We start from the raw sequence: 55,286 nt of genomic DNA, 5'->3' as shown, positions 1-55,286 counted from the left end.
CGCCATGTAGCGCCCCGGCGGCGCTCCCAGCACCTTGCGGAACATCGTCACGAAGCTGCCTGCGCTTTCGTAACCGAGGCCGTCGGCGACCTTCTGAATCGACAAGCCCTTGGCGAGCCACTGCAACGCGAGCATGACGCGCAATTGCTGTCGCCACCGGCCGAAGCTCATACCCGTCTGAGCCGCGATCAGGCGGGCCAGCGTGCGTTCGCTCATCCCGCTGCGCGCGGCCCAGGTTTGCATGGTGCCGCGATCGGCAGGATTCGCCATCAGGCCGGCGACGAGCGCGCGCAGTCTGGCGTCGGCAGGCATGGGCAAATGCAGCGTGCCGAGCGGCGCGAGTCGCATCTCGTCGAGCAGCAGCGTGACGAGGTTCGATTCCATGCCCCCCTCGGTGTACAGCATGGGCAGATGCGCGGCGCGGATCATCAGTTCGCGCAACAAAGGCGTCGCCGTCAAACTGCAACATTGGCCGGGCAGCCCAGTGGCGACGGCCGGGTCGATGAACGCGTTGTATCCCTCCAGCGTGCCGGCCGCGGTGACGCTGTGCATGGTGCCACCCGGAATCCAGATCGCACTTTGCGGCGGTACCAACCAGAGTCCGCCCTCGATTTCGCAGCTGAGCACGCCGCGCAGCGTCAACAGCAATTGGCTCTTGGCGTGTCGATGGAAGTCGAGCTCGAACGAATCGAGTCGTTCCAGCGCCATGCCAAAGGTGACCACCGGCCGCGGCACCGCATCCGGGTCGATCCATTGTTCGGGAGGGAACAGCTTGTTGATGATGGGCATCGGGACGACCGGCGCGGCTTTGGCTTGGCTGAATCTCAAAACATATTGTCAGCCTTTCCCAATGCAGCCAAGTCATTGCCCTCCTACCATCCTGGTATTCCCGGGTGCGCACGCGCCACGCCGAGCTTTCCTTGGCAAAGCCGGAACGGCGCGCGACGCGGCAGGCGTGCCAGCCCGACGCCCCGTTCGACAGGATGATCCGACGATGACGAGAACGAATGTTGCCGAGCGCGCGAGCGGCCGGCCGGGCTGGTTCAGCCAGACCCTGATCCAGTTGTTCATGAAACGCGCAACCGTGGTCGCCTGCCAGACGGTGGGCGACGGCTTCCGTCTCATTACGCTGGAGAGCCCGCAGTTTCGCGATGTCGAATGGGTTGCGGGACAGAAGATCCAGATCGCAATGAACTCGGCCTTCGTTGCACGCACCTTCACGCCGCTCGATTGGGATGCCGAGGCCGGCCGGGCACGCATCCTCGTCTACGTGCACGGAGCGGGACCGGGCGCCGCCTGGGCGGAAGGTTTCCTGCTTGGAAGTCAATGCGACGTGTTCGGTCCTCGTGCCTCGCTTGACGTGAGGGGTGTTGCGGGTCCTCTGGTGGTGTTCGGCGACGAGACGTCGATCGGGATCGCGCACGCGATCACGCGTCAGGCGCCGACCCGGAACGTGCGGCGCTTGCTCGAAGTGAACAGTCTGGGCGACGCGGAGGCAGCGTTGGCGTCGGTCGATCTGCATGCGAACGAGTTGTTCGCGCGCCGCTCGTCGGACGCGCATCTGGCCGACGTGGAGGGCCTGCTGCCGATCCTGGCGACAGCCGGCGCCACCTTCGTGTTGACCGGCAAGGCGACGTCGATCCAGCACTTGCGCCGCGCGCTGAAGCGGCTCGAGGTGCCGCCTGGGCGGCTCGTCGCGAAAGCCTACTGGGCGCCGGGCAAGCGCGGCCTCGACTGAGTGCCGGCCAGCATCGCGTGGCCGCAACTGCGCTGCACGACGTGCGCGGCTACCGCTGGCGCGGTGACTTGCCCGGCGCGGTGGCAGCCCTAGCCGAGTGGATCGCGTGCTGCTCGAGTCGACACCGCGAGCGTGCGCAACCTGTACGCAGTCGCCGCGCGGCGGCGGCCGTCGCGCCTAGGCCAGCGTTTCGTCCGCGCCGATCACGCCCGCGGCACGCAGTGCGTCGTCCAGCCAGGGCGAGACCAGCAAGCCCTCGCGAATCTCGGCAAGGCGTTGCGCTTCGGCTTCCAGCTTCTGTTCCGCCGCCTTCAGCACCTTGTCGACGTCCGCGCGCGGAATCACGACGACGCCGTCGCAGTCACCGATGACAAGATCGCCGGGCTCGACGGACACGCCACCGATCGACACCGGCACGCCAAGGCGGCCGTCCAGCCCCTTGGTGGGGCCGGCCGGGTTGCGGCCATTCGCGAAGATCGGCAATGCGCTGTCTCGCAGCGTGGCAACATCGCGGGCCGCGCCGTCCACCACGAAGCCACCGAGCTTGGCGGCAACGGCCTGCGTGACCATCAACTCGCCGAACAGCGCGCCGGACTGGTAGCCTTTGCCATCCACGACGATGACGTCGCCGGGCTTCGCCACGGCGAGGGCCACGTGGAACATCAGATTGTCGCCCGGACGCACCTCCACCGGGAATGCGGGTCCCGCGACGACCATGCTCTGCGTGAGGGGCTGGATGTCGCCGTGCAGCGCGCCCCGGCGGCCGGCAACATCGCAGAGTACCGCGGCTTGAAATTCGCGCGCGCGCTCGATCTGTTCCGGTGTGACGCGCTCGAAAGACGCGACGTCGTTGAAGCGATTGGTTTTCATTCGGGAGGCTCTAGATGGAGGGGTGGGCAAGCGTTGCCTGGGGAAGCACACGGTGCGACGGCGCCCGGCCCGCGAGCGCGTCGAGGACGGCCTGCGCGGCAGCGGCGCCCATGCGCACCAACGACTCCTTGCTGCTCGCGGCGATGTGAGGGGAGGCGATGAAGTTGTCGAGCGCGAGCAGCGGATGGGAAGCGGCAACGGGCTCCGTTTCGAAAACGTCGCTGGCCGCGCCGGCGATCTCGCCAGCGACCAGCGCGCGATACAGTGCTGCCTCGTCGACGATGCCGCCGCGTGCGACGTTGATCAGGAACGCAGAGTCGCGCATCGCGGCGAACTCCGCCGCGCCGAACAGATTGCGGGTTTCGGGCAGCAATGGCAGGTGCAGGGTCACGACATCGCAAGCGGGCAGCAACGCCTCGATGCTGTCGATGCGCGACGCGCCCAATTCGGCAAAGGCAACGTCCGGCGCGAACGGGTCGTAGACAAGCAGCGTTGTGTCGAAGGCGGCCTTGAAGAGACGCGCGGTACGTCGGCCGATGTCGCCGAAGCCCAGCACGCCCACGGTCTTGCCGCCCAGTTCCGTGCCGGCCGCGATGCGGCCGGACCTGTCGGCACGTAGGGAGCGGTCGGCGAGATTCACCTGCCGCGCCAGTGCCAGCGTGATCGCCAATGCATATTCCGCCACCGCCGCGGCATTGGCGCCAGGCGTGTTGGTCACCACGACGCCCGCGTCCCTTGCGGCGTTCAGATCGATGTTATCGACGCCGGTGCCGTGCTTGGCGACGATGCGAAGCTTTTGCGCGCGTCGGAAGTCAGGCTCGCGGACTTCGAACGTCCTGACGATCATTGCATCCGCTTCCGCGTGCCAATCCCGCTGTCGCGAACCCGGAAAGTCGACGACTGTGTGCGTCTGCGCGAGCAGTGCGACGGCACTCGCATCGATCGGGTCCATGATGAAAACCTTCATGTCGAAATCCGCTATTGCTGAAGTACCGGGCAAGCATAAGAGCACAGCCGATCCGGCCACTAGCGACATTTTTCGACTGCGGTCCATTCCACTTCCGACTGTCCGTGATTACCCGCATGCTCCGCTTGCGGCGATGCAACGGTGCGGCCGACGCCGCGTGACCTCGGCAAGCGCTTCCCGGTACCGCGCGCCGGTACGTGACGCCGACGCCATGGAACCGCAATCAGCGTTTCTACCCAAGTCGAAATCTTCATGTCGGATCATCGACAAATATCGCTACATGCGCGCTTTCGAGACGCCGTAGCATGGCCCGCAATCGACAAGATCCAGAATGGCTGGCCTGCGGGCAAAGCCGCAGAGGAGACGTGCATGGAAGCAAGCAAGACAAGGCGAACCGGCTATCGCTGGGTGGTGCTGGCGATGATTTTCGTCACCTATACGATCGCCGGCGCCGACCGGGCCAATCTCGGCGTGGTGATTCCGACGATCCGCAGCGAGTACCACTTGTCGAACACCGACGTTGGTGCGATGGCGTTCCTGTTCTACATCGGCTATGCGATCGTCCAGATCCCGTCGGGCTATCTGTTCGGCAAGCTCGGCGTCAAAGGGCTGATGGTCGGGTCGATGGTGTTGACCTCGCTTTCGACGATGTTCATGGGACTGGCTGGCAACGTTTTCCAGCTCAAGGCTGCTCGCGCCGTGCTGGGCATTGCCGAGGGACCGATCAACATCGGCATCGTGTCGACCATCAACCGCTGGTTTCCGCCGCAGGAACGCGGTCTGGCAGCCGGGGTGTTCATGGCGTCGATCAAGTTCTCGCCCGCATTCGTGCCGCCGCTTTGCGCATTGATTCTGCTGCGCTTCGGCTGGCGGGACGTATTCTATTTTTTCGCGATCCCGGGCTTGATTTCCGCTGCGCTGTGGTTCTGGCTGGTGCGTGACGAGCCGCGGCAGTCGCGCGCAGTGTCACAAAGCGAAGTCGACTACATCCAATCCGTTCCGGCCGCCAGTGAATCGCAGCGGACCGTGGCGGTGGCGGACAAGCCGATGTGGATCGACGGCATCATCCGCACCCGACGGGTGTCGTTGCTTGCCACCGACCGTTCCGTCTGGAAGTCCTGGAACGTCTGGGGTTGCGCGTTCGGTTATTTCTTCCTGGTGGGCATCACCTACGCGATCATGACGTGGGTCCCGACCTATCTCGTCAGCGTCAAGCACTTCTCGGTGATGAAGATGGGGGCGGTGGCATCGGCACCTTGGGTCGGGGCGATCGTCGGCAACGTGCTCGGCGGCATCCTGTCCGACCGGGTGTTCGCGCGCCGCCGCAAGCCGGTGATGATGATCACCTCTCTCGCGACCGTGGGGATGATGTACGCGCTCCTGTTCGCGCCGAACGATCCCTATCTGCTGGCGGCACTGTTCTTCGCTGCCGGCGTCTTGCTGAACCTGGGTTATTCGACGTTCCTGGTCTATCCGATGGGAATCGCGACGCGCGAGAAGGTACCGCTCGCGGCCTCGATCGTCAACACGATGGGCTCGCTCGGCGGCGCGTTGGCCCCGTTGATGGTCGGCATGATTCTCGACACGTCCGGTTGGCAGACCGTGTTCGCCTTCCTTGCAGCATGTTCCGCGGCAACGTTCTTGATCCTGCTCAGCATCATCGAGCCGCGCAGTCCCGCGACCGTGAGCAACGCGGCACCCGCTACCGCTGGTGGTGAAACGCTGGCGCAAAAGCGCGCTTGACCGTCGTTCATGACGCTCGGCACGCTTCGCCGCGCACGGGAGGGACTGGAGGGACAGGAGCAACAGGAGGGACAGGAAGGATATCGCACGGTGACGGTCTGGGCAGTGGCGATGGTCGGGCCGGACTTGGCAGCGCGCGGTGGGGCGCCGCGCGGGCTGCGCGCGGTTGCGCCGCCGTTCGTTTTGCGCCAGGGCATCTACGGATGGGGCCGCCCGGCCTCCTGCGCCCGATGTTGCGCGATCACGCTCGGACCTGCCTTCCTGTGGCCTGACAAATGATGCCGCATGCTTTGAGACCTCGCCAAACCGCCAGACAGCGACGGGGTCAGGCGCTCGCTTCTATAATGGCCGGTCGCCGGCCAGCCGGTCGGCGCCGCACCGATCACCATGACGCTCAAGCAACTCGAGGCATTCTACTGGGCTGCGAGCCTCGGCAGTTTCTCCGTTGCCGCGACTCGCCTGAATATCACGCAGTCGACGCTGTCCAAGCGCATCGCCGAGCTGGAGGCGTCCGTCGGCGTGCCATTGTTCGACCGCTCCGCGCAGCGCTCGGTACTCACCGAGCATGGCACGCGCATCCTCGGTCACGCTCATAAAATTCTGCAGTTCGAAGGCGAGATTCACCAATTGCTGGGCACGCCGCCGCGCCTGGCCGGGCTGTGCCGCTTCGGCGTCAGCGAATTGACCGCACTCACGTGGTTCCCAAGCTTCGTGGCGCGCGTCACCACGGAGCATCCCGATCTCGCGCTCGAACCGTATGTCGATCTGGCGGCGGGACTCGAACGCCGGCTGGTGCGGGGCGAGATCGACTTCGCGATCCTGCCGCAGAGCAGCGAAGACAACCCGATGTTGAGTTCCGTGCCGCTCGCGACACTGGAGTTTGCGTGGATGTCGTCGCCCAGACGCATTCCGGCGCGCGCCGTGCTGAGGTCGCGGGACATCATGCAGCATCCGATCCTGACGATGACCGCAGAGTCTCGCTTGACCGCCGCCTACGAGTCCTGGGCGGCCAGCAACGGCGTGCAAGGCCGCCGGGTGCTGGCGTGCAACAGTCTGAGCGCGATCGTCGGTCTGACCCTGGCCGACGTCGGCATCAGTTTTTTGCCGCGCTTGTTCATGCGCAAGCTGGTGGACAGCGGACAACTGCATGCGTTCAAGGTCGTGCCGGAGCTGCCCAGCATCGAATACTGCTTCAAATGGCGTACCGACGACACGCGCGCGTTCATCTCCGCGTTGGGACAGTTCGCGAAGGAAGAGGCCGACTACACGCTGTCGCTGGGTTTCGCGGCGTGATGTGGCGTCCTATGGCGTGCTATGGCGTGCTGCGGCGCCGTCGCTCCGCGTACTGATGGTGCCAGGGCGGCGGCCACGACGCCGGGCCCCGGCCGCTTGCCGGTAGTGATGTCAGATGCCCTGGCCGCCCGAGATTTCGATTCGTTGGGCGTTGACCCAACGATTGTCGGCCGACAGCAAGCTGGCGATCGCCGGACCGATGTCATCGGCCACGCCAACCCGTCCGAGAGCGGTCATGCCGGCGAAGAAACGGTTGAATTCAGGGGTGTCGCGCACCGCGCCGCCGAAGAAATCCGTTTCGATCGCACCTGGCGCGACTGTATTGACCGCGATGCCACGGCTGCCCAACTCCTTCGCGAGATAGACGGTGAGAACTTCCACCGCACCCTTCACCGCTGCGTAGACCGAACAGCCGGCGGCGGACACACGCGTCAGACCCGACGACAGGTTGACGATCCGGCCGCCGTCCGCGAGCAGCGGCAGCAATGCCTGGGTGAGAAAGAACACACCCTTGAAATGCACGTTCACGAGGCGGTCGAACTGCGCCTCGGTCGTGTCGGCAATTGGCGCAACGTCGCCATGGCCCGCGTTGTTCACCAAATGGTCGAACCGGCTGCGCTGCCAATGGTCGCGCAGTGCGGCCGCCACGCGCTCCACGAAGGCGGGGAACGTGGATACGTCGCCGGCGTCGAGTTGCAGCGCGACCGCCCTGCGGCCCAATGCTTCGATTTCCGAGACGACAGCCTGCGCGTCGGACGCGCGGCTCTGGTACGTCACGATCACGTCGCCGCCCCGGCGAGCGATGCTCAGCGCCGTATTGCGGCCAAGTCCGCGGCTTGCGCCGGTTACCAACGTTATTTCGCTCATGTTCAAGGCTCCTGTGCGGTGAAACGACATGGCCGCATTGTGTGCCGCGCACGCGCCTCGGCCTTTGCACAGAGCTACCTGCTGTTGGCCTATTCCTGCCAAACGGCGTCCGCTGTCCGCGACAAGGAAAGTTGCTAGGATGGGTATGATGCAACCGACGATCGACGCGTACATGAATGCCAGCCTGACCGATGCGGTGCGCCGTTATGCCGACGCGCACGCGGATGGCGCGGGCATCGCGCGCACGGCGATCCCCGGCCTGACGATGATCCGTGCCACCGCGCCCAGCGGACTCGATTACGCGATTTGCCGGCCACTCGTCTGTCTCGTGGTGCAGGGAAACAAGCAGGTGATGACCGGGACGCAGACGCTGCCGTTCGGCGCCGGCGACTCGCTGCTGATCGCATCCGATCTACCGACGGTCAGCCAGATCACCCATGCGAGTGGCGCCGAGCCTTACTACTCGCTCGTGCTCGATCTGTCATTCGAAACCATCGCCGAGCTGATGTACGAGCCGGCGCCTGTATCGGCAGCCGGTGGCGAGCTGGTCGGCGTCCAGCCGACCGATGCGGAAGTCGCCGATGCCGCGTTACGCCTGGTCCGCTTGCTCGCGCGGCCGGCCGCGGTCCCGGTGTTGAGCAGATCGCTTGTACGCGAAATGCACTATTGGTTGCTCTGTGGCCGACACGGTGCCGCCATGCGCAGGCTCGGACTCGCCGACAGCCATGCGCCGCGCCTCGCCCGCGCCGTCAACGTGCTGCGTACCGAGTTCGCGCAGCCGCTGCCGATCTCGCGACTGGCCGATGCGGCGGGTATGAGCGTCTCGTCCTTCCATCGGCATTTCCGGGCAGCGACATCGCTGTCGCCGCTGCAGTTCCAAAAACATCTGCGGCTGATCGAAGCGCGCCGCCTGATGATGGCCGAGGGCGTTTCCGCGAGCAGCGCGGCGTTTGCCGTCGGTTACGAGAGCGTGCAGCAATTCACCCGGGAATACCGCCGCATGTTCGGCCTGCCGCCAGGCAGGGATTCCGTTCACGTACGCGGCCCGGCACGTTTGGCCGTCTGAGCGCGCGGGCAGGGCGTTCGTGCGTTTGTCGTGTCTCGTCCGTGTCTCGTCCGTGTCTCGTCCTCACCGGCCCGCGGCGTGTTCGCCTTGCAGGGTCATCACTGCGCTGGCGACAGTGGCAACGATCTTGCCGTCATCGCGCTCGATTTCGCATCGGTAGTGGCTGATGGTACGGCCGCGGTGTGTGGCCCACGCGCGGGCCAGCAGGCGTGCACGCCATACCGGCCGCAGGAAAGTTGCCTGCAGATCGATACTCGTGAAAGTCTGGTCGGCCAGCATCAACGTCGAATGGGCGGTGCCGATCGCGGCATCGGCCAATTCGCAGAGCAATCCGCCGTGCACGGTGCCCTGCTGGTTGCCGTGCCGCATCGCGTCCGCCTGCACCGCTATCGTCGCGCTGGCCTGGCCGACGGCGACGATCTCGAATGCCAGCAGACGGGAGATGGCCGTCGGATAGCGCATGTGAGTCGTCTCGCCGGGCGCCAGCGTGCCGGCGAGCTGGCGTTGCAGGAAATCCAGTACGGGTAGCGTTTCGGGATGGTTCATCTCGGCTCCAGGTAGCGGCGGGCAGCGAGTGCCAGGGCGCTTGCGCGTCGGCACGGGGTTTCCGATCGCCAGCCTATTCGACTAGAGTGGCGCAATCAAAGAATTGTCCTAGGTACGCGCAATGCCGTCTTCGTCTGTGGTCCGCCTGGTCGAGCACTACGTTTCGGCAATCGAGCAAGGCGACTTGTCGCCGGGGGCACTCCTGCCCACGCACCGTGCGCTCGCCGCGCGCCACCGCGTGGCGGTGGCGACGGCGAGCAAGGTGTATGCGCGACTCAAGTCGCTGGGGTTCGTCATCGGCGAAACCGGCCGCGGAACTTTCGTCCGCGATCGGCCGCGGCTGGGCGAGTGGGACCGGCACGACGAAGCGCGGGCGAGTCATCACAGCATCGACTTGTCGTTTACCCATCCCCCGGTGCCCCAGCAGGCAGCGCTGCTGCGCAAGATGCTTTGCGAGCTTGCCTCGTCAGGCGACCTCGCCGCGCTGATGCATCAGCAGCCCACCGGCGGACGCACGCACGAACGTCAAATTGTCGCCGACTTCCTCGCCAGGGCGCGTCGCATCCAAACGGACGCCGAGCACATTCTGCTGACCAGCGGGACGCAAGCCGGTCTTGACGCGGTCGCGCGCGCGCTGCGGGACTCGCGTCGGGCGGTGGCCGTGGACGCCCTGACCTATCCGGGCTTCAAAATGGTCGCCGAGTCATACGGCCTGGCGCTCAGCCCCGTGCCGGTTCGCCAAGGCGGCACGGATCTGGCGGCGCTCGACGCCATCTGTCGCCGCAATCGGATTGCCGCGATCTATACCATGCCGACGGTGCACAATCCTTTGGGCTGGGTACTGGACACCGCGCACCGAGAAGGCCTGGTCTCGATTGCGCGTCGGTACGATTGCCTGCTGATCGAGGACGCCGCGCATGCCTATCTTGCCGGCGTCGGCAAGCGCGTGCCCCCGCCCCTCGTGGCGCTTGCGCCAGAGCGTACCGTTTACCTGTCGAGCTTGTCGAAGAGCCTCGCGAGCGGCCTGCGCTTCGGTTACCTGATCGCGCCGAGCGCATGGCGGCGAGCGCTGAAGTCGGCGCTCCGGGCCAGTCACTGGAGCTTGTCCAGCGTGGTCAGCGCGATGGCAACGCGGTGGCTCGACCACGGCACCGTCGAACGGATCGAGGCGAGCATTCGACGCGATGCCGCGCGACGCCAGTCCCTGGCACGCGAGATCCTGGCCGGCATGGACGTCGTCGCACATCGCAATTCGCTGTTCTTGTGGCTCGCGCTGCCCGAAGGGGTGCGTATGGACCGTGCCGCGGCCGCCCTCGGCGAACGCGGCATCGCGGTGTCCAAGGGGGAAGCCTATGCGACGACGCGTCATGCACCCCATGCACTGCGCCTGAGTATCGGCTCGCCGACCCTTGCTCAGTTGGACACGGCCCTCCGTCGGGTCCGCGACACGATCGAGGGGCTGCCGATCTAGTCCGCCCCGGCGCGATCCGCCTTGCAGCGCGCAGCGTGGTTATTGGCGACGCCGACGGACGGGCGCCGACGGATGGGCGCCGACGGACGGGCGCCGACCGGGCCGCCGGTCCGACGCACTGCGATGCCGCCGTCGGCACGGGCGCGAAGCGAGGCGGCCAACCCGCGAAGCGGGCGACCCAACACGCGGGACGGCGTCTCAAGTGGTGCGGTGATAGGGCAACCGCTTCGAGTACTCCCACGAAGGCGGCGAGTGCCCGCCGATGGCGTCGAAGGTGCGTGTAGCTCGTTATACTCGACGGTCACCGGCACTGCCACCCGCGCACAAGACGCCATGCGGTCCAGCCATTCCGATCTTCTGGAGCACCTGCTGCGGCAGATCCCGCGTCGCTACCGGGTGCCGGCCATTCCGGTCGCTGACAGCGTCCCAGGCGACCGGAAGGGCGTGGCCAGCGTGCTTGCAACGGCCATCGAAGCGGCGCGGATTGTCGGGACGGCGGCGCCAACCGGTCAGCAGACGTACGATCGGACGCTGGCGCGCGCGTTCACCCATGCGTTGGCAAGCCTGATCGGCGACGCAATGCGCGAGGACACGGGCGATCCTGCCTACCAGGCGCTGGTGTTGCGTCATCGATTGCCGACGGTGAACGAATTCGCTGCCCTGGCGACGAGCGCCGAAAGCGACCGGCGTACGGTGCATGCCATTGTCGACGCATTCGCACATCCTGCCCGCCGCGTGCGACTCGAGTCGCCGGTACAGCGCGATGCGCTGGCGGCTATCCATGCGCTTGCTGCGACGGCGGCGTGGCGCGCGCTCGCCGACAGGGCGCGTGCGGCGTTGCAAGACGGCGCGCTCGCGGGCGACGCGCGCACCGTTCGTGGCCTTGACCGCCTTGGTGGCGAGCCCGCGCTAACCCGCCTGCGGCGCTTGGCAATACTGGCGGACGATCCCGCCGTACGCCAGTACCTAGCGTTGCGAGATCGCTCCGGCCCGCGCGCCGGGAGTGCTGACGCACTTGCTGCGGGCAGTGCGGCTCAGCATCGCGGTGCGGCCGTCGAGGCCGCCGTGGCCGCGGCGCTGGTTTGTCTCGCCGGGCAACTCAATGCCCGCGAGCCGCAGTGGTCCTATCGCATCGTCACGTCCCTGCGCGTTCCGTCGTCGGTACCCGGCAACGCGCAGCGCGCGAAGAGCGAGTGGGACGCGGTGCTGCTTCGTCGCGCGTCAGCGGCTCCGACCGACGCGGCCTGGACCCTCTGCCTGCTCGCCGAGGCGAAGACATCGCTGGACGCCGCGACGACCGACCTTCCGAAGCTGTTGCGGGGTCTCGAACGACTTGCGCGAGCCGATCCGGCCGCCGTGTACACGTTCGCCACGCAACAGGGGGCGGTTCGTCTGTGCGGCGCATCACTGCAGGCGCTGCCCATAGCGGCTGACCATCTCGATAACCATGTCCTGTATTGCTGCGAGGCGGCCAGCGAATCGACACCGCGTGTCCTCAGCGCGGCGAGTCGCATGCAACTGCTGTGTGCGCCAGCCAGTCTTGCCTACGCCAGTCGTCTGTCCAACGGCGGCCCGGGGGCGCCCGACATGTTGGCGCCTGTCTGGGCCGACGTCGTCCGGTCGGATCGCTGGGACGCCGTGCGTCGCCAGTATGCAACCTTGCATCGCGTGCGCGAACTGATGGTGCACGTGGCCGACTTGCGCGCGACCGTCGAACGGCTGGCTTCCAAGCGGTAGCACGGTTCTGACCTGCGGCGCATTGGCGGAATGCATTTTGCTGCCGACAGGCTTGCTACAGAATCGCACCGTACCGTATCGGACCGGATGCCTCCGCATCGCATCGGAGCGTATGGTGGAGGTATGGCACCGTTCCGCCGGCGCGCCGCGGACGGCATACCCGGAGGAGGACGCGCATGAATGCCCAGTTCCTCGAACGCGCCACCGTCGTGGCCGCATACAGCGGCGGCCGGAAGGCTGCCAGCGGCGAGCACGAGCGCGAGACGCAGTACGTCCTGACCGCACACGTCGCAGCGTTGCTGGGTGCTCGGCTGGGGGCGCCCTTCGACGCTCTGGACGACGCGGGCGACGCCGGAGAAGCGGCAGCGTCGATCGGCGATCGATACCTGGTACCGGACGACACGTTGACGCTGGCCGACGCAACACGCTTGCGCATACGCGATGAAGACGACTTTTTCGGTGGCGTGGTTCCCTATCCATTCGTCGCGACCAAGGTAGTCGTGCACGGTCTGGTGCCGGGCGCTCGGCACAAGCCGACCGGCTGGGCCGACCATTTCGCCGACGCGGTGCGTGGCCTGGTCCTCCCTGGTTTCAGTGCATTTTGCAGCGACGACGCGCGCACCGCGACGGCTTTGCTGCAGCGCGGCGGGGAAGTGCGGCTGAAGCGTCCGTCGGGTATCGGCGGGGTTGGCCAGGCCGTGCTCGAAGGCCGCGACGACCTGGAAGCCCACCTTGAAGCGATCGGCGAGGGCGCGCTGCGAGAGGAGGGTGTGGTCCTCGAACGGAACCTGCGCAATATCGCAACATTCAGCGTCGGGCGCACGCACATCCGAGGGTTCGAGGCGTGCTATTACGGCGTGCAGCGGCTGACACGCAACAATCACGGGCTGCTGGTGTACGGCGGATCGGATCTGGTCGTGGCGCGGGGTGGTTTCGAGGCGCTCGAGCGCACGCGCATGACGCATGCAGCGCGGGCGGCCGTCAAACGGGCACGTCAGTTCGACGCGGCGATCGGTAGCGCGTATCCGTCGTTCTTTGCCTCGCGGCGCAACTACGACGTGGCAAGCGGCGCCGATGCCAATGGCCGTCGGCATCGCGGCGTGCTCGAGCAATCCTGGCGACTTGGCGGCGCGAGCGGGGCCGAAATCGGCGCGCTGCGGGCGTTCGCGGACGACCCCGCACTCGACGTGGTTCGCGCATCCACGGTGGAACGATACGGCGCGCCGTCCGGCGTGCCCGACGCGGCCAGCGTGCTTTATCGCGACGTCGACCCGCGGGTGGGCGTGCTAACCAAATACGCGACAGTGGGGACCGGTCCCGACGCGGGTCGAGGCCGCTCCACGAGCAGGGGAACGAACAAATGACGGTGGACCGACAGCAGATTCACATTCCCGTCGACCGGGGTTATCTGGACGGCACGGTCGTGACGCCGCACACCACGATTCCAGGCGTGCTGTTCGTCCACGGCTGGGGCGGTGATCAAAAGCAGTACATGGAACGCGCGCGGCAGGCCGCCGCGCTCGGTTGCATCTGTCTGACGTTCGACCTGACCGGTCACGCGCGCACCAAGGAGGAGCAGGACACGGTCACGCGCGAGACCAACCTGCGCGACGTGCTGGCCGCCTACGACGCGCTTTCCGGGCACCCGCTCGTCGACCCTCGTTCGATGGCGGTGGTCGGCAGCAGCTATGGCGGCTATCTCGCCGCCATCCTCACGTCGTTGCGGCCCGTTCGCTGGCTGGGGCTGCGGGTGCCCGCCCTGTATCTCGACGAGGGCTGGAACATCCCGAAACGAACGTTGCACCGAAAGCACGACCTCGCCGCGTATCGCCGGCGGATCGTCGCCGTGGGGGAAAACCGCGCGCTGCGGGCGGCGGCGGATTTTCGCGGCGACGTGCTGCTGGTGGAATCGGAGCACGATGCGACCGTGCCGCACGCGGTGCTGGCGAGTTACCTGCGGGCGTTCCTCGACGCGCACTCGTTGACGTATCGGGTGATCGACGGCGCGGACCATGGCCTGTCCGACGATGGCAGTCAACGGGCCTACGCCTCGTTGCTCGCCAACTGGCTTGCCGAGATGATCGGCGGGCGGCGCGCCGGCAGCCGTGGCGAGGCGCTTGGAAGGGCGATGCGTTGATGCCGCACGGCAACCAGCCGGTCGCGCCTGGCCGAGCCGGCCGGCACGCTTGCGTACGCGACGCTTGCGGCGGCTTCGCGAGCGGGGGCGTGCGCGAGGCACACGCATCCGACGCGGCGACGAGCGATGCGGTCTTGCTGGCTGCCGATGGGTCCGATCAACCGATGCGTTCGATCACGCGCCGAGGCGAGCTTGCAGATAGGCGGTCAAGGCGGTGACTACCTCGGTGCGCAGGCGTGGGCGTTCGGCCGCCGACGCGCTCGCGTAGAGCGAAACCAATCCCTTCACGATCATCAGCGCCACTTCGGCGATCGCCAGTGCTTTGCGTGCGTCGAGCGCCGGCGAGCGCAGGACGAGCAGATCGGCAAACCGCTTCCTCAACTCGAGACGGTCTTTCGGTGTGCGCGCGGACTTAACCGACGCCTGCACCAGTTGGAGATAGGCGGGATGATCATCGACAAATGCCACGACCAGGTCGACCAGACCGCGCACGAGCTCTGCCAGCGGCGCCACCCGCGCCTCATCGATCCAATCCGACCAGCGTCGATCCATTTGCGCCCCATAGGCAGTTCGCAAGGCCGTCGCGATCGCGGCGCGATTTGGAAAGTATTGGTACAACGAGCCGATCGACACCGCGGCCTTGTCGGCGATCTCCGTCATGGTCGCGACATCGAAGCCGCGCTCGCTGAAAACGCTTTCGGCCGCGGCCAACAATGAAGCGACACGCTTTTCCGAGCGCGCCTGCTGAGGCGTGCGGCGCATCGACGAGGTTTTTTGTGAGGGCATCGTCACATTGTACAATGCCGGTAAATGAGTCGTCCCTCACATTCAAGGAATGCCCGATGCTGTCAGATCTCACCCTCGATGCACGCGTCACGGCGTTGCTGGCCATCGACCTGCAACACAGCAACGTCACGCGCCAGCTTGCCCCGTACGCGGCCGACGACGTGGTCGCTCGAACGGTGGCGTTGGCCGATACCCTGCGCGACAAGGGCGGCCTGATCGTGTGGGTCCGCATCGACGTCAACCAGCTTCTCTCCCTGCCCGCCGACAGGCCGCTCACGCGCGCGCCTGGCGCGCCTGCGATGCCACCCGAGGCCAGCGAGCTGGTCCCCGCGCTCGGACTACAGCGCGACGACATCGTGATCGTGAAGCGGAGCTGGGGCGCCTTCCACGGCACGGACCTGGACCTGCATCTGCGGCGACATCGCATCCAAAACGTGGTGATGAGTGGCATCGCGACGAACTTCGGGGTGGAATCGACCGCACGCGCTGCGTTCGATCGGGGTTATCGCGTGCTGTTCGCGGAGGACGCAATGAGCACCATCGATGCGCAAATGCACAGCTTCGCGCTGACGTCGGTATTCCCACACATCGGACGGGTGCGCAGCGTCGCCGGGCTTTGCGAAAGCATGAAGTAAGGTCGGCAAACCATCGAAGTTACCGGTCCAAGTCCATCGAAAATTCCAGCTTGTTTCGTTCGTCTGGCATTTCCTACACTGCAGCCTGCTGTCGTGCGCAGCAAGCGCACCGTGACGAAATGCGATTCGAAGAGGAGACAACGCATGTTGATCGAAGCCATCGGCGGTCCCGCGCGGCGGTTTGGCGCCGTCGTGACCGGCCTGGACCCCGCGTCGCTGCTGAGCGACGAAACTTCCGACCTGCTCGCGCAGACGCTCGCCGACTATGCGGTCGTCGCGATCCGCGACCAGGCGCTGTCCGATGACCAGCAACTCGTGTTGGCGCATCGCTTCGGGCCCATCCACGAGTCGATCCTCGACGCATCGCGTCGGCGGCTGGCGGACCGACGTTTCAACGACGTTGGCAATGTCGACGTCAGCGGTGGCTTGAAGCGGGCTTCCGATCCCGGTTATGGCGACGCCAATCTCCTGTGGCATGCGGACCTGTCCTTCCTGGCGCGGCCGGCCCGCGTAACGCTGCTGTCGGCGCGTGCATTGCCTCCCGAGCCGCCGCCAACCGAATACGCGGACATGCGCGCGGCCTGGGACGCCTTGCCGCCCGGCAGGCAAGCGGCGCTCGAAGGCCTGGAAGTCGAGCACAGCGTTTTCGTGCAGCGCGCGAAATGCGGCTTCGCGGATTTCACCGAGGCGGAGCGCAGCAAGGCGCCACCCGTCAGGCATCCGCTGGTACGTCGCCATCCGGCGAGCGGGCGCCGCGCACTGTATCTGTCGTCGAGCGCTTCGCACGTCGTCGGATGGCCGGAAGACGAGGGCAGGGCGCTGTTGGAGGAACTCGTTGCGCACGCCACGCAGCCCGCGTTCGTACTGAGTTATGCATGGCGGCCGCGCGATCTGCTCATCTGGGACAACAGCGTGACCATGCATCGCGCCACGCCGTTCGAGTCGGCCACGCACCGGCGCGAGCTGCGCTGGACGGCTGTGGTGGAGGCCGCTTAACGGGCATTCCCGTTTGCATTCTTTGCGAAACCGGCTCGGCGCAGACCGAGCAAGCGGAACAGAATGCGCTGCAGCGCATCGTCAGGAGACGACATCATGAGTACGGTTCCATCGCTCGCTTGCGCAGACCGGGCAGGCATCGAGCGCAGCGCCTATCGAAAGATCGATCTTCGGATCGCCGCGGTGCTGTTCGGATGTTTTGTGCTTTCTTTCATCGATCGCGTCAATGTCAGCTATGCGCATCTCCAGATGCGCCAGGACATCGGTCTGAGCGACGAGCAGTATGGCTTCGCGGTCGGCCTGCTGTTCTTCAGCTATGTACTGTTCGAAGTGCCAAGCAACCTTGCAATGGCGAGGATCGGTGCGCGCAAGACGCTGTCCCGAATCATGATTCTGTGGGGGATCGTTTCCACCTTGACCATGGCGGTGCAGACACCCACGCACCTGTATATCGCGCGGCTTGCGCTCGGTGCCGCCGAGGCCGGCTTCTTCCCGGGCGCGCTGCTTTTCTTCACTTATTGGTACCCGGCGAAACGGCGCGCTCGCGTGATCGGTTTCTTTGCGCTGGCGGTGCCGGTGTCCGGTTTCATCGGCGGGCCGATCTCCGGCTGGATCCTGCATGCGATGAACGATGTCGGCGGCATGCATGCGTGGCGCTGGCTGTTCCTGATCGAAGGCCTGCCCTCCATTGTCGTCGGGGTGCTGCTCTATTGCTTCCTTACCGAGCGGCCTGCCGATGCGCGTTGGCTCAATGCCACGGAGCGCGCGCTGGTGGTCGAGGCGCTGGCAGCGGAGCAGCGTGGCAAAGGCAACGATGCGGCGTCGCATCGTTTCGGTGCCGCGTTGCGGACGCCGCGGCTCTATGTCGCCGCGTTGGCGTACACCGCGGTGCCATGGGTTGCCAACGTCATCACTTATTGGAGTCCATCGATTCTCAAGCAGGCCGGCGCGGGAAATGCGCTTGACGTGGGGCTGCTCCTGACCATTCCGTACACGATCGGCGCGATCGGCATGTTGCTGATCTGCCGCAGCTCGGACCTTCGACTGGAACGGCGCTGGCATTGGGCGGCGAGTGGCACGCTTGCCGCGCTGTCGCTGCTCGCGCTGCCGCTCGCGATGCACGACCTGATGCTCACGGTCGTCGTCTTCGCCTTCATGACCATCGGGTTCCTGGGCATCGCGGCGCTTTTCTTCACGATTCCGCTGGCTTATCTGTCGGGGACCGCGGCGGCGGGCGGTCTTGCGCTGATCAGCGCGCTGGGCCAACTGATGGGTTCGTTCGCCCCGATGACCATCGGCCACATCAAGCAGAGTACCGGCAGCGTGACGGGAGGACTGTACGTCGTGGCCGGCGTCGTGCTGATCGCGGTGCTGGTCGTGTTGTTCCTGATACCCGCCCGCGTGCTGCACGAGCGGCGCTGAAGCAGTACCACGCCCAGGCGCACCGGCTTGGATAAAACAAGAAAGGAGACGAAATGACCAAGAGGCAGCGCCTTTGCGCGCTGGTACTCGGGGCGAGCATCGCTCAGCTCTCGCATGCCGAAGGGAACATGACGCTGTACGGTCTGATCGACACGGGCGTGACCTGGTCGAATCACCAGAAGGGTGGCGATACGGTCGAGATGACTTCGGGCAAGCTGTCAGGTGCGCGTTGGGGCATTCGTGGCAGCGAAGTGCTCGGCAATGGCTGGCGCGCCGAGGCGGTACTCGAAAACGGCTACAACTCGGCCAGCGGCGCGACGCTCCAGAGCGGCCGGATGTTTGGGCGGCAGAGTACGGTTGGCTTGTCGAACGTCCGCTACGGCACGCTGCGGCTCGGTCGCCAATACACGCCGCTCGCGCTCTACGGCGGGCCGTTGACGGCTGCACTGCGCTGGGGCACTTCGCTGATGGTTCATCCATTGGATCTCGATCTGTTGGGCGGCACGACGCGCTTCAACAACGCGATCGATTACGAAAGCCCCGATTTCGGCGGCTGGCGCTATCGCGTCCAGTACGCACTGAGCAATCAGGCAGGCGCCGGGTTCGCCAACAACCGCGAGTGGGGCGGCGCGATCCGCTATCGCAGCGAGCACACGACGTTCGTGGCGGGCTATGCGCAACTCGCGCGGCCGGACAGCGCGACCAACGCAAACGGCGCCACGACGGGCGACTATCAGTCGGCGTTGCCGCTCTGGATCAGACAAGTCGACGCGACACTGGCCGGCACGCCGGCGTCGTCCGCGATGCTGGCAGTCGGAACCCAGCGGACCGGCATGGCGGCCATCGTTCAGACCATCGAACGCTGGAGCGTGGGAACCACCTTGTCGCGCACCCTGCTCAGCCAAAATGTCGTGACCGGGGCGCATACGTCGGGCCTGAATGGCACAGGCAGCCTGTCGCTGGACGTCGCCGAGGCCAATCTCACCTTTCGCGCAACGCCGCTGAATCATACCGGCGTGATGGTGACCTATTCGTCGGGCCGGTTACAAAGCGGTGGGCAGCGCGCCTCGCCACACTGGTGGCAGTTCGGTATCGGCAACGATTACTTCCTGTCGAAGCGAACCGACGTCTATGTCGCGGCCGCCTACATTATGGGCTCGGCGCGCGATGCGATCGCGCAGATCACGCTTGGCTCGCCGGCCTCGGGCCGGACCGAAGCTGGGGTGAGCATCGGTATGCGGCATCGATTCTAGGAAGAACGACATGAAGCTGCTTTCCTTCGATCTCGATGGCCGTCGCGCGTGGGGCGTCCTGGCCGACGAACGGCACGATCGATTCGACCTGGTCGACGGCAGGGGCCTGAGCATGGGCCGATTCCCAACCGTCGAAGCGGTGCTGCAGGCCGGCGCGCTCGACGAGATGGCGAAACTTGCCGCACGCGCGCGGCCGTCACTCGACTCGCGGCAGATCGCGCTGGCCTTGCCGGTGCTGCCTGGCAAACTGCTTGCCGTCGGCGGGAATTTCCATGCGCACGCGCGCGAGATCGGCCTGAGCGAGCCGGACGGGCCGACAGCGCCGATTTTCTTCAGCCGCTTCGTCGATTCGCTCGCGCTACCGGGTGCGCCGTTGATCCGCCCGCGTGTGTCGACGCAGCTGGATTTCGAAGGCGAACTCGCGGTGATCATTGGCAAGCCAGCGCATTGCATCGACGCAGCCGACGCACCGGCCTGCGTTGCGGCTTATACGTGTTTCAACGACGGCAGCGTGCGTGACTATCAAAAAGCGTCGATCACCGCAGGCAAGAACTTTTGGCGCAGTGGCTCGTTGGGTCCGTGGCTGGTGACGCCCGATGCGCTGCCGGATCCATCACGATGCATGCTGGAGACCCGCTTGAATGGCGAGATCATGCAGACCGCGCCGCTTAGCGACCTGATTTACTCGGTGGCCGAACTCGTTGCGTACGCGTCGACGTTTACGCCGTTGGCGTGTGGCGATGTGATTGCCACCGGCACGCCGGCTGGTATCGGCGCACGGCGGGTGCCGCCACGTTGGCTCAGCCCTGGAGATGTGGTCGAAGTCGAGATCAGCGGAATCGGCGTGCTGCGCAATGGCATCGCCGACGCCTGAGCGCGATGTCGCGGGCGCGAGGCCTGAGCCGAGGCGGCGGTCGCTCAGGATTGGCGCGCATGACGATCGTACTCGGCGATCCGGTCGACGACTCGGCGCAGCATCGACTGGCGCTCATCGGTGCGATAGACGAGGGTCAGGTCGTATTGCTCCGCGGGCATCGCGGCGGACAGGTCGACAACGCGCCCCGCATCGAGCAATGGCCGGGCGAGCGCGGTGGCGACCAGGCCGACGCCGCCCGTGGCTTCGATCATCTGCAGCATGCCCGCCATATTGCTGCAGGTGTTGACGTCGCGCAGCGTCGTGCCGTGGCGTTTGAGCGTTTCCATCGCCCGCGGGAAGAATTCGGAGGGACGGGAGACGAACCAGAGCGGGGCTTGCTGCACGAGACTAGCGGGATCGGGCGCTACGTCGTGCGCCGCACCCGCCGCGCGCGCACCGATAATCCAGCGCAGTTCCTCGGGTGCCAAGGTTACCGTGGCGAGCATCGGGTGCGAGACCTGCCCCGCCACGATGGCCAGGTCGAGTTTGCCGCTCTCGAGCTTGTGCAGCATGTTCATGCTCAGATCGTTGTCGATCTCGTATTGCACGAGCGGCATGTCGCGGCGCAACTGCACCAGCACATCGGCGAACCAGGTCATCGTGGTGACGCCGATGCCGAGTCGCAATGTGCCCCGTGCGCAGGTGCTGTCGGCGTGCGTCGCCACGGCGTCGTCCAGCTGGACGAGCAGCGGCTCGACGCGTTCGATGAACTGGCGGCCCTGGTCGGTCAGCTCCATGTTGCGACCGCGGCGGCGGAACAGCTGCATGCCAAGCGACTGTTCCAGTTCCCGTACCCGCGAGGTGACCGTGGACTGCGAGGCGTTGAGGCGTTCGGCCGCGGCGGAGAAGGTGCCCACGCGCGCGATGCAGCACACCGTTTCGAGATTGGTCAGGTTCAGACGGCTCATGGTTTCGTTGCATCGTCGATTGGTTCGGCCGAACAGTATTGAAGAAACCGTTTTTCCTGAATAGGCGCAACTACGTATGTCAGGTGCCTGGAGAATGTCGATGAGTGAATCCTATGTGCAGCGCCTCGGGCTCTTCGTGGCCAGCCGCGAGCGGCACCTGCTGCCTGCAAGCGTGCTGGACCGTTTGCAGGCGTGCCTTCTCTTCAATCTGAGCGTCGCGCTCGCGGCGCCCGCGCCCGACTCGAGCCGGCATGCGATCGAGGCCTCGCACGCCGCGCCCGGCGCGGCGACCTGCTGGCGTACGGGCGCCACGCTGACGCCGGGCGACGCCGCATGCCGCAACGCGGCGCTGATCACCGCACGCGGTCAAAACGACACGCACGCAGCGATGAATGGACATATCGGCTGCGTCGCGATTCCCGCGGTGCTGTCGTTGGCCGAGGCAGTCGGCGCGAGTAGCAGCGACGTGTGCGCGGCACTGGTCAGCGCGTACGAGGTCGCGCCGTGGGTGGCGCGCGGCGCGGCCGCTGACAGCGGCGCGCGGGGCCTGCGCGGCACCTCGCTGTACGGTGTGTTCGCGGCGGCGGCTGGGGCCGCGCGCGTCTTGCGGCTCGGCCCGCACGCCACCGCGGCGGCCTTGTCCATCGCCACCCAGTTCAGCGGCGGCACCATGCAGTGCTGGGCCGAGGGCACGCCCGAGTGGTTGCTGCAGGTCGGCATGACCAGCCGTGCGGGTGTCATCGCCGCGCAGCTCGCGGCCCACGGCATGGCGGGCGCCGCACGCGCGCTCGAAGGAGAGAACGGTTTCTATCGCGCATTTGCCGGACAAGTGCCGGTGTGGGACCGGCAAGACGCTGCGCCACACGAGATCCTGGATGTGACGTTCAAGCCATTTCCCGGTTGCACGATCAATCAGCTGCCGGTCAAGACCTTGCTCGACTGCAAGCGCGCCGAGGCTTTCTCGGCGGAGAGCGTCGCGCGTATCAAGGTGACCCTGCACCCGGCGTACGCGGCGTATCCCGGCGTCGCACGTCATGGTCCTTTCGACACCGTCGGCAGCGCGATCATGAGCGCGCCTTTCATGCTACAGACTGTGCTGGAGAATGACACGATCGCGCTCACGGATTTCGCACCGGGCAGCGTTCCGAGCCATGTGCACGAACGCAGCCGCCAGATCACCATCGACGCTGACTCGCAGCTCGAGCCCTTCCACTGTCGTCTGGAAATAGCGCTCAAGGATGGCCGCACATTGCTGGCGACTTCGGGATCGCCGGCGCAACTGGCCTATGGACTGGACGAGACGGTTCGCTTGACGCGTGAACTGGCGCACGAGTGGGCAGTGATCGACAGCAGCGCCGCTCACGCGCTGCTGGCACGGCAGATCGCCGCAGTGTGCCAGGCGGACGGAGACGAGGGATCCTATACCGCCTTGCTCGACACCATGCGCGGCTTGGCGGCCACTTCTCGATTCTCTTTCGATCGTTCACGGGCGGTTACCAACGACGCGATGCGTTGATCGATTTCGTCGTTCGCTGGAGTGTAGACCATCATGCTCAGGTCGGGGCGTCCATCGACGGAAAAGGTCGAATAGCCGAGTTCGATCAGTCCGAGTTCCGGATGCCTGAGCCGTTTCAGCCCTTCATGGTGACTGGCAATGTCGTTGCTGCGCCAGAGTTCGGCGAACTCCGCGCTCGCAAGCGAGAGCTGTTCGACTAGCCGAGCGGTTTCGGCGGAAGCGCCGACGCGCGCCACGTCCGCGCGAAATGCTGCAACGACGAATCGCGCGACGCTTTGCCAATCGTCCTGCACGGCTCGCACGCGCGCGTCGCAAAACATGATGCGAAGGATGTTGCGCTGCTGGCGCGGCAGCGTGCCGTAATCGGTCATGACGGTGGCGGCCGCCTTGTTCCAGGCCACCACGTCCCACGTGGCGGTTCGGACGATTGCCGGGTGCGTCGGCATGCCATCGAGTACGCGTTGCAGGCGCGGCGTGATTTCGTCCGAACCCTTGTAGCGGGGCTCGGGCGGATGCCCGAAGGCCAGCAGGAACAGGTGCTCGCGTTCCGGCTCGGTCAGCATCAGTCCGGCGGCGATGCGGTCAAGCACGGTCTTCGACGGTGCGCCGCCCCGACCCTGTTCGAGCCAGGTGTACCACGTAGGGCTGATGTTGGCACGCTGCGCAACTTCCTCGCGGCGCAAACCGGGCGTGCGCCGCCGGCCGACGTCAAAGCCGAGCGCCGCGGCATCGAGGCGACCGCGACGGTCGCGCAGGAAGCTGCCGAGGGCCTTTTCGGAGTCGTTGGGCATGGTGATCCTGGTAGTTTCTATACCGGCATAACATCACATATTTTATAGGATAGAGGATCGCGCAACACTTGCGTTCCTGACCATCCGGGAGGCATCTGATGCGTATATTTTTGACGGGAGCGACGGGCTTCATTGGCTCGCGCGTGCTGGCCGAACTATTGGGCGCAGGCCACGAGGTGCTCGGGCTGACCAGGTCGGATGCGGGCGCGCGCAAGCTCGAGGCCGCCGGCGCGGCTGTGCATCGAGGCACGTTGGAAGCGCCGACGAGCCTGCAGGCAGGCGCCGAACAGGCGGACGCGGTGATTCACACGGCCTTCGATCACGACTTCTCGAATTTCGTTGCCAATTGCGAGAAGGACCGGCGCGTGATCGCGGCGTTGGGCGAGGTCCTGCGCGGTTCGGATCGACCGTTGCTGATCACGTCGGGAACGGGCATGGGTACGCCTCACCCGGGCGCCGTGGCGACAGAGGACGTGTGCAACTTCGCCCACCCGAATCCGCGCGTGGCATCGGAACAGGCGGGCGTCGCGCTGCTCGACGCAGGGGTCAACGTCTCGGTGATGCGCCTGGCGCAGATTCACGACACGACCCGCCAGGGCCTGGTCACGCCCTATATTGCCTCTGCGCGAGAGAAGGGCAAGGTTGGCTATATCGGCAGCGGGACGAATCGATGGCCGGCCGCCCATGTGCTCGACGCCGCACGACTGTACAGGTTGGCGATCGAGCGGGCGGAGCGCGGCGCGCGCTATCACGCCGCCGCCGAAACGGGCATACCGTCGCGCGAGATCGCTGAAACGATCGGCCGCAGGCTTGGCTTGCCGGTCGCGTCGCTGACGCTGGAAGCGGCACAGGCCGAGTTCGGCTGGCTCGCGCCGTTTCTTGCGCTCGATATGCCGGCATCGAGCGCACTGACGCGCGAGCGGCTCGGTTGGACGCCGGTGCATCGCGGCTTGATCGCGGACCTGCAGGAGCTCGACCTCTCCGACAGCGAGTGAGCCGCCGCTGCCGCGCGAGGCCACTACTAGCGCGCCACGGCGCGGGGGGCATGCGGTTGCTTAGGGCGGCTTGGCGTGGAGTGGTGCGCGGGACCCGCCTCGGCGCGTCGGCGATAGCTGGCGAGCAGCCGGGACCAGCCCGCACCATGGCATGCCGCCGCAGTCGGTGCATGCGTCCCGTGCGATCAAGCCGGCGGCACGTCGGGCAACGCAGAGAAATAACGGGAAAGCGCTGCAAGCGCGACACGGACCTTGGCAGGGAGTCCGTCGCGATCCGCAGTCAGCATGCTCAGCGCTTCGGGCTGCAGTTTGATCTGCGGCAAGATCCGCACCAGCGCACCGCGTTCCAGCGCGGGACGCGCGTCGGAGTAGAACAGGATGGCGATTCCCATACCCTGTTCGCACATCTGCTGCAATGCGATCTGGTTTGTCGTCGCGGTGCGCACCGGTATTCTCGCGGCTTGCCCAGCCGCAGGTTTGCCGCTGGCGCCGACCAGATGCAATGCGAGCGTCGCGTCTGGCTCGGCGTCGGCTCGCCGGGCGGCGAGCCAGTGATGACGATACAGATCGGCGTATGTCTCGGGCGTGCCGTGTTTCCCAAGATAGGCCGGGGATGCACAGAGCACGGGTTCGAGTTCGCACAGCGGGCGCGCGACCCAGCTGGAGTCGGCAAGTGAACCGACCCGCAGCGCAATATCGATACGCGCATCGATGAGGTCGATGAGTGCATCGTCGACGATCAATGACAGCCGTAGTTGCGCCCACTCCTCCAGCACCGGCGCCAGCGCGGGCGCCACGTGGGCCCCGAAGCCGAGCGGCGCCGAGATGCGCAGCTCGCCCTCCGGCGCGTCGCGCGACTGCGCCAGCGATGCCGCCGCCGCTTCGCCCGCCGAGCACAGGCGCAGGCAATGCGGATAGCAGCGTTCACCCGCCTCGGTCAATGACAGCTTCCGCGTCGAGCGGCGCAGGAGACTGACGCCGGCTTGGCGTTCCATTGCGCCAATGATCTGGCTGACGGCGGAGGGTGTCATGCCAAGGCGTCGCGCAGCGGCGCTCATCGAGCCGACTTGCACGACTTCGGCAAAGACTGCGTAAGGCTTCAGATCGCGCATTCTTTACCCTGTCTTAAAAGTCCATGAAGAAACCGGCTGCTAATCGTCCGAAGCGTAAGCGACGATAATACAACTTCCAGTCGCGTCCCCAGCCCCGATGCAAACGATGTCCTTTGCGCAACCGACCATGACGACCACCGTATTGCATTACGTCCACGATCCGCTCTGCGGCTGGTGCTACGCGGCCGCGCCGTTGGTCGAGGCGGCGCGCGACCGAAACATCGCGGTCACGCTTCATGGGGGCGGTTTGTGGGAATTCGAGACCCGCTTCACGCCGCAACAGCGCAACGTTATCCGCCGCAGCGACGAGCGCATTGCGGCAATCGCTGGCGTGCCGTTCGGTGCCGCCTATCTCAATGGCCTGCTGGACGACCCGACCACCGTCGTCTGGTCGCCACCGCCGTTGGCTGCGGTGCTTGCCGCCGGCATCGTGAAAAGCGGTGCCGAACAAGCGATGTTGCGCGCGGTTCAGGCCGCACATTACGTCGACGGCCGTCGGGTTGTAGAGACGACGGTATTGCTCGACCTCGCGGAGCAGCTCGGCCTGGCGCCGGCAGCGTTCCTGCACGCCTTCGGCAGCGCTCCGGTCGCCGCACATATCGCGGCAACGCGTGAGTGGATGCAAGCGTTCGGCTTGCGCGGGTTTCCGGGTTTCGTGGTGGAACGGGCCGGTCGCTTCGCGCGACTCGCGCACGAACCTTTCTACGGCGCCTGCGACGCCTTTCTCGACGCGATCGATGAGATCGAGGCCGAGGGGGCGCGTCTCGACGCGGCAGGCACGCCGCAGACGTATTGATAGCAGGATGAACCAGAGGACACAGATGAAGATCGTACTGATCGGCGCGAGCGGCTATGTCGGATCTGCCGTGCTTTCGGAGGCGCTGGACCGCGGCCACGACGTTACCGCCATCGCGCGACGACCACCGGAGGCGCGCGCCGACGCGCGGCTCATGCACCTTGCGATGGACATCGTTGATACTGCCGCATTATCGGCAGCCATGGCGGGCCACCAGGTGGCGATAAGCGCCTTCAATCCGGCGCAGGACGAAGATGGCGCGCGAACCCGGTCGATCATTGACGCGGCGAAGCGCGCCAAGGTGTCACGCCTGCTGGTCGTCGGCGGCGCCGGCAGTCTGTACACGGCCTCGGGAGCGCTGGTCATCGACGCGCCGGACTTCCCGAGCGAATGGCGCGCCAGCGCGCATCGGACCGCGGCCTTCCTCGACCGCCTGCGCGGCGAGACGGCGCTCGACTGGGCGTTCCTGAGCCCCGCTGCACTGCTCGTGCCGGGCGAGCGCTCGGGACGGTATCGGATTGGCAAGGACACGCTCCTTACCGATGTCAACGGCGAGAGCCGCATCTCGGTGCAGGACTATGCGGTTGCGATGCTGGACGAGGTCGAGCGTCCTAGCCACCATCGGGAACGGTTCACTGTCGCATATTGAGCGCAAGGCGTCGCACAGCGCCGCGGCGCGCACCACCGCGTTCTTCGTCACGCGCGGCATGTCGATCCGATCCACGGGTGGCAATGCGGCGCTGCGGCTTCAGCCAAACAGTCTTCGCAGCAGGACCGGGCACGGGGCGATCTCGAATCCCATTCTGTCGGCAGCGTCCGGGCGATAGGCGGCGGCGTTGATACGCACCGCCTCTTCGATGAGTTCGCTCTGCGCGCCGCGCCAACCCATCATGACGGGTTCGAGCCGTTCGGTGCCGTCGGCGTCGCCCATGAAGTAGCCCATGTCCCAGCTTCCGAAGCGTCGTCCGGCGAGTTCCGCGTACGCAATGAGCGTCAGGTCGGTGTGGCGCCTGTCGGTTTCGATACGCCGGTAGCAGGCGGCCACTTTCGTGCGGCTACCCTCGATGTATTGGAGGAAGTTATCTCCGGCCTGGACGAGAAAGCCGGTCAGCGCATCGGCATGGTTGCGCCGTGTCATCGTCGCCATCAGCGTCTCGATGTCGCGACGGCGGAAAGGCTTGCAAGCACGACTGATATGAAGGATCGCGACGAGCGGCGCCTCTGTCGGTTCCTGAGAGTCTGGCACGACCTGCATCCTCATGGTTTGGGGAACTAGCCAAAGCATAATCCATGCATCGTCGTCGAGCCCACTCCGATACCGTTGCGGCATCGTTTGAAACATACGATTGATGCGGAAACCGTATCGGCGGTCCGTCCTGGTGAGCCTTGTGGCTCTAGCTGGCGCCGTCTGCCCGACGGCGATAGTGCAGACCGACAGCGCTCAAACCCCGGCATCGAGTGCAGCAGCCGCACCCGCGCGCGACGCCCGTGGGCCTCGGGCGGGCTCGCCAGCGCGTTACCGCGCCGGCGCTGGCAGACTCTCAACATGGTTTGGCGAATCCGCCCAATGTGGCCAGGCGCGCTCCCGCCTACCATGCTCCTATCGCGGTCCACAGACGGAACCGTGGCCGCTCTTCTGGAGAATGAGAGACATGGATTCGTTGAGCACAGGCCGAGTTGCGCAGACCTTGCAGCGCCTCTTTGCGCAAGCCGCGCAGGCGGACCACGCGCTGATGGCGGAGTTCAGGGACATCGACCTTTCGGACGCGCAGCAGGCCGAGGCCGTCGCGCACCACTTTGCCGAGGAGCGCCGCGATGTGCGCGGGTTTTACCACGGCTACGTGGACAACTACCTGAACGTGACGGCGGCCTACGGGCGCTTTCTCTACCAGTGCGCGCGTAGCCGAAATGCGAAATGCATCGTCGAATTCGGCACGTCGATGGGCATCTCGACGATCCATCTGGCGGCTGCGCTGCGTGACATGGGAGGCGGCCGACTGATCGGCACCGAATTGGAACCGAGCAAGGCGGCGCGCGCGCAAGCCAATCTGGAAGCGGCCGGGCTGGCCGAGCTGGTCGAGATTCGGGTAGGCGACGCGCGCGAGACGCTGACTGATGTCGGTGAAGTCGACATGGTTCTGCTCGACGGCGCATTCAGCCTCTATTTGCCGGTTCTCAAGCTGTTGGAACCCGGTCTGAAGGTTGGCACGCCCATTCTTGCGGAAAACGCGATTGATCAGGAAAACGAGTTTCTCGATTACGTTCGCAACCCGCAGAACGGTTATGTTTCGCAACCTATCCCGATAAGTGACGGTCGCGGCAACGAGTTCGTGGTTCGCACCCGTTGAGGCGGTCAGCGCGTCAGCCGAGTACGTGGCGCGCTTCGCTGCAACTGCTTGGCTGGTCCGAGCGGTCGAAACGAAGGAACGGTGCGCGCCGTGACGGCGGCCTTCCGCGCCTCAGCGTGGCGAGCGCGCTGTCGCGCGACCATCCGTCGCTGATCCGGAGAAACCGCGCCTGGCTGGCACGCGTCCCGCACGAGGCGGCCACGGTCAGTCGAGCGGCAAGAACGCCGCCCGCTGCATCGTCTCAAGGCGCGGCCGAGTAAGGATGCGCCGCGATTCGCATGGGCGGTTCTGCCAGGAGTTCGAGGATCTCGTCGCGCAGCAGATCGGCGAGCGGGCTCGCCTCGTAACGCTTCTTCTCTGCATCGGACGAAAACACCTCCACGTTCCAAAGCACATCGCGGTCGTCGTCCTCACGCAAGATGATGAAGCGGCTCGACGCGCCGGACTTCTCCATGCCGGCGGTGGCAAGCGCAAACAGCTTGTCGCCGCTGCCTGGCTTGGCGCGCATTCTGATGATGTACGCCGGCTGGTTTTTCAGACCCATGGGATATCCGGTTCCTTGGCGCGAGCCTGCAAACGGGCGTGTGGACAGGCGTGTCAGGTAGTTTAATCGACCTGCCTGACGCGCGATGGGCGAGGGCACGCGGAACTCGCTTTCCTATGCGTCGCGCAGCGGAATGTAGATGTCCGTTTGCCACGCCGCCTGCGGCGTCGCCGGAAAGACGCTCAGGTAATGGAAGAAAAGCGGATGATCGCGCAGCTCTTCGCCACTTCCCGGCAGCCAGTCACGATAGATCGGATAAATCGTCTCACCGATGTAGTCGGGCGACCCTTGATGGCGAAGCACCGCGCACCGTCCCGCTGGAATCACGAGTTCGCGAACACCGTAGCCATTCGGCGCAAGCGCCTCCCGGAGCTCACCGCAGATGTCGAAGCGAAAGGCGGCTTCCGGTGTGGTATCCGGATTCGTCCGCGGAATACCGAAGGAGCGGCTGGTCGCCACGGGGGATTGTCCGCTGTGCTTGCGCCACGCGACGAACTTCTCGATGCTTTCGTTGACACGACCGGGTGCGCCGCAGTGTTCGAGTGCAGCAACGCGCGTTTCGGGGAAGTCGACGATTTGTACATTCATGGTTAGCTTCCTGGCAAGGTAAGGGACGACGAACGTCGCGCTCCAGATCTGCCAGCTCGGCCGATGTCGGAACGAACTGGGCGTCGTTCCGAATGCGCGCTTGAACGCCCGACTGAAGGACTCCGGACTGTCGAAGCGCGCCTCGAAGGCAGCATCGAGCACGGTGCACGACGCATTCGAGGCGAGGCGGTGAGCGGCGTGTCGCAAACGAAGCAATTGCACATAGCGTGCGACCGGCATGCCCACATGCGCGACGAACTGTCGATGGAAATGGAACTTCGAGAAGTTCGCGACGCGGCTCAACGTTTCCAGCGAAAGGTCGCCGTCAAGGTTTGCCTCGATGAACGACAGTACCGCCTCGAAGCGTTTGATGTAGGCCTGCGCAGCGTCGGCATGAACGGGCATGTTGCGGGATCTGGAGTATGCGACTGACGTGATGGTCGCCTATCAAGGTCGCGGCGCGCCTAGCCGCCCTTGCTCGATTGCGAGAGGCGCGTCCAGGCCGCGCTGCTTCGCTGTCGGAGTGCGCTGGCGAGCGCGCCGGGCGTCGCGGACTGCCCGGCCCGACGGTAATGCCGACATGCCGACATACCGCCATTCCGGCACCGCACGAAGCCGCCGGGGCATGGCCCGATGGACCGTGCTGCTGCGACCATCGGCACCCGCTCAGAGATATTCGAGATTGCCGTCGACGCTGATCGCTTGCCCGGTAAGGTTGACTGCAGCCGGCGACGCGAGGAAGAGCGCCATGGCAGCGATGTCGGTCACCGTCACCATACGGCGCAAGGAGATCTTGTTCAGATAGTCGTTGCGCATGGTGTCGAACGGCACGCCGAGGCTGTCGGCCCGCGCTGCAATCACGCGGTCCATGCGTTCGCCTTCGACAACGCCGGGCAGGATGGCGTTGACACGCACGTTGCTCGGTCCCAGTTCGATGGCAAGCGAGCGCATCAACCCGACAAGCGCCCACTTCGTGGCCGCGTACGGCGTGCGATACGGGTACCCCAGCCGGCCGGCCACCGACGACATCGTGATGATGCTGCCGCGCGTCGAAGTGGCCTTGATCAGCGGCACGGCTCGCCGCAGGAAGTAGAACTGGCTGTTCAGGTTGGTGGCCACGGTACGGTCCCACGCCGCCGGGTCCAGCGCTTCGACGGGGCCGGTCGGCCCGGCAATGCCGGCGTTGTTGACGAGCAGATCCAGTCCGCCGAGCGCCTGCCGCGCGTGATCGATGACGGCGTCCACCTGCTCGACATCGCTGACATCGCCGACCGCGCCATGCAGCGCCGGATGGGTGTCGACGAAGCGCGCGACGGCCGCCGGGTCCACGTCGCAGATGCAGACGTCGGCCTGGGTCTGCAGGAATGCCTGCGCCAACGCGGCACCGATGCCGGACGCGGCGCCGGTGATCAGCACCCGCAGGCCGGGTTCAGGTTTGAGCAGTTCGTAGGTGTTCATGGGATTCAATGTCCGGCAGGGCGTCAGAGCGTCATGCCGCCCGAAACCTCGATCACGGCGCCGTTGATGTAGCTGGCTTCGTCGCTGGCCAGAAAGGCGTAGACGCTGGCGATTTCCTCGGCCTTGCCCAGGCGCCCCAGCGGCACCTGCCGACGCAGTCCGTCAAGCACGTCGGCCGGTACGGTGGCGAGAATCGGCGTTTCGACGAAACCCGGTGCGACGGCATTCACGCGGATTCCCTTTGGCCCGAGTTCGCGGCTCCATGTCTTGGTGAAGCCGATCACGCCGAATTTCGACGCAGCGTAGTTGGTTTGACCGTAATTGCCATAGATGCCAACCACCGAACTGGCATTGAGGATCACACCCGCGCCCTGTGCGATCATGCCGTCGACCACCGCCTGCGTCGCATGGAACACGGCGCGCAGATTCACGTCGATCACGGCATCGAACTGTTCGAGCGTCATGCGCTGCAGGCGCGCGTCGCGCGTGATGCCGGCGTTGTTCACCAGTACGTCGATCCGGCCGTGGCGCTCGCGGACCATGGCCGCCATCTCGTCGACGCGGTCACGGTCGGTCATGTCCAGGCGGACGGCGGTCGCCGGTCTGCCGGCTTCGCGGCATTGGGCGACGACCACTTCCAACGCCGCTTGATTGGTGTCGCAAGCGACGACGGTCGCGCCCTCGCGGGCGAACTTCAGCGCGGTTGCCGCCCCGATGCCTTGCCCGGCGCCGGTAACGATTGCAACTTTCCGGTCGAGTCTCATATATCTCCCTGTGACGCCTATCGAGAGTGGATGCCGGCCGCCGCGTCCCGCGCGACGGGCTCGGGCAACGCGGCTTCGCGGCGGATCGCGCGCGCGAACACCGGCACCAGCGCCAGTCCCAACAAGGACGCGGCGAGGATCACGAAGAAGCCCGAGTCGCTGCGGCCCGTGACGGTCTCCGTGATGCCGAACAGGTAGGGACCGACGAAGCCGCCAATCAGCCCCAGCGTGTTGATGAAGGCCAGTCCTGCCGCTGCCTGGATGCCCTGCAGCCGCTTCATGGCGATCGCCCAGTACGAAGGCAGCACGCCGCCGGCGAAGAATGCGGTCACCGCGAGCAAGGCCATGCGGGCCGCGGGGCTCGCGGCGGCGATGAAGGCCGCCGCGCCCGCGACCAGTCCGATCGTCAGCACGCCCAGGTAGACGCAATCGTTGTCATAGCGCCGATGAATCCTCGGCAAAATCAGCACGCCCGCCAGGAAGCCGAAGCCCACGCTGGCCGACAACACGCCAACCAGGAAAGGTTGCTCGATGCGCATCTGGTGAATCATCGCCGGCGTGAAGAAATATAGCCCAACGAACGCGACCTGGTTCAAAAAATAGATCAGTCCGATGAGCGTGGTCGTAGGGCGCTTCAGCGCCGCCAACCAGTCGGCCGAACTCAGTTCCGGGTGTCCCCGGGCGTCGCTCACGGCGCGCGTTTCGAGCGCCTGCGCCTCGTCGCGCGACAGCCAGCCGGCGTCCCGCGGGCGTTCGGGCAGCGTGAAATAAAGGACGATGCCGGCCAGAACGCTGGGCACGCCTTCGAGCATGAACATCCACTGCCAGCCGTGCAGACCGCCGATACCGCCCAGTTGCATGAGCGCGCCGCCGATCGGATTGCCGAGCATCAATGCGAGCGCGGGCGCCGTGTAGATCCAGCCGACCGCCACCGGGCGGTCCTGCGGCGCAAACCACAGCGTGACCATATACATCAGCGCCGGGAACAGCCCGGCCTCCGCGATACTGAGCAGCACCCGCAACGCATAGAACGACCATTCACCCTGAACGAACATCATCGCGGTGGACAGCAGCCCCCAACTGACGGCAATGCGCGCAATCCACCGCCGCATGCCGACGCGGTAGGCGACCAGATTGCTTGGCACTTCGAGGAGCGCGTAGCCGATGAAGAAGATCCCCGAGCCCAGCCCGTAGGCGGCGGCGCTGATGCCGACGTCGGCGGCGAGTTGCACCTTGGCCAGGGCCACATTGGTGCGATCCAGAAAGGACATGAAGTAGATCGCGCACAGGAGCGGGATCAGCCGGTGCATTGCCTTGCGCGTGGCCGCGCGATGCAATGCGTCTGGGGTGGACGCAGTGGTGCTCATGATGTCTCCGTTGGGTCTTCGTTCTTTTGATCTGGACTGGCCGCACGCTCAGAGCGTGACGCTGTCTCTGCCCTTCAACGCCAACATGGCGCGCGCCTCGGCGGGCGTCGCGATCTCGAAGGACAGGTCTGCCAGGATGCGGCGAACCTTTGCGACCTGTTGCGCATTGGACTCGGCCTTGACTCCCTTGGCGATGTAGACGCTGTCCTCCAGACCGACGCGCACGTTGCCACCGAGGATGGCGCTCATCGTGACCAGCCGCATCTGATGCCGACCCGCGCCAAGCACGGAGAACTGGTAATTGTCGCGCCCGAACAGGCGGTCGGCCGTGGTGCGCATCGTGATCATGTTCTCCGGATCCGCGCCCATGCCGCCGAGAATGCCGAATACCGACTGGATGAAAAAGGGCGGCTTGATCAGCCCCTGGTCGACAAAGTGGGCGAGGTTGTACAGATGGCCCAGGTCGTAACACTCGAATTCGAAGCGGGTACCCTTGCCACCCAGGTCCTGCAGGATGCGCTTGATGTCCTTGAAGGTGTTGCGGAAGATCATGTCTTCCATGCCCTCGACATAGTCTTTCTCCCATGGATAGCGCCACGACGAGATGCGCGACGCGACCGGATGAATCGAGAAATTCATCGAGCCCATGTTGAGCGAACAGAGTTCCGGGGCGGCCTGCAGTGGATAGGCAAGGCGGTCTTCGAGCGTCATGCGTGTGCTGCCTCCCGTCGTGATGTTGATCACGGCGTCGGTCGCCTCCGCGATCGCGGGCACGAATTGAGCGAACACCTCGGGAGACGGCGTGGGCCGTCCGTCCGCTGGCTCGCGCGCGTGGAGATGGATGATCGCGGCACCGGCGTGCGCCGCGTCGATCGCCTGGTCGCGAATCTGCGCGGGTGTGAGCGGCAGGTGTTCCGACATGGTCGGCACGTGCGTCGCGCCGGTGATCGCGCACGAAATGATGACCTTGTGGCCCGGTGTGTTCATGGTCTCTCCTGTAGTGGTTTGCGGCGGGCGCTGGCGGCCGTGTCGGCTGGCCGGCCCGCTTCTTGTTGCGCCGCGCGTGGCTTCGTGTGTGCACCGCCGCGCTGTTCGATGCGCCCTTGCCGCGGTACCGTTGCCTCGTCGCGGGGTCCGCACCGGGCGGACCACGCGCGCGGCCGTGCAGCGTTGCAGTGCCTGCCTCTCAGGCTGACGATGCAGGGCCGTGCCCGACGGCATTCGGGCACAGGCGCGCGAAGGCCCGCGGGCGCCTGCGCGGCCATGCGAGGCTGCCATGGGACGCGTTCTGGCGCTTTGTGGCGCCCTGTGGCGCGCCGTGACGGGTTTCGGCGCCTTGTGACGACGATGGTATTGAGATAACATCCGCGCCGGAAGGTCATTTCCGGACACGTACAAGTCCTGCGAGGACATAAGAACGGCTTCATGGCAGCCAACCGTCCACCGCTGAACGAGCGCATGTATGCGCCCTACAAGATTGCGGCGCTCGTCGAAGTGCTCGGCGAGCAGGGCATTGCGCCCGCGGACAGCCTGCGCGGCTCGGGGGTGACCGTCGAGGCGCTGCAGGAAGCGTCGACGCTCACGTCGATCGGGCAGTACGCAACCGTCTGTCGCAACGCGGTATCGCTCGGGTGCGAGCCTGCGACGCCGTTCAAGGTCGGCCAGCGCCTGCATCTGGCCGCCTACGGCATGTACGGCTACGCGCTGATGTCGTGTCTGTCGCTGCGCGACTACTTCCGACTCGGCGCCAAGTATCACCGGCTCGCGACGCCGACTGTCGCGATCGAGTGGACCGAATATCCGGATCGGATGGTGTGGACCTTCCCGGATGCGCTGGTCACCAGTCCGTCACGGGAACTGCGCGAATTCATCATCGAGCAGCAATACACGCAGCACGTGACGCACTTGCAGGACGTCGCGGGCGGCGTGTGCCCGCCGCTCAAGGCGTGCTTCTCTTACGCGGCGCCGCCTCACGCGGACCTGTATCCGGACTACCTCGGCTGTCCGTGCTTCTTCGACCAAGCGCAATGCGAACTCGTGTACGACAGCGAGATTCTGGAACGCAAGCCGCAACTTGCGCACCGGATCAGCGCGTCGCTGCTGCAAGAGACATGCGATCGCCTGATCGGACAGGAGAAGACGGCCAGCGGCATCGCGGGCGAAATCTATCAGATGCTGATGGGCACACCCGGGGTTTTCCCGAGCATGGACGCGGTGGCCGATGCAATGCACATGACCGCGCGGACCTTGCGACGGCGCCTGCTGGCGGAGGGCACGTCTTTCCTCGCAATTGTCGATGACGTACGGCGCTCGCTTGCGCTGGAATGGCTGAGGACCACGAAGATGAGCAGCGACGATATTGCCACGCTGCTCGGCTTCAGCGACGCGGCGAATTTCCGCCGTGCGGTCAAGCGCTGGACGGGAAAGGGGCTGGGCGAATTGCGCCGCTGAGCCCGGCGCGCCATAAGGGTCGATGCGTGTCGAATCGTGACGGCATGGCGGAGCGGGTGTGAATTCCTTCGTCGCCGGCTTGCCGGCTGAGCGCTCAGCCATCAAACGGCGAGTCGCGACAGTCGGATGCAGGGTGTCAAAGGAGGATCGCTTGCTTGGCGTCATCGACGGTCATGCGCTGCCGATGCGCTGCCCATGCGCCGCCGATGCGCGAAGCGCGAAGCGCGGCGATGCTGCGTCTCCTCGCGGCGCCTGCGGTCGCGCGAGCACCGCCCGGCCCCGTCCGAGCACCGCCTGGACCTCGGTGGCGGGGCATGCGCACCACGCGTGCGCCGCGATGCGGTGCCAAGACATTCGCGCGGAGAAGGGGCGCACACCGCAGCGGTTGTCCCGGCCGAACCGGCGGTTCCCGCACGCCATTGCCGGGCGCAGTTGTCGCATGCAGTCGAGTGATGCAGCCACCCCAATGCGGTCGCCCGATGCCGCCGCCGCACGCCGCCGCCACGCGCGATCGCGACTGCCGCCGATTGCATCGACGCGGATCGCCAGACGCGACATACTGCCGGTTCCATCGCGTTCTGGAGCACCGTCCTCATGATGTGGAGCCATCTCGGGCTGTTCGTCGTCCCGTTTCTAATCGCCTCGGCGCTGCCGGGCGCGGCGCAGGGATCGATGGTCGCGCACGTGCTGGCGCGCGGGCGCTCGGCGGCCTATCCGTTCGTGGCCGGCATGGTCAGCGGCAATGCCGTCTGGCTCAGTGCTGCGATCTTCGGCATGGCGGCGCTGGCGATGCGCTTCCACGAGGCGTTCGTGATCGTGAAGTGGCTCGGCGTGTTCTATCTGCTGTTCGTTGCGTGGCAGCTGTGGACCCGTCCCACGGACGTGGACGACGGCGCCGGGCGGCGACCCAGCGGCTTCCTTGCCGGACTGCTCTTGACACTGGGCAATCCGAAGGCCGTACTGTTCTTCGGCGCGGTGTTGCCGCAAGCTTTCGACCTGACCGCACTGTCGCCAGGGGAGGCGCTGTTCATCGTCGCGCTCGGCGTCGTGCTGGATCTGTCGGTGCAGTCGCTTTATCTCGGTGCCGCGTTGCGCGCCAGGAAGTACGTGACGCAGCCCCGTCACCTGCGCCGCGTCAACCGCGCGGCGGCCGGCTTGATCGCGGCATGCGCAGTGATGGTTGCGAGACGCAACTGAGGGCCGGCCACGGCTCGGTGTTTTGCGGGTCTGCCAGTGTGTCCGCTTGACTGCCGCCCCGTGTCAGTCCGATTCGAGATACCACATGCCGTGGTCGTAGGCGATGACCAGGGCCCGTGTGTCGGCAGGCAGCTGGCGCGCGAGGGGCGCGGCGACAGACAGACAGGCGGCTGTCGTCATGCCGACCAGATAGCCCGTCCGCGCCACGAAATCCCGCTGGGCGGCGAGCGCTGCGTCGACTTCGACGCTGGCGACACGGTCGATGCCGTTCCAGTCGAGGAATGGCGGCGGCACGCCGACCGACATGCCTTCGAACGGGTGATCGACAAATATCCCGCCACGGGCATCGCAGCCACGCGGTTCGATCAGGATCACATCCATCAGGCAGTGCCTGTTCAGGCCGCGGACGATGCCTGCGAGACTGGCACCGGTGCCCGCGCAAGCGACCAGCACGAGTCGGCGCACGCCCGGGAAGGACGCGAGTTGCGTCGCGATCTCGGGAGCGGTGCTGGTTTCATATGCCGCAACGTTGAGCGGGTTCGAGAATTGATCGGTCCAGAAGTAGTCCCGCGCGCCCTCGCACTGCGCTGCCTGCAAGCGCTGTGCGACGACTTCGGCCGGCGAAGCGCCCTCGCGCAGTTGTGTGTCGCCAACCAGGATCGCGCCGCTGCGCGTCAGGGCACGACGCTTGAGTGGACTGTAGCGCAGGCCGACCACCAGTTCCAATGCCACACCCGCTGCGGCGCAGGCGCACGCCAGCCCAAGGCCGAAGTTGCCGCCGGTCTTTTCGATGACCGTGGTGCGCCCTGGCACGACGCTGCCCGACGCCAGCGCGCTGGCGAGAATGTGGCGGGCGGGGCGAAATTTATGGCTTGCGCCGGGGTTGTTGCATTCGAACTTGACCAGCAGGCCGGGCGACACCTCGCATAAGGGGGTAGGCCACAAGGCGGGCCCGCCGCGGAGAACGCTCGACGCAGTGGTCGACACAGTGGTCGACACAGTGGTCGACGCGGTGGTTTCTGGCAACAGTGTCGGCGGTGTAGCGTCGACCGTGGTCGGCGCCTGGCAGTTCATACGGTGTGTTGACAAAGCGATACGGATGGACAGTCGAAGGAATGAAACCTGGATGCGATCGAGGCGGCCGGGCGTTGCCACGCAGCAACATTGCCCGCCGCGCCGACGACCACGGACGCCACCGACGCAATCGACGTCAATGACGTCGTTGACGCCGGTGCGGCTCGGTGGCGGCCGCGCGCCGCCGCGGTGCGCTCGAACGAGAACCTTGTCGTTCTCGTGCGCGTCAGGCGCCGATCTGTAGCGCGGCTACGAGCTTGCGCGGGCGCTGTTCGACCGCGGCGCACGAAGGACATAGGCGGCCAGCGCGCATGTCAGCGCGGCGACGGCCAGGCAGGCCAGGTTGGTGCGCTGCCAGCCGAGCGTGTTCTGCAGAAGGCCAGGCGCAAACGCGCCAATGGTGGCGGCAACCGCGATGATCGCTTCATTGGTGCCTTGCAGCCGATGCCAGGCCGGCGTGTCGGCGAAACGGCCGAGCAGTGCGCCACCACCGACGTAGCCCAGGTTCCAGCCGACCCCGAGCAGCAGCAGTGCGGCGGCGATCGCGCCGAAGCCAAGGCTGCCACTGCCCAGCCACGCGGCGGCGCCTATCAGCGCGAATCCGGCGCAGAGGACCGATCTCAAGCCACAGCGCGCGATCAAGCGGCCGGTGAAGAACGACGGCACGAACATCGCGAGAACATGGCCCTGCAGCGCAAACGCGGCGGCGTGAGGCGCGCCGCAGTCTGCGCCGAGCACCAATGTCGCCTGGACCATCAGCAGATTCATCAGCAGGTAAGCGCTTGCCGCCGCGCCGATCGCCAGGGCGATCAGCGTGGCGTTGCCACGCATGTCGGCGTTGTCTGCCGACGGGGCGCCCGCCGGTGATGCGGGCGCGGCGCTCGGCACGGGGCGCCAGCGGGCGAGCAGCCCGAGTGTCAGCAGCGCCAACGGCACCAGCACGGCATAACACAGCGCGTCGGGCGCATAGCCGCTGACTTCGCCGATGCCGATCGACAGCAAGGGTCCGGTGAACGCCGCCGCGACGCCGCCCGCGACGACGAAGGACAGCGCGCGGGGACGCAAGGCCGATGGCAAGCCATCAAGCGCGGCGAAGCGGTAGAAGTTGGCGAACGCGATATAAGCGCCCAGCAGACAGTGCGCGACGACCAAGCCGGTGAACGAAGCATGGGTGGTCGCGGCATAGCCGGCCAACCCGGCCGCCGCCAGCAGGGCTGCGCCGAGCACAAAACCGCGTCGGCGGCCCAGCACCCGCATCAGCACTGCCGCCGGATACGTCATCAGCGCGACCGCGGCAAATTGTGCTCCGTAGGGCACGGTGGCCAGCGCCGGATCCGGCGCCAGCCGCATGCCGGCCTGCGGTGCCACCGCCACCGACAGGACGGCCGCGGTCAGGTTGATCGCCTGACACAGCGCGAGCAGGAAGGTCGACGGCGGCAGACGTGCGCGACTGCCACCGTCCCCGCCGGCGGTGCCGCCCGCCGGCGGGCTGGCCGCGCCGCGGCCGGCGTTGGCCGTTGGGGCTGCGTCACCGGCTGGAGCGATGGCGGCCGCATCGACCGAAGGGCTGGGTGGCGCGGCGTCCGTCGCCATGCCCGCTGCGCTCGTTTGTCTGGTCGGCTGAACGGAGCAGGCCGCCGCCGCGCTGGTGCTGGGGAACCGTCGACGCGTCTGTGTCCGCGGCTTGATCTGCTTGCACCGAAGGTATTGCATCAACCGGCCTCCGGGAGTGCGTGCGACGTTTCGAACAGGGCTTGCCAATCAAGCTGCGCGTGCGGGAACGCACACGACAGGCGTTCCTTGCCGCGCCCCATCGCCTTGCGGCGCACCAGCATCGGCCCGATGGCGCCGGTGCGCGGCAGGTGCGTGCCGCCGCACGGAATGGTGGCTGACTCGCAGTGCCAGTAGCGCGCATCGGGATGGGTGGGCAAGGACTCGACCGTCACTGCACTATCGCGCGACACGTAGCCATTGGCGACCTCGCCGATCGACGCCACGTCGTGCGGCGAGAACCGCTCCGACACGTTGAAGTCGAAGCGGGCCCCGTCGACGCGGATGTGACAACCGCTCACTCGCGCGAGCGCTTCCGGTCGCACGGCTGCAACGCCGAGATAGAGCAGATGGCTCGCCGTATGGCTCAATGACAACTGCGCGCGACGGCGCGCATCGATGCGCACGGTGACCTGCAGGCCCGACGTCAGTGACGCGAGCAATGGCACATCCGCTTCCGCGATCTGGTGCCGAACGATGCCGCCGACCTGGATGTCCGGAAAGTCGGGCAGGCGCAGCGGCTCGCCGTACAGTTTCCGTGCATCGACGAAGCGCAGGATCTGTCCGTTCGGCGTCACGATCTCGCCATGGTCGGCGTCCTGGCCGCCGCCTTCGGGATAGGCGACGGTGGCGTCGAGTTCGAGCCAGTCGCCGGCAATGCTGACGATGTGGGCGCCGCACTCGCTAAGCCATGGCGTTCGGTGACAGCGTTTCAGTGTCGTGCGAGGGAATTTCACGTAGGGCCTATCGATCGACGGTGGGAGAGGGAGCCGGATTAGGCGCGGGCAGGCGGCCCGGCGGTGCGACGCGGCGCGACGGCGCACCACGCAGACGCGTGACCTGCAGGGTGGTCTTGACCCTGACCACGGAGCCCGGCGCGAGGTCCTGATTCACGACGCAATGCGGTCCGATCGAGACGTCGTCGCCGATCGTTACCGCACCGAACACACGCGCGTAGGCGCCGACTTCAACGCGGTTGCCGAGCTGCGGGTGACGTCGGCCAGGCGCATTGTCGGCAATGCCGGCGGCGCCGAGCGTGACGCCACCGAGCAGGTAGCAATCGTCGCCGAGTTCAGCGGTCTGCCCGATGACGGTGCCCCAGCCGTGATCCAGCACAAAGCGGTGACCGATGCGCGCGTGAGGGTGAATCTCTGCGCCGGAGAGCAACTTCCCGCGGCACGACAGCAGGGCCGCAAGCGTTTCCGCTTCCTGGCGATCGATGCCCGGGTCGCAGCCATCCAGCCAGGCACGCGCCAGCCGGTAGTGCAAGACAGCGCGAAACGACGTGCAGGCCTGCGCGACACGTGTCGGATCGCCGGCGGCGGGATCGCGCCGGACGTAGGCGGCAAGGTCGTCGCTGCCATGGCCGAGCGCGGTGCGCATGCATGCGCCGTCGCGGAAGCGGCCGACCAGGCGGCGTGGGCAACATTCGAGAAGGGCGGCCTCCAAGAGGCCGCGGATGATGTCTTGCATGGGCGATCGGATAGGAGTCGAGGGCCGCTCGTGGGCAACCCTGCTATTGCTTTTGACAAGGGACTCCAGGTATCGGTGGCGGCCATGCAGAAGCGGGTCCGCATGGCGTCGCAGACGCACTGCGCGGCCGCGCGACCGGGTGCCGAGACAGCGACGATCGCGGCTTCGAGTGTGGAACGGCGCGCGGTTTCGCGCGTCGTTCCACGCGCCGTTTCGTTCGTGCTCGAACGTCGCAAGATGACGGCGTCGAGCCCGGCTTGTCAGTTTCGGCATCGATGCGGATTCCTGGAGGACTCCGCATCGTAGAGAGCGGAATCGGCGTGTGCTTGCATGAAACTGATCTAGAATCGACGGTGCCGGCGCTGTGCTACGGCCGCGGTCGGCTGAGTCAGACGGGGAGGGCGATGGCTGGATGTGAAAAGCGTTGGGACGCTGCGGCGGTCGAACCGGTGCGCCGGTTCGCGGCACCGCAATTCAGCGTGGAGTTGCTACCGAAGCAGTCGTACGAAACTGCCTACATTGCCGAGCATGCGGCGATCGGCTTTGCATTCGAGCGGCAGTGTGGCGTGCATGCGTTTGCGAGTTCGCGCATTCTGCCTTTCCAGCGGCCGCCCAATACGCTGTCCTGCGTGCCGCCGGGCTGCGATGTGTACTCGACCTCAACCGATGGCGGTGAATACCTGGTGGTGGTACCGGGTCTAGCGAGATCGACTTTCGATCTGGGGCCGGTCGACACACGCGTCGACGCGGCAGCCATCGCCGCGGCCTACGCGATCCGCAGGACGTTGCTGCGCGGCACGCACTGTCACGAGGAATTGGAACCGCACATATACGCGTTGTGCGAATCGGTCGAGCTGGCGTCGAGCCGCTTGCGCGCGTCACGGCCATCCGCAAGGTCGATGACCGCTGCCCGGCTGCGAAAGTTGGCCGACTACATCGATGCCAATCTGCATCGGTCGCTTGGCGTGACGGAACTCGCCGCCGTGGTCGAGCTATCGGAAGGATTTTTCATCAGGGCGTTCAAGGCGGCCATCGGCAAGAGCCCGCACGACCATCTGATCGACTGTCGCCTGGCTCGGGCCCGCGCGCTTCTGGCGCACAGCCCGTACGATCTGCGCGAGGTCGCGCTGGCGAGCGGTTTCTCGTCGCATGCCCACATGACGCGGCTCTTTCACGCGCGTCTGGGATTGGCACCCAGCGCATTGCGAAGCGGCTTGGCCAGACACTGACCGAAGACCGGACTGGACATGGGCGGCTCGGCGCTCGACCCGACTCGACCGTGCTCGCGCGAGCACGCATGACCTCGCGCAACTTCGCGCGCGCGAACGACGCAGACATGCGCATACGTTCGCCTATCGCGGTATCGCCCTGTCGCATCGCCCAGTGGCGAGCAGGCCATCATCGCCGCGTAGTCAGGCAGTCAGTCAGTCAGGCACGGCGCGCTTTCGCGCACCAGCGCACCAGCGCACCAGCGCACCAGCGCAACAGCGCAACAGCGCAACAGCGCTGCCGTGTCGCCGACCGGCGTGCCGGCGCGAGCGTCCACCCGCCGACCCGCCGGACGGGCGTCAGGCTCGCCGTGCCGATGTAATGTTCAGACGAGCACCTGGCCACCATCGACCGTCAGCGTCTGTCCGGTGATCCATCGCGCCTGCTCGCTCGCGAGGAAGACCGCGGCGTGGGCCACGTCCTCCGGTGCGCCGAGCGCGCCGAACGGGATGCCCGCTTCGATGCGTTGATAGAGCGCGGGATCCGTGCGTCGACGTTCGTCCCAAGTACCACCTGGAAACACGATGGCGCCTGGTGCGATCGCGTTGACGCGAATCCGCTCGGGCGCCAGCGCGAGGGCGTGCGACCCTGTGTAATGGATGACCGCGGCCTTGACTGCGGCATAGGCGGGCGTGCGGGCGTTCGGACGAAAGCCGGAAATCGACGCGATGTTGATGATGCTCGGTGAACGGCGCGATGCGGACGCAGTCCGCAGGTGCGGCAAGGCCGCATGGCCGGCGCGCACCGTCGCCATCAGGTCGATGCGCGTCGACGCTTGCCATGCGGCTTCGTCGTCCGGCAAGCCGAAGCCCGAAGCGTTGTTGACCAGCACGTCGATGCCGCCGAGTTCAGCCGCCGCGGCGCCGATATAGGCGTCGATCTGATCGGCCTCGGCCAGATCGCAGCGCGCGGTGTGGACCCGGTGGCCGTGCGCCGCAAGTGCCCGCGCAACATCGTCCAGTCCGTCGGAGCGGCGCGCGCAGACCGAGACGTCCGCGCCGGCGGCGGCGAAAGCGAGTGCAATGGCGCGGCCGATGCCGCGGGTGCCGCCGGTCACGACAACGCGCCGGCCAGTGAAATCGAGATGCATCGAGGGCTCCGGTTTTGAGGACGGTAGGTACGCGTCGTTTTACCAGATTGTCGGCGCAAGCGTTCGACGCGGCAGTCGTGCGGCGCCGGCGGCCTGGTGCGGGCCATCCGCCACCGTCCCACTGAAACACAGGCGCGCACTCGTCAGGTGCCATTCGCCATCCGCCATCCGCCATCCGCCATCCGCCATGCGTTCCCTGCGGCTCGACATGGCTGTGGACGCCGCGACGCGGTCTCGAAAAGCGGCTCGTTGATCCGAAGCGGGCTGTGCGCGCTGCGCGGTGGCCGCGGGCCGCGCCGTGACGCGCCCCGCCGCGCTGGCTGCGCGCAACCGGTTCGCGGCTGGCTCAGGCCGTGGCGGTCACGTCGCCACGCCAATGGCGCATCGGTGCGCCGGCCACCGGCGATTGGAACGACGCGACACTGCGCATCTTCAGCGAACCCACATAGACGGTTCGCAGGTCCTCGCCGGCAAAGGTGACGCTGGTCGGAAAGTCGATCGTCTTGCCGTCCGGATCGTCGAACACGGTGATGGCGGTGCCGTCTGGCTTGAGCACGACCAGTTGATTGCGCGTGATCTCGGTGACCCACAGGTTGCCGTCGGCGTCGAAGGCGATGCCATCGACCTTGGCGCCGTCGAAGAGCGGCATCGGGCCAAAGGTTTCGCGCCCTGACAGGCTGCCATCCGGGCCGATGCGGTAGCGGCTGATGCCGCCCGCGGTGGTCTCGGCCACGTACAGGAACTCACCGCGCGCGTCGACGCGCACTTCGTTCGTGAAGCGCAGTCCGTCGGCAACGCGGCGCGGGTTGCGCCCCTCGGGGTCCATCAACAGGACGTAGCCGTCGGGCACGACGCTGTTCAAGGCAGCCGAGCGCGGTTCGGTGATGGTCGAGACCGCGACCCACAGGCGGTCCCAGTCGTCGAGGTAGACGAAGTTGACCGCGCCGAGGCGCTTGCCTTCGTAGCTGTCAAGCACGATTCGCTTGTTGCCGTCGCGATCGATCCGATACACGACGCCTGCGCCGATGTCGGCGACGATGAACTCGCCGTCGCGTGTCATCGCGATGCCATTGGGCACGCCCTCTTGCGGGCCGAACAGCCGCTGCTTGCCGCTGCCGGCTTCGATATGCGTGATCGCGCCGCGGTTGTCGGCGATCCACAGCGTGCCGTCCCGTTCGGCAATGATGCATTCGGGGCGGCTGAGATCCGTCCCGACGTAACGTACATCCGCGGGCGCTACCTTGAAATGGTCGATGTTCTGCATGTCTGTGTCTCCTGCGGGGATGAAACGGAAGGCGCGCGGCCTCATATCGCCTTGCGCCGCGAGGCATCGGCGCGACCGCCGAACGCGGCGTCGCTCTCGGTGGGCAGCATCAGGTGGGCGCACAGCGAAGCGAGCAGGCCGATGCCGCCGACGTAGAGCGCGACCGGTGTCAGGCTGCCATATGCCGCGCTGAGCTTGGTTGCCACGATCGGCGCGATGCCGCCGCCGATCGCCGCGCCGAGTTGCAGCCCGAGCGACAGGCCCGAGTAGCGCAGTTCGGCGGGAAATTGCGCGCTGTAGAACGCGGCTTGCGATGCATAGGCGAGCGGGTGCACGACGCCGAGGGCAATCGACACCGCCAGCGTCAGGTAGAGCGGCGTACGCAATTCGACCAACGCGATCAGCGCGGTGATCGACACCGCGATCGCGATGCCGCTGATGCGCGAGACATTGCGTGCACCGATCTTGGTGCACAGCCAGCCGGCGCTGACCATGCCAACGATCTGGCAGGCCGCGCCGGTCATCAGCGCCTGCAACGTGTCGGCCTTGCTGAAGCCGAGCTGGCCGGCATAGGCGATCAGGAAAACCGTGATCGTGTAGTAGATCGTGACCTCGCCCATCTTGTTGCCGATGGTCAGCACGAGCAGGCGCCAGTGGTCGCGCAAGACGTCGAGCGACGGAATGCGCGCGGTCTGGTGGTGCGCCTGCACCTCGACGAAGTCCGGCGTCTCGGGCAGGGAAGAGCGGATGTAATAGCCGCCGATCACCAGCACGACGCTGGCGATGAACGGCAGACGCCAACCCCAGCTGAGGAAGTCGCTTTCAGGCAGCCGGGTGACCAGTGCGAACGAGACGGCCGACATCAGAAGCCCGACCGGAGAGCCGGCCAGCGGCAGCGCGCCGAGAAAGCCCTTCAGCCGTGGCGGCGCATGCTCGACGGCCAGCAGGATCGCGCCGCCGAACTCGCCGCCGAACGCGATGCCCTGCAACACGCGCAGCAAGACGAGCAGGATCGGCGCCCACGCGCCGATCGCGGCGTAGCTCGGCACCAGCCCGAGCAGGAAGGTGGACACACCCATCAGGATCAGGCTCACGGACAGCATGGTCTTGCGTCCGATTCGATCGCCGTAGTGGCCGAAGATCAGTCCGCCGATCGGCCGGGCCAGCAGCCCGCTGGCGAAGGTGCCGAACGAGGCGATGGTGGCGGTCACCGGATCCAGATTGGCGAAGAATACCTTGCCGAAGACCAGGGCCGAAGCCGTTCCATAGGCCAGGAAGTCGAAACCTTCGATCGCGGATCCAGCAACCGCCGCGGTACAGACGCGCCAGAGCGCGGGCCGGTCGTAGCGGCCATCGGTGTTGGACATCTTCGTCTCCTTGTGCGACGCATCGCGTCAGCCTTGATGCCCCGGGCATGACCGCCCGGTGCGGAATTGCCGTCTCTTGCGCGGCGTCGACGACATGTCGGGCACGCGCTGACGGTCTGGTGTCTGAAGCCGGCCTTATGCGGCCACGACCCTGTTTTCGAGCGTGCCGATGCCGCTGACCTCCATGCGTATTGCGTCGCCCGGCTGCAGCCAGCGCGGCGGCTTGCGAAACATGCCGACGCCGGCCGGCGTGCCGGTGGCGATGATGTCGCCGGCTTCCAATGTGATGAAGCGGCTCAGATAGGCGATGAGCGTCGGGATGTCGAAGATCATCCGGCTGGTGTGGCCATGCTGCAGGCGCTCGCCATTCACCCAGCACTGCAGCGTGATGTCGTCAAGCGCGGGCATCGCATCGCGCGTCACGAGCCACGGGCCGATCGGGCAAAACGTGTCGAGGCTTTTGCCGAAGCTGGTCGAATTGGCCTTCGGCATCATCTGCAGCGCCCGTTCGCTGACATCGTTCAGGATCGTGAATGCCGCGATGTACTGCGTCGCCGCCTCGACCGGCACATGACGCGCGGTCTTGCCGATCACCACGGCGACCTCGACCTCGTAGTCCATCTGCCGAACCTCGGCGGTATGGCGAATCTCGCCCTGGTGCCCGATCATTGCGCCGGGCCACTTCATGAAAAGCTTCGGAACGTCGGGCGTCTCGACTGCCATTTCGCTGGCATGGTCGTCGTAGTTTCGGCCTACGCCGATGATCTTGCCCGGCAGGGCGATCGGCGGCAGCCACGTCACCTCGTCGAAGGAGACACCGCGGTCCCCCGACGCGGACGCACGCCGCCAGCCCGCGGCCTCCGGCGCGTCGCCACGCGCCAGCGCGGCCAGAAGCCGGATCACGTCGTCGTCCTTGCCGGGCGCCGCGAGGGCTTGCAGCCTCTCGCTTTCGACCACGCCGTAACGGATGACGCCCTCGTGCTGATATCGTGCGATCTTCATCGGATCAATCGTTCTCGGAATTGCGGCTCGCACCGTGCTGCGGCTTCGGGCAGGTGCTGGTCGCGTGTGAAGGCAGCGCGCCCCAGGCCGTGTCTCCGGGCCGTGTCCTAGAGCGGCGACCTCGGGCCATGTCCTCGGGCAGCGTTTTCAGGCGGCGGGCGGCACAAACGCCGCGCGGGTGCCGCCGTCGACGGGAATGACCGTCCCGGTCACGTAATTCGACTGGTCGCCCAGGTAGAACTCGATGACCGCGGCCACGTCCTCTGGCTGGGCCACGCGGCCGAGCGGCGACGTGCCCGAGGGCCGGTAGCGCCCGGTCTGCGACGCGTCCTGCATCGCCTGGATCATCGGTGTGTCGACCGTGCCCGGTGCGACTGCGTTGACGAGAATGCCTTCGCCGCCGAGTTCCGCGGCCATTACGCCCGTCAGGGTGTGCAGTGCCGCCTTCTGTGCGCCGTAGGCGCCGTTGCCGACCTTCGGGCGGATCGCCGAGATCGAGCCGACGAAAACGATGCGCCGTAGCGCCGCCGGATCGCGCCGCTTGCGCATCAGTTGGACGGCTGCGCGAGCCACCAGCCACGCGCCACGCGTATTGACGTGGTAGAGCGCGTCGAAATCGGCGATCGACATGTCAACGATGGCGCCGATGCGCAAGGTGCCGGCCGAACAGACCAGTGCGTCGATCGTGCCCAGTTGCGTGTCGATTGCAGCGAATGCGGCTTCGACCGAGGCCGGCTCCGACACGTCGCAGTGCATCGCGAAGCTGCGCGCATCGACGGCGCGCCACGCTGTGTCGAATGCCCGGTCGAGCATCACGACGGTCCAGCCCGCGGCAGCGAGACGCGTCGCACTGGCCCGGCCGATGCCCGACGCCGCACCGGTAAGTACTACGATTTTTCCCATGGTCTGACTCCTGTGATTCATCGGGGTGGCTTCGCCGGCGCGTGGGCGTCGGCCATCGGCCATCGGCTCATTCGGGGACGATCAAGCGACCCGGATTGAGCAGGCCATGCGGATCGAATGCCGATTTGAGCCGTCGCGCCAGTTCCTGCGCCAGCGGTGACTTGAAGCGGGCCGCAGCGTGAAGGTAGCGTTGGCCGATGCCGTGCTCCGCCACGAAAGTGCCGCCGAGTTCGACGGCGATTTCCAGCACCGCGTCGCTGATCGCGTCGCGGGCCGCGCCGGCGTCGGGCATTGCGGCCCAGTCGCCCGGCGAAAAGGTGACGTTGTGATGGATGTTGCCGTCGCCCAGATGCGAGACGACTGTTGCGACGGCGGTGGGGTAGCGCTCGGCAAGCATTGCGCCGGTCCGCTCGATGCAAACAGGCACCCGCGACAGCGGCACCGCCACGTCGTGTGTCAGTGTGACGCCGGCGCCCTTCATCGCATCGGTGGCGGCGTGCCGGATGCGCCATAACGCGTCGGCTTGCGCACCGGTCTGGGCGAGGACGGCATCGCTCAGCAGGCCGTGGTCGGCCGCGTCGGCCAGCGCGGTCTCCAGCGCGTCCATCAGACCGCCGCTGTGCCATGTGTCGCCAAGTTCGACCAGGGCGGCCCAGGCCGGCGCCGGCTTCAGCGGCGCCGGGGCGTCGGGCAGATGGCGTCCGATCAACGTCACCAGGCTGCGCGACAACAGTTCGAAGGCGCTGACCCGCGTGCCGAAGCGGTCGCGCAGCGCGGCGAGCAGCGCCAGCGCCTGCTGCGGATGATCGAAGCCGACCCAGGCAAGCGCCGATTCGCGGATCGGCGGAAACAGGCGCAGCGAAGCTGCGGTCACGATGCCCAGCGTGCCTTCCGCACCGACAAAGGCGGTGGCCAGGTCATAACCGCTGCTGTCCTTGCGAGTACGCCGCAGTCCATCCCAGATGCGGCCGTCAGGCAGGACGACCTCGACGCCGAGCGTCAGTTCACGCGCGGTCCCGTATCGCGCGACGGCGGTGCCGCCGGCATTGGTCGACAGATTGCCGCCGATCTGGCAACTGCCTTCGGTGCTGAGCGACAGTGGGAACAGTCGGCCGGCCGCCGCCGCGGCCTGCTGCACGTCGGCGAGGATGCAGCCGGCCTCGACCACGATCACGTCGGACACCGCGTCGATCTCCCGCACCCGGTTCATGCGTGAAAGATTCAGCAGCAACGCGTCGCCGCCGGCGCTGGGCACCGCGCCGCCGCACACCCCGGTGTTGCCGCCCTGCGGCACGATCGGTACCTGATGGTCGGCGCACGCCTTGACGACGCTTGCGACCTGGTCCGTGTTGCGCGGCAGGGCGACCGCGCGAGCTCGCCCGGCATAGCGCCCGAACCAGTCGACGCAGAACGGCGTGGCCGCGTCCTGGTCCTCGATCAGGTCGGCGGGTGCCAGGATGCCGCGCATCGCGGCGCGCCAGCCGTCAGCCGTGGCCTTGGTGCCGTGGGTAGCGGCGCCTGGCGCCGCGCGCGGGCTGACGCTCATCTGTCGCGCTCCGCACCGGGCGCGTAGGCTTGCCGCAGACCGCCGAAGGCTTGCCACGGGCCGCTGACGAGCCAGCCGCAGTCGACAGGCAGGTTGACGCCGGTGATGCCGGAGGCCTGGCTGGAAAGCAGGAACAGGCAGGCTTGCGCGACCTCGTCGGGTTCGACCATGCGCCCGAGCGCCGAATCCCGGTAGGCCTCGGGATCGCGCTCGCCTGCCACCAAGCGGCGCTCGACGCGTGCGGTGCGCGTGAAACCCGGCGAGACGCAGTTGACGCGCACGCCCGAGCGACCCCATTCGGCCGCCAGGCCGGCCGTCATCGCGATGATCGCCGCCTTGGCTGGGCCGTATGAATGGAGCGGCACCGAACGCATGCCGGCGATGGACGCGATATTGACGATCGCACCACCACCGCGTTGTGCCATGGCGGAGCCAAAAGCCCGGCACGTCAGATAGCTGCCGCGCAGGTGCGTGCGCTGTACCTGGTCCCAGACATCCAGCGGCAGGGCGGAGGGCGGGGCGGTGGGTTGAGAAATGCCGGCGGAATTGATCAGCGCGTCGATCGGGCCCGCACTGGCTTCGATCTCGTCGCGCAACGGTTCGAGCGCGTCGCAGGCGAGCAGGTCGAGTCGATGGAACGTGCCGCCCAGGTCGGCGGCAACGGCGGCGCCGGCGTCCTCGTCTCGATCCAGAATCACGACACGCCAGCCGCTGGCGCGCGCCAGCCGCGCGCATGCCTCGCCGATGCCGTTCGCACCGCCGGTGATCGCGACGTGCCTTGCGGGGGAGCGTGCAGAAGTCTGCGCGGCTATCGGTCCGCTCGTATCCATTTCACCTGTCTCCAAGGGTTGTCGGGCTGCCGAGTTCAGTTGCCGACGCTGCGCAGTCGGCCAGGCGATGTGGTGTCGGCGACCGCGGCACCGGACCAATCCTCGCGGTCGCCGATGCGCTCGCGCAGGAAATCGATGAAGGTCCTGACCCGCGACGGCAGGTGGCGCCGGCTCGGATACATCGCATAGACATCCAGTCCGATCGGCGCGCTGTCGGGGATCACGATGACCAGTCGGCCATCGCGTACGTCGTCCTCGATCATGTAGCGTGGGTGCATCGAGATGCCGTGGCCGAGACGTGCCGCGTGCAGCAACGGTTCGCCGAAGTTCGCGCGCACCGATCCCTTCGGACGGATCGAGCGCGCGGCCTCGCCTTCGCCGAAGGTCCACAGCCCGGTCGGCGACTTCGTGGTGTTGACCAGACAGTCGTGAGCGCCGAGTTCGTCCAACGTGCGCGGCGTGCCGCGCAAGGCGAGATAGCGGGGCGACGCGACCAGGCACTGCGGCACGCGCGCGAGTTTGATTGCAACGTAGCTGGTGTCCTTCAAGGCCGGTGCGATGCGGATCGTCAGGTCGAGCCGTTCGCCGACTAGGTCGAGGCTGCCGTCGTCGAGATAGAGCAGAACCTGCATGTCGGGATTGCTGTCGGCAAACGCAGTCACGACTGGCACCAGGTGGTGGGCACCGAACGACGGTGGCGTGCCGACGCGCAGGATGCCGCGCGTCCCGCCCACCGAGCCGCGCAGCCGCCCCTCGACCTCCGACATCTGTTCAAGCATTGCCTCGCCGCTTTCGAGCAATGCCATGCCAGCCTCGGTGATGCTTACGCTCTTGGTGGTGCGCAGCAGCAACTGCACGCCGAGCGTCTGTTCGAGCCATGCCACGTGCTTGGTGACGTTGCCTTTCGAGATGCCGAGGCGCTGCGCGGCCGCCGAGAAGCTGGCGGCCTGCGCGACCTCGATGAAGACTTCGATACAACGCAGGCGATCCATTGCGATGCTCCCAAGATCCAGACGAGGACTCAGCGTTTGACGGCCAGGCTGCCGACGAAGCTCATGGCCGCCGCCAACATCATGTAGAACGCGGGCGACAGCGACGAGTGCGTGAGCGAGATCAGCAAGGTAATGAAGAACGCCGCAAAGCCGCCGAATACCGTTACCGCGAGGTTGTAGGAGACGGCAATGCCGGTGGCCAGCACCTGCGGCGGAAACATCTCGGACAGGGCGGCAAGCAGTGGGCCGGTATAGCAGGCGCTGAAGATGCCGGCCACGATCGAGAACAGCATCAGCGTCGGCAGGGTCGGATACGCGGTGACGGCCGAGAACATCGGATAGGCAGTCACGAAAATGACCGCCGACGACCAGACGAGAAAGCGACGGTAGCCGACCCGGTCCGAGATCGCACCGATCACCGGAGCCAACGCCATGAAGATCGACCCGCCGACGACCACGGACAGGAACGCGAATTTCTGCGGCCGATGCAGTACGGTGACCACGTAGGTCGGCAGGTAATGCATGTAGACATAGGTGCAGGTCGTCCACAAAGCGACCAGCGCGAAGCTCGCCGCGACCTGCAGCGGATAGGTGCGCCAGACCTCGAGGAAGGGCGAGCGTGCCTTCGCCTGTTCACCCAGGTGCGCGGAGACCGGGCTCTCGTCGACGTGGCGTCGGATGTAGAAGCCGATCGGCCCGATCGCCACGCCCAGCAGAAACGGAATGCGCCAGCCCCAGCTGTAGAGCTGGTCGTGCGACAGCACGATGGTCGCGAACGAGCCGATCACGCCGCCCAGCACAATGTTCATCGCGATGCTCGACTGAATCCAGCTGGAATAGAACGCCTTGCGGCCGGCCGGCGCGAATTCCAGCAGGAAGGCGCTGGCGCTGCCCATCTCGCCGCCGGCCGAGAAGCCTTGCAGCAGCCGGGCGAACACCAGCATCGACGGACCGATCAGGCCGCCGGTTTGGTAGGTCGGCGCGACGCCGATCAGCGCGGTGCCGAAGGCCATCATCAGCACCGACAGGGACAGTGCAGGCTTGCGCCCGACCCGGTCGGCGTAGATCCCGAACACGACCGCGCCGACGGGGCGCATCACGAACGCCGCACCATATACACCCACGGTCAGCAGCAGCGAGGTCACTGCATTGCCGGTTGGAAAGAACTGTTTCGAGATGATGACCGCGAAGGCCGTGTAGACCGTGAAGTCGAACCATTCGAGACCGTTGCCGATGGTGGTCGCGATGATGGCTTGACGCCGCTGGCGCGCGGTGGGCATGTCGTTGCGAGCAGCGCTCGCAGCAAGGTCGGGCGGGGTGGTGGCAGCCATCGAAGTCTCACTCGCAGGCGGAACGGGGAAGCGCTTCGCGCGCTCTAGACGGGCCAACGCTATCGGAAGGCCGCGCACAGCGGCGCCCTGCGCGCGACCTCGGCGCGTGACTGCACGTTCAGAACATTCGGCAGGGTCGGCACGATCGGCACGGTCGGCACGATGAGGATCGGGCGTGCGGGGTTGGACCCGATGCGGGCGGGCAGCTGCGGCAACGTGATGTCTCCATTGTTTTCGACGCGACGGCAACGCGTCGGACGGCGATCAATGCGACGTCCTGAGCGGATTCTAGTGCGCTTAAAAACAGCCAGCGGCGTGTCGTCTCGGAAACACACTGTTCTCGATATGGAAACGCGTTGCACGGATCCCCGCGGGCTGGTGCCGCTGCCCCTGGCGATGGCTGCGGCGTGACAGCGTTCGATGACGCGGGCGAAACGCCCTAGGGATTTCACCGATGTCGGCCGCGTGGCGCGAGAGTGTGTAAGGGATCACCCGCTGAGCGCCTTTGCGCGCATTCGCGGCGTTCTCGTTATGGAAACAGATTGTTCGCAGCTGCCAGGCTTACTGGCAGCGCACGGCCTTCCTACAATGGCCGCAACGCTGAGCCTGCCGCCCGCGAAGCAGCCAGCAAATGGAGACGATCGTGCCGACACCGACTTCCGCGGCGGGGCCGGGTCTTGACGCCCTCGCGCAGACCCTGCACCGCTTCTTCCACTGCCTCGACGGCTTCGACTATGCGGGCCTGTTGGCCTGCTGCACCGACGACTTTCGCTGGCTGCGCCAGGGGCGGTGGCTCGACGGCCCCGACGCGGTGCGTGCCGCGTTGGCGCTCAGGCCGCGGACGCAACGCGTCGCCCATTTGATCAGCAATACCTTCGTGAACGAAGCCGACGCCGGCTCTGCCAAGGCGCGCGACGGCGCGCCCGGTGCGACGCCTCGCCTGCCGACCGAGGTGGCCACCGAGTCGTACATGACTGCTTACCGCGCCGACATTGGCAGCGCCGACCTCGGCAGTTCGTCGGCCCCGGCGCGGACGGTGCAGCCGTATCGAATTAATCGCGTCCGGAGCCGTTTTCGTCTGCATGGCGACATCTGGCTGCTGGCCGAGCAGCAGCTCAGCACCGAATTCGAATTCGTCGCCGCGCTACGTCCGGCTGACGACACGCCTACGCCTATCGGAGGAACGTCAACGTGATCATTCAGCCCACTGGCAAGACACTCGGTGCTTGCGTCGAAGACATTGATCTGGCGAAGCCGATCGATGCCGACACCTTCGCGTGTCTCAGGCGCGCGCTTGGCGAACACGGTGTGCTTTGGTATCCGCGCCAGCAGCTCGATGCCGCGGCGCTGAAGCGCTTCGCCGCGCTGTTCGGCACGTTGGAAATCAACGTCGCGAACAGCTATCAGGAACCGGGCATCCCGGAGGTGATGATTCTGTCCAACATTGTTCGCGACGGCAAGCCGATCGGCCTGTCCGACGCAGGGCAGAGCTGGCATACGGATATGTCATACAGCAGCACGATCGCCTTCACCAACATTCTGTACGGCATCGAAATCCCGTTTCGCGACGGGCGCTCGCTCGGCAATACCGAGTTCTGCAACATGCATGCGGCATACGACGAGCTGCCCGATGCGCTGAAGACGCGGCTCGACGGCATGACGATCGAACACGACTTCAACAAGTTCTGGGAAATGATGCGCCGCGAGAAGGGAAGCACACGGCCGCCGCTGACGCCCGCGCAACGCGCCGCGAAGCCGCCGGTCTCGCATCCGGTGTTCCTTCGGCACCCGATCACCGGACGCAAGGTCCTCTATGCCAATCCGGGCTATGCAATGCGCATCAACGAACTGCCGGAGGAGGAAAGCGTCCGAACGCTGGCGTTCCTGTTCGAACACCAGTTGCAGGACAAGTACCGTTACAAACACGACTGGCAGGTAGGCGACGTGCTGATGTGGGACAACATCGGCACCATCCACAATGCAGTCGCCGACTATCGACCGGACGAGCCGCGCCTCATCAAACGCTGTCAGGTGATGGCCGACAAGGTCTTCGAGGAGGTCGCTTGAGCATCAGCGCCCGCGCGCATTCGATCGCCG

Annotated in this window: 56 protein-coding genes (2 of these 56 cut by a window edge); 26 read left to right on the top strand and 30 right to left on the bottom strand. The window is 66.3% G+C overall.

The window, feature by feature from the left end; translation table 11 throughout:
* Positions 1-789: the 5' portion of an AraC family transcriptional regulator gene (locus tag BLU54_RS19250; RefSeq protein WP_091912038.1), read on the bottom strand. It extends 39 nt beyond the left edge of the window; 789 of the gene's 828 nt are visible here — the first part of the coding sequence; the start codon lies at positions 787-789; its stop codon lies beyond the left edge, outside the window.
* A gap of 205 nt (positions 790-994) precedes the next feature.
* On the opposite strand from BLU54_RS19250, the gene BLU54_RS19245 reads away from it, so the two are divergent.
* Positions 995-1,738 carry a siderophore-interacting protein gene (locus BLU54_RS19245; protein ID WP_170845235.1) on the top strand — a complete coding sequence of 248 codons (744 nt, stop codon included), beginning with the start codon at positions 995-997 and terminating at the stop codon, positions 1,736-1,738.
* Between the two features lie 177 nt (positions 1,739-1,915).
* Here BLU54_RS19245 and BLU54_RS19240 read toward each other — a convergent pair whose 3' ends face one another.
* Both BLU54_RS19240 and BLU54_RS19235 read right to left on the bottom strand, forming a co-directional pair.
* On the bottom strand, positions 1,916-2,608 hold the full coding sequence (locus BLU54_RS19240) for an RraA family protein (protein ID WP_091912035.1): 693 nt from the start codon (positions 2,606-2,608) through the stop codon (positions 1,916-1,918).
* A gap of 10 nt (positions 2,609-2,618) precedes the next feature.
* Positions 2,619-3,575 carry an NAD(P)-dependent oxidoreductase gene (locus tag BLU54_RS19235; protein WP_170845234.1) on the bottom strand — a complete coding sequence of 319 codons (957 nt, stop codon included), beginning with the start codon at positions 3,573-3,575 and terminating at the stop codon, positions 2,619-2,621.
* On the opposite strand from BLU54_RS19235, the gene BLU54_RS24040 reads away from it, so the two are divergent.
* The 4 genes from BLU54_RS24040 to BLU54_RS19220 all read left to right on the top strand — a co-directional run bounded on the left by BLU54_RS24040 (position 3,562) and on the right by BLU54_RS19220 (position 6,611).
* The gene (locus BLU54_RS24040) at positions 3,562-3,879 is read left to right on the top strand and encodes a hypothetical protein (protein WP_211435382.1); all 318 of its coding nucleotides are present in this window, start codon (positions 3,562-3,564) and stop codon (positions 3,877-3,879) included. The genes BLU54_RS19235 and BLU54_RS24040 overlap by 14 nt on opposite strands.
* Before the next feature lie 65 nt (positions 3,880-3,944).
* Positions 3,945-5,318 (top strand): MFS transporter, encoded by a 1,374-nt coding sequence (locus BLU54_RS19230; RefSeq protein WP_091912193.1) that lies wholly within the window; start codon positions 3,945-3,947, stop codon positions 5,316-5,318.
* Between the two features lie 9 nt (positions 5,319-5,327).
* Positions 5,328-5,597, top strand: a complete 270-nt coding sequence (locus tag BLU54_RS19225; protein ID WP_091912029.1) for a hypothetical protein — start codon at positions 5,328-5,330, stop codon at positions 5,595-5,597.
* Positions 5,598-5,705: 108 nt separating this feature from the next.
* On the top strand, positions 5,706-6,611 hold the full coding sequence (locus BLU54_RS19220; protein ID WP_091912027.1) for a LysR family transcriptional regulator: 906 nt from the start codon (positions 5,706-5,708) through the stop codon (positions 6,609-6,611).
* A gap of 111 nt (positions 6,612-6,722) precedes the next feature.
* Here BLU54_RS19220 and BLU54_RS19215 read toward each other — a convergent pair whose 3' ends face one another.
* A complete protein-coding gene (locus tag BLU54_RS19215; protein WP_091912025.1) occupies positions 6,723-7,478 on the bottom strand; it encodes an SDR family NAD(P)-dependent oxidoreductase in 756 nt (251 codons plus the stop codon).
* A gap of 148 nt (positions 7,479-7,626) precedes the next feature.
* Here BLU54_RS19215 and BLU54_RS19210 point away from each other — a divergent pair, with 148 nt between their 5' ends.
* Positions 7,627-8,544, top strand: a complete 918-nt coding sequence (locus BLU54_RS19210) for an AraC family transcriptional regulator (RefSeq protein ID WP_235838034.1) — start codon at positions 7,627-7,629, stop codon at positions 8,542-8,544.
* Between the two features lie 63 nt (positions 8,545-8,607).
* Here the strand turns inward: BLU54_RS19210 and BLU54_RS19205 are convergent, their stop codons facing one another.
* A complete protein-coding gene (locus tag BLU54_RS19205) occupies positions 8,608-9,090 on the bottom strand; it encodes a PaaI family thioesterase (protein WP_091912023.1) in 483 nt (160 codons plus the stop codon).
* Positions 9,091-9,211: 121 nt separating this feature from the next.
* Here BLU54_RS19205 and BLU54_RS19200 point away from each other — a divergent pair, with 121 nt between their 5' ends.
* The 4 genes from BLU54_RS19200 (at position 9,212) to BLU54_RS19185 (ending at position 14,435) form a co-directional block, all read left to right on the top strand.
* Positions 9,212-10,561, top strand: coding sequence for an aminotransferase-like domain-containing protein (locus BLU54_RS19200; protein WP_091912021.1), 1,350 nt, complete (start codon positions 9,212-9,214; stop codon positions 10,559-10,561).
* A 333-nt stretch (positions 10,562-10,894) separates the two neighbouring features.
* The gene (locus BLU54_RS19195; RefSeq protein WP_091912019.1) at positions 10,895-12,298 is read left to right on the top strand and encodes a hypothetical protein; all 1,404 of its coding nucleotides are present in this window, start codon (positions 10,895-10,897) and stop codon (positions 12,296-12,298) included.
* A 176-nt stretch (positions 12,299-12,474) separates the two neighbouring features.
* The gene (locus BLU54_RS19190; protein WP_091912017.1) at positions 12,475-13,662 is read left to right on the top strand and encodes a DUF3182 family protein; all 1,188 of its coding nucleotides are present in this window, start codon (positions 12,475-12,477) and stop codon (positions 13,660-13,662) included.
* Entirely contained in the window at positions 13,659-14,435 is a 777-nt protein-coding gene (locus BLU54_RS19185; RefSeq protein ID WP_091912015.1) for an alpha/beta hydrolase family protein, read from the top strand. The genes BLU54_RS19190 and BLU54_RS19185 overlap by 4 nt, the downstream gene beginning before the upstream one ends.
* A 174-nt stretch (positions 14,436-14,609) precedes the next feature.
* Here the strand turns inward: BLU54_RS19185 and BLU54_RS19180 are convergent, their stop codons facing one another.
* Entirely contained in the window at positions 14,610-15,221 is a 612-nt protein-coding gene (locus BLU54_RS19180; protein ID WP_139169763.1) for a TetR/AcrR family transcriptional regulator, read from the bottom strand.
* Between the two features lie 56 nt (positions 15,222-15,277).
* On the opposite strand from BLU54_RS19180, the gene BLU54_RS19175 reads away from it, so the two are divergent.
* From BLU54_RS19175 to BLU54_RS19155, 5 genes are all read left to right on the top strand, one after another.
* Complete coding sequence (locus BLU54_RS19175; RefSeq protein WP_091912189.1) at positions 15,278-15,856, top strand: isochorismatase family protein; 579 nt, start codon at positions 15,278-15,280, stop codon at positions 15,854-15,856.
* A 144-nt stretch (positions 15,857-16,000) separates the two neighbouring features.
* Positions 16,001-16,852, top strand: coding sequence for a TauD/TfdA dioxygenase family protein (locus BLU54_RS19170; RefSeq protein WP_091912010.1), 852 nt, complete (start codon positions 16,001-16,003; stop codon positions 16,850-16,852).
* A 96-nt stretch (positions 16,853-16,948) separates the two neighbouring features.
* Positions 16,949-18,274, top strand: coding sequence for an MFS transporter (locus BLU54_RS19165; protein ID WP_091912007.1), 1,326 nt, complete (start codon positions 16,949-16,951; stop codon positions 18,272-18,274).
* 53 nt (positions 18,275-18,327) lie between these two features.
* Positions 18,328-19,527 (top strand): porin, encoded by a 1,200-nt coding sequence (locus BLU54_RS19160; RefSeq protein ID WP_091912005.1) that lies wholly within the window; start codon positions 18,328-18,330, stop codon positions 19,525-19,527.
* A gap of 10 nt (positions 19,528-19,537) precedes the next feature.
* Positions 19,538-20,401 (top strand): fumarylacetoacetate hydrolase family protein, encoded by an 864-nt coding sequence (locus BLU54_RS19155; protein ID WP_091912003.1) that lies wholly within the window; start codon positions 19,538-19,540, stop codon positions 20,399-20,401.
* 44 nt (positions 20,402-20,445) lie between these two features.
* On the opposite strand, the gene BLU54_RS19150 is transcribed toward BLU54_RS19155, so the two are convergent.
* Positions 20,446-21,351 carry a LysR family transcriptional regulator gene (locus BLU54_RS19150; RefSeq protein ID WP_091912001.1) on the bottom strand — a complete coding sequence of 302 codons (906 nt, stop codon included), beginning with the start codon at positions 21,349-21,351 and terminating at the stop codon, positions 20,446-20,448.
* 100 nt (positions 21,352-21,451) lie between these two features.
* Between BLU54_RS19150 and BLU54_RS19145 the strand changes: the two genes are divergently transcribed.
* Entirely contained in the window at positions 21,452-22,867 is a 1,416-nt protein-coding gene (locus BLU54_RS19145; RefSeq protein ID WP_170845233.1) for an MmgE/PrpD family protein, read from the top strand.
* Here the strand turns inward: BLU54_RS19145 and BLU54_RS19140 are convergent.
* A complete protein-coding gene (locus BLU54_RS19140; protein WP_091911998.1) occupies positions 22,771-23,658 on the bottom strand; it encodes a helix-turn-helix transcriptional regulator in 888 nt (295 codons plus the stop codon). The genes BLU54_RS19145 and BLU54_RS19140 overlap by 97 nt on opposite strands.
* Before the next feature lie 98 nt (positions 23,659-23,756).
* Between BLU54_RS19140 and BLU54_RS19135 the strand changes: the two genes are divergently transcribed.
* Complete coding sequence (locus BLU54_RS19135; protein WP_091911995.1) at positions 23,757-24,653, top strand: SDR family oxidoreductase; 897 nt, start codon at positions 23,757-23,759, stop codon at positions 24,651-24,653.
* Positions 24,654-24,838: 185 nt separating this feature from the next.
* Here BLU54_RS19135 and BLU54_RS19130 read toward each other — a convergent pair whose 3' ends face one another.
* Positions 24,839-25,765, bottom strand: a complete 927-nt coding sequence (locus BLU54_RS19130) for a LysR family transcriptional regulator (protein WP_091911992.1) — start codon at positions 25,763-25,765, stop codon at positions 24,839-24,841.
* Positions 25,766-25,892: 127 nt separating this feature from the next.
* Here BLU54_RS19130 and BLU54_RS19125 point away from each other — a divergent pair, with 127 nt between their 5' ends.
* Together BLU54_RS19125 and BLU54_RS19120 are read left to right on the top strand one after the other, a co-directional pair.
* Positions 25,893-26,561, top strand: a complete 669-nt coding sequence (locus BLU54_RS19125) for a DsbA family protein (RefSeq protein WP_170845232.1) — start codon at positions 25,893-25,895, stop codon at positions 26,559-26,561.
* Positions 26,562-26,586: 25 nt separating this feature from the next.
* The gene (locus BLU54_RS19120) at positions 26,587-27,210 is read left to right on the top strand and encodes an NAD(P)-dependent oxidoreductase (protein WP_091911987.1); all 624 of its coding nucleotides are present in this window, start codon (positions 26,587-26,589) and stop codon (positions 27,208-27,210) included.
* Between the two features lie 99 nt (positions 27,211-27,309).
* On the opposite strand, the gene BLU54_RS19115 is transcribed toward BLU54_RS19120, so the two are convergent.
* A complete protein-coding gene (locus tag BLU54_RS19115; RefSeq protein WP_170845231.1) occupies positions 27,310-27,891 on the bottom strand; it encodes a BLUF domain-containing protein in 582 nt (193 codons plus the stop codon).
* A gap of 322 nt (positions 27,892-28,213) precedes the next feature.
* Between BLU54_RS19115 and BLU54_RS19110 the strand changes: the two genes are divergently transcribed.
* Positions 28,214-28,909, top strand: coding sequence for an O-methyltransferase (locus tag BLU54_RS19110; RefSeq protein WP_091911981.1), 696 nt, complete (start codon positions 28,214-28,216; stop codon positions 28,907-28,909).
* Between the two features lie 241 nt (positions 28,910-29,150).
* Here the strand turns inward: BLU54_RS19110 and BLU54_RS19105 are convergent, their stop codons facing one another.
* From BLU54_RS19105 to BLU54_RS19080, 6 genes are all read right to left on the bottom strand, one after another.
* A complete protein-coding gene (locus BLU54_RS19105; RefSeq protein ID WP_139169762.1) occupies positions 29,151-29,552 on the bottom strand; it encodes a putative quinol monooxygenase in 402 nt (133 codons plus the stop codon).
* A gap of 15 nt (positions 29,553-29,567) precedes the next feature.
* Positions 29,568-30,446, bottom strand: a complete 879-nt coding sequence (locus BLU54_RS19100) for an AraC family transcriptional regulator (RefSeq protein WP_091911975.1) — start codon at positions 30,444-30,446, stop codon at positions 29,568-29,570.
* 261 nt (positions 30,447-30,707) lie between these two features.
* Positions 30,708-31,499 carry an SDR family oxidoreductase gene (locus BLU54_RS19095; RefSeq protein ID WP_091911973.1) on the bottom strand — a complete coding sequence of 264 codons (792 nt, stop codon included), beginning with the start codon at positions 31,497-31,499 and terminating at the stop codon, positions 30,708-30,710.
* 23 nt (positions 31,500-31,522) lie between these two features.
* Positions 31,523-32,263, bottom strand: a complete 741-nt coding sequence (locus BLU54_RS19090; protein WP_091911971.1) for a beta-ketoacyl-ACP reductase — start codon at positions 32,261-32,263, stop codon at positions 31,523-31,525.
* Between the two features lie 17 nt (positions 32,264-32,280).
* Entirely contained in the window at positions 32,281-33,630 is a 1,350-nt protein-coding gene (locus BLU54_RS19085; RefSeq protein WP_091911969.1) for an MFS transporter, read from the bottom strand.
* Between the two features lie 48 nt (positions 33,631-33,678).
* Complete coding sequence (locus tag BLU54_RS19080) at positions 33,679-34,617, bottom strand: 3,5-dioxohexanoate:acetyl-CoA acetone transferase (protein ID WP_091911967.1); 939 nt, start codon at positions 34,615-34,617, stop codon at positions 33,679-33,681.
* Positions 34,618-35,055: 438 nt separating this feature from the next.
* Between BLU54_RS19080 and BLU54_RS19075 the strand changes: the two genes are divergently transcribed.
* Positions 35,056-36,081 (top strand): AraC family transcriptional regulator, encoded by a 1,026-nt coding sequence (locus BLU54_RS19075; protein ID WP_091911965.1) that lies wholly within the window; start codon positions 35,056-35,058, stop codon positions 36,079-36,081.
* Between the two features lie 594 nt (positions 36,082-36,675).
* Positions 36,676-37,278 carry a LysE family translocator gene (locus BLU54_RS19065; RefSeq protein ID WP_091911961.1) on the top strand — a complete coding sequence of 201 codons (603 nt, stop codon included), beginning with the start codon at positions 36,676-36,678 and terminating at the stop codon, positions 37,276-37,278.
* Positions 37,279-37,341: 63 nt separating this feature from the next.
* On the opposite strand, the gene BLU54_RS19060 is transcribed toward BLU54_RS19065, so the two are convergent.
* From BLU54_RS19060 to BLU54_RS19045, 4 genes are all read right to left on the bottom strand, one after another.
* A complete protein-coding gene (locus tag BLU54_RS19060) occupies positions 37,342-38,223 on the bottom strand; it encodes a pyridoxal-phosphate dependent enzyme (RefSeq protein WP_235838033.1) in 882 nt (293 codons plus the stop codon).
* 378 nt (positions 38,224-38,601) lie between these two features.
* On the bottom strand, positions 38,602-39,945 hold the full coding sequence (locus tag BLU54_RS19055) for an MFS transporter (protein ID WP_091911957.1): 1,344 nt from the start codon (positions 39,943-39,945) through the stop codon (positions 38,602-38,604).
* Between the two features lie 119 nt (positions 39,946-40,064).
* Entirely contained in the window at positions 40,065-40,859 is a 795-nt protein-coding gene (locus BLU54_RS19050) for an alanyl-tRNA editing protein (RefSeq protein ID WP_091911955.1), read from the bottom strand.
* Positions 40,860-40,866: 7 nt separating this feature from the next.
* Positions 40,867-41,595, bottom strand: coding sequence for a serine O-acetyltransferase (locus BLU54_RS19045; protein ID WP_091911952.1), 729 nt, complete (start codon positions 41,593-41,595; stop codon positions 40,867-40,869).
* 404 nt (positions 41,596-41,999) lie between these two features.
* On the opposite strand from BLU54_RS19045, the gene BLU54_RS19035 reads away from it, so the two are divergent.
* Complete coding sequence (locus BLU54_RS19035) at positions 42,000-42,824, top strand: AraC family transcriptional regulator (RefSeq protein ID WP_170845230.1); 825 nt, start codon at positions 42,000-42,002, stop codon at positions 42,822-42,824.
* Positions 42,825-43,189: 365 nt separating this feature from the next.
* Here the strand turns inward: BLU54_RS19035 and BLU54_RS19030 are convergent, their stop codons facing one another.
* The 10 genes from BLU54_RS19030 to BLU54_RS23865 all read right to left on the bottom strand — a co-directional run bounded on the left by BLU54_RS19030 (position 43,190) and on the right by BLU54_RS23865 (position 53,404).
* A complete protein-coding gene (locus BLU54_RS19030) occupies positions 43,190-43,954 on the bottom strand; it encodes an SDR family NAD(P)-dependent oxidoreductase (RefSeq protein WP_091911945.1) in 765 nt (254 codons plus the stop codon).
* 346 nt (positions 43,955-44,300) lie between these two features.
* Entirely contained in the window at positions 44,301-45,218 is a 918-nt protein-coding gene (locus BLU54_RS19025) for an SMP-30/gluconolactonase/LRE family protein (RefSeq protein ID WP_091911943.1), read from the bottom strand.
* Between the two features lie 41 nt (positions 45,219-45,259).
* Positions 45,260-46,585 carry an MFS transporter gene (locus BLU54_RS19020; protein WP_091911941.1) on the bottom strand — a complete coding sequence of 442 codons (1,326 nt, stop codon included), beginning with the start codon at positions 46,583-46,585 and terminating at the stop codon, positions 45,260-45,262.
* A gap of 135 nt (positions 46,586-46,720) precedes the next feature.
* A complete protein-coding gene (locus BLU54_RS19015; RefSeq protein WP_091911939.1) occupies positions 46,721-47,587 on the bottom strand; it encodes a fumarylacetoacetate hydrolase family protein in 867 nt (288 codons plus the stop codon).
* A gap of 147 nt (positions 47,588-47,734) precedes the next feature.
* Positions 47,735-48,490, bottom strand: coding sequence for an SDR family NAD(P)-dependent oxidoreductase (locus tag BLU54_RS19010; protein WP_170845229.1), 756 nt, complete (start codon positions 48,488-48,490; stop codon positions 47,735-47,737).
* A 67-nt stretch (positions 48,491-48,557) separates the two neighbouring features.
* Positions 48,558-50,036, bottom strand: a complete 1,479-nt coding sequence (locus BLU54_RS19005) for an FAD-binding oxidoreductase (RefSeq protein ID WP_091911934.1) — start codon at positions 50,034-50,036, stop codon at positions 48,558-48,560.
* Entirely contained in the window at positions 50,033-50,866 is an 834-nt protein-coding gene (locus BLU54_RS19000) for an SDR family NAD(P)-dependent oxidoreductase (protein WP_091911929.1), read from the bottom strand. The genes BLU54_RS19005 and BLU54_RS19000 overlap by 4 nt, the downstream gene beginning before the upstream one ends.
* A 35-nt stretch (positions 50,867-50,901) precedes the next feature.
* Entirely contained in the window at positions 50,902-51,858 is a 957-nt protein-coding gene (locus tag BLU54_RS18995) for a LysR family transcriptional regulator (protein WP_091911926.1), read from the bottom strand.
* A gap of 29 nt (positions 51,859-51,887) precedes the next feature.
* The gene (locus tag BLU54_RS18990; RefSeq protein ID WP_407919443.1) at positions 51,888-53,189 is read right to left on the bottom strand and encodes an MFS transporter; all 1,302 of its coding nucleotides are present in this window, start codon (positions 53,187-53,189) and stop codon (positions 51,888-51,890) included.
* 59 nt (positions 53,190-53,248) lie between these two features.
* Positions 53,249-53,404, bottom strand: coding sequence for a hypothetical protein (locus tag BLU54_RS23865; RefSeq protein ID WP_170845228.1), 156 nt, complete (start codon positions 53,402-53,404; stop codon positions 53,249-53,251).
* 428 nt (positions 53,405-53,832) lie between these two features.
* On the opposite strand from BLU54_RS23865, the gene BLU54_RS18985 reads away from it, so the two are divergent.
* The 3 genes in view from BLU54_RS18985 to BLU54_RS18975 are tightly spaced (each overlapping or abutting the next) and all read left to right on the top strand, a layout consistent with a single transcriptional unit that may run on beyond the window.
* Entirely contained in the window at positions 53,833-54,384 is a 552-nt protein-coding gene (locus BLU54_RS18985; protein WP_235838032.1) for a nuclear transport factor 2 family protein, read from the top strand.
* Positions 54,381-55,256: a TauD/TfdA dioxygenase family protein gene (locus tag BLU54_RS18980; protein ID WP_091911919.1), complete on the top strand. Its 876-nt coding sequence runs from the start codon at positions 54,381-54,383 to the stop codon at positions 55,254-55,256. The genes BLU54_RS18985 and BLU54_RS18980 overlap by 4 nt, the downstream gene beginning before the upstream one ends.
* Positions 55,253-55,286 carry the beginning of an alpha-hydroxy acid oxidase gene (locus BLU54_RS18975; RefSeq protein WP_235838031.1) on the top strand. It continues 1,115 nt past the right edge of the window, so 34 of the gene's 1,149 nt are visible here — the first part of the coding sequence; the start codon lies at positions 55,253-55,255; the stop codon falls past the right edge of the window. The genes BLU54_RS18980 and BLU54_RS18975 overlap by 4 nt, the downstream gene beginning before the upstream one ends.

It is taken from the genome of Chitinasiproducens palmae (assembly GCF_900095735.1).
Lineage (GTDB): Bacteria > Pseudomonadota > Gammaproteobacteria > Burkholderiales > Burkholderiaceae > Chitinasiproducens > Chitinasiproducens palmae.
This window is presented reverse-complemented; position numbering and strand designations above follow the sequence as displayed.

What these genes read in the sequence shown, in the direction of transcription:
- BLU54_RS19210 (WP_235838034.1), top strand. Translation starts at nt 7,627, where the DNA reads ATGCAACCGACGATCGACGCGTACATGAATGCCAGCCTGACCGATGCG.
- BLU54_RS19240 (WP_091912035.1), bottom strand. Translation starts at nt 2,608, where the DNA reads ATGAAAACCAATCGCTTCAACGACGTCGCGTCTTTCGAGCGCGTCACA.
- BLU54_RS19160 (WP_091912005.1), top strand. Translation starts at nt 18,328, where the DNA reads ATGACCAAGAGGCAGCGCCTTTGCGCGCTGGTACTCGGGGCGAGCATC.
- BLU54_RS19030 (WP_091911945.1), bottom strand. Translation starts at nt 43,954, where the DNA reads ATGCATCTCGATTTCACTGGCCGGCGCGTTGTCGTGACCGGCGGCACC.
- BLU54_RS19115 (WP_170845231.1), bottom strand. Translation starts at nt 27,891, where the DNA reads ATGCCGCAACGGTATCGGAGTGGGCTCGACGACGATGCATGGATTATG.
- BLU54_RS19150 (WP_091912001.1), bottom strand. Translation starts at nt 21,351, where the DNA reads ATGAGCCGTCTGAACCTGACCAATCTCGAAACGGTGTGCTGCATCGCG.
- BLU54_RS19200 (WP_091912021.1), top strand. Translation starts at nt 9,212, where the DNA reads ATGCCGTCTTCGTCTGTGGTCCGCCTGGTCGAGCACTACGTTTCGGCA.
- BLU54_RS19125 (WP_170845232.1), top strand. Translation starts at nt 25,893, where the DNA reads ATGACGACCACCGTATTGCATTACGTCCACGATCCGCTCTGCGGCTGG.
- BLU54_RS19245 (WP_170845235.1), top strand. Translation starts at nt 995, where the DNA reads ATGACGAGAACGAATGTTGCCGAGCGCGCGAGCGGCCGGCCGGGCTGG.
- BLU54_RS19175 (WP_091912189.1), top strand. Translation starts at nt 15,278, where the DNA reads ATGCTGTCAGATCTCACCCTCGATGCACGCGTCACGGCGTTGCTGGCC.
- BLU54_RS19140 (WP_091911998.1), bottom strand. Translation starts at nt 23,658, where the DNA reads ATGCCCAACGACTCCGAAAAGGCCCTCGGCAGCTTCCTGCGCGACCGT.
- BLU54_RS19120 (WP_091911987.1), top strand. Translation starts at nt 26,587, where the DNA reads ATGAAGATCGTACTGATCGGCGCGAGCGGCTATGTCGGATCTGCCGTG.
- BLU54_RS19095 (WP_091911973.1), bottom strand. Translation starts at nt 31,499, where the DNA reads ATGAACACCTACGAACTGCTCAAACCTGAACCCGGCCTGCGGGTGCTG.
- BLU54_RS19090 (WP_091911971.1), bottom strand. Translation starts at nt 32,263, where the DNA reads ATGAGACTCGACCGGAAAGTTGCAATCGTTACCGGCGCCGGGCAAGGC.
- BLU54_RS19015 (WP_091911939.1), bottom strand. Translation starts at nt 47,587, where the DNA reads ATGAAGATCGCACGATATCAGCACGAGGGCGTCATCCGTTACGGCGTG.
- BLU54_RS19145 (WP_170845233.1), top strand. Translation starts at nt 21,452, where the DNA reads ATGAGTGAATCCTATGTGCAGCGCCTCGGGCTCTTCGTGGCCAGCCGC.
- BLU54_RS19110 (WP_091911981.1), top strand. Translation starts at nt 28,214, where the DNA reads ATGGATTCGTTGAGCACAGGCCGAGTTGCGCAGACCTTGCAGCGCCTC.
- BLU54_RS19010 (WP_170845229.1), bottom strand. Translation starts at nt 48,490, where the DNA reads ATGGGAAAAATCGTAGTACTTACCGGTGCGGCGTCGGGCATCGGCCGG.
- BLU54_RS19220 (WP_091912027.1), top strand. Translation starts at nt 5,706, where the DNA reads ATGACGCTCAAGCAACTCGAGGCATTCTACTGGGCTGCGAGCCTCGGC.
- BLU54_RS19055 (WP_091911957.1), bottom strand. Translation starts at nt 39,945, where the DNA reads ATGGCGACGGACGCCGCGCCACCCAGCCCTTCGGTCGATGCGGCCGCC.
- BLU54_RS19065 (WP_091911961.1), top strand. Translation starts at nt 36,676, where the DNA reads ATGATGTGGAGCCATCTCGGGCTGTTCGTCGTCCCGTTTCTAATCGCC.
- BLU54_RS19190 (WP_091912017.1), top strand. Translation starts at nt 12,475, where the DNA reads ATGAATGCCCAGTTCCTCGAACGCGCCACCGTCGTGGCCGCATACAGC.
- BLU54_RS19215 (WP_091912025.1), bottom strand. Translation starts at nt 7,478, where the DNA reads ATGAGCGAAATAACGTTGGTAACCGGCGCAAGCCGCGGACTTGGCCGC.
- BLU54_RS19135 (WP_091911995.1), top strand. Translation starts at nt 23,757, where the DNA reads ATGCGTATATTTTTGACGGGAGCGACGGGCTTCATTGGCTCGCGCGTG.
- BLU54_RS19025 (WP_091911943.1), bottom strand. Translation starts at nt 45,218, where the DNA reads ATGCAGAACATCGACCATTTCAAGGTAGCGCCCGCGGATGTACGTTAC.
- BLU54_RS19020 (WP_091911941.1), bottom strand. Translation starts at nt 46,585, where the DNA reads ATGTCCAACACCGATGGCCGCTACGACCGGCCCGCGCTCTGGCGCGTC.
- BLU54_RS19085 (WP_091911969.1), bottom strand. Translation starts at nt 33,630, where the DNA reads ATGAGCACCACTGCGTCCACCCCAGACGCATTGCATCGCGCGGCCACG.
- BLU54_RS19185 (WP_091912015.1), top strand. Translation starts at nt 13,659, where the DNA reads ATGACGGTGGACCGACAGCAGATTCACATTCCCGTCGACCGGGGTTAT.
- BLU54_RS18990 (WP_407919443.1), bottom strand. Translation starts at nt 53,189, where the DNA reads ATGGCTGCCACCACCCCGCCCGACCTTGCTGCGAGCGCTGCTCGCAAC.
- BLU54_RS19155 (WP_091912003.1), top strand. Translation starts at nt 19,538, where the DNA reads ATGAAGCTGCTTTCCTTCGATCTCGATGGCCGTCGCGCGTGGGGCGTC.
- BLU54_RS19205 (WP_091912023.1), bottom strand. Translation starts at nt 9,090, where the DNA reads ATGAACCATCCCGAAACGCTACCCGTACTGGATTTCCTGCAACGCCAG.
- BLU54_RS19230 (WP_091912193.1), top strand. Translation starts at nt 3,945, where the DNA reads ATGGAAGCAAGCAAGACAAGGCGAACCGGCTATCGCTGGGTGGTGCTG.
- BLU54_RS19225 (WP_091912029.1), top strand. Translation starts at nt 5,328, where the DNA reads ATGACGCTCGGCACGCTTCGCCGCGCACGGGAGGGACTGGAGGGACAG.
- BLU54_RS19035 (WP_170845230.1), top strand. Translation starts at nt 42,000, where the DNA reads ATGGCTGGATGTGAAAAGCGTTGGGACGCTGCGGCGGTCGAACCGGTG.
- BLU54_RS18995 (WP_091911926.1), bottom strand. Translation starts at nt 51,858, where the DNA reads ATGGATCGCCTGCGTTGTATCGAAGTCTTCATCGAGGTCGCGCAGGCC.
- BLU54_RS19000 (WP_091911929.1), bottom strand. Translation starts at nt 50,866, where the DNA reads ATGGATACGAGCGGACCGATAGCCGCGCAGACTTCTGCACGCTCCCCC.
- BLU54_RS19235 (WP_170845234.1), bottom strand. Translation starts at nt 3,575, where the DNA reads ATGAAGGTTTTCATCATGGACCCGATCGATGCGAGTGCCGTCGCACTG.
- BLU54_RS19130 (WP_091911992.1), bottom strand. Translation starts at nt 25,765, where the DNA reads ATGCGCGATCTGAAGCCTTACGCAGTCTTTGCCGAAGTCGTGCAAGTC.
- BLU54_RS19195 (WP_091912019.1), top strand. Translation starts at nt 10,895, where the DNA reads ATGCGGTCCAGCCATTCCGATCTTCTGGAGCACCTGCTGCGGCAGATC.
- BLU54_RS19180 (WP_139169763.1), bottom strand. Translation starts at nt 15,221, where the DNA reads ATGCCCTCACAAAAAACCTCGTCGATGCGCCGCACGCCTCAGCAGGCG.
- BLU54_RS24040 (WP_211435382.1), top strand. Translation starts at nt 3,562, where the DNA reads ATGAAAACCTTCATGTCGAAATCCGCTATTGCTGAAGTACCGGGCAAG.
- BLU54_RS19005 (WP_091911934.1), bottom strand. Translation starts at nt 50,036, where the DNA reads ATGAGCGTCAGCCCGCGCGCGGCGCCAGGCGCCGCTACCCACGGCACC.
- BLU54_RS19080 (WP_091911967.1), bottom strand. Translation starts at nt 34,617, where the DNA reads ATGAACACACCGGGCCACAAGGTCATCATTTCGTGCGCGATCACCGGC.
- BLU54_RS19170 (WP_091912010.1), top strand. Translation starts at nt 16,001, where the DNA reads ATGTTGATCGAAGCCATCGGCGGTCCCGCGCGGCGGTTTGGCGCCGTC.
- BLU54_RS19075 (WP_091911965.1), top strand. Translation starts at nt 35,056, where the DNA reads ATGGCAGCCAACCGTCCACCGCTGAACGAGCGCATGTATGCGCCCTAC.
- BLU54_RS19100 (WP_091911975.1), bottom strand. Translation starts at nt 30,446, where the DNA reads ATGCCCGTTCATGCCGACGCTGCGCAGGCCTACATCAAACGCTTCGAG.
- BLU54_RS19045 (WP_091911952.1), bottom strand. Translation starts at nt 41,595, where the DNA reads ATGCAAGACATCATCCGCGGCCTCTTGGAGGCCGCCCTTCTCGAATGT.
- BLU54_RS19165 (WP_091912007.1), top strand. Translation starts at nt 16,949, where the DNA reads ATGAGTACGGTTCCATCGCTCGCTTGCGCAGACCGGGCAGGCATCGAG.